This is a genomic window from Amycolatopsis sp. NPDC049253, from assembly GCF_040678995.1.
In the GTDB taxonomy this organism is placed as follows: domain Bacteria; phylum Actinomycetota; class Actinomycetes; order Mycobacteriales; family Pseudonocardiaceae; genus Amycolatopsis.
Genome location: NZ_JBFAQX010000003.1, coordinates 1 through 57,212, shown reverse-complemented (window position 1 = coordinate 57,212; position 57,212 = coordinate 1). Strand labels below are relative to the sequence as shown.

The window sequence follows — 57,212 nt, the reverse complement described above, 5'->3', positions numbered from 1 at the left end:
CGGCGCCGTTGCCCTTGAGGTTGGCGGCCGCGGTGTCGAGAACGTCGGACAGGGCGCCGTTCTTGTTGGCACCGTCGGGGCCGAGGGCGGTGGAGAGCTTGTCGAGGCTCGCGTAGAGGTCGTCGAGCTCCACGGGCGTGGCCGTCTTGTCGCGGGCGAGCACGGTGCCGCTCGCGAGTGTCGGACCGCTGTCGTAGGCCGGGGTGAGCTGCACGTAGCGGTCGCTGACGAGGCTCGGGGCGACCACGACGGCACCGACGTTCACGGGGATCGGCACGTCGTCGTTCACCCGCATGTCCACGCGCACGGCCTGCCCGTCCGGCGTCACGGCGGTGACCTCGCCGACGGGAACGCCCAGCACCCGCACCGAAGACCCGGCGTAGAGGCCGACGGTCTTGCCGAAGTAGGCCGACAGCGTGGTGCCGCTGCTCGTGCGGAACACCAGCCAGAGCCCGGCCGTGAGCAGCAGCGCGGCCACGCACGCGAAACCCAGCCAGGTCACCAAGTTCCGCTGCGTCTTCGTTTCGATCGTCACCGTCCGCCCACCCCCTGGTTCGGCGCCGCGATGGGCGGGGTGCAGCCCTCGGGGTTGATCGACAGCCCGCCCGCGGTGATCGTCGGCGGCAGCAGTCCGCACAGGTAGCCCTCGAACCACCGGCCGTTGCCCGTCGCGTTGGCGCCGACGCGCGCGAACGGCGCCATCAGCGCCAGGCCGCGGTCGAGGTTGCCCTGGTTGCGCTGCAGCACGTCGGTCACCTTCCCCAGCGCGTCGAGCGTCGGCTTCAGCTGCGCCCGGTTGTCGGCGACGAGCCCGGAGAGCTGCTGCGAGATCTGCTGCGTGCCCTTGAGCAGCGCGCTGATCTGGTCACGGCGGTTCTGCAGCTCGGTCAGCAGCAGGTTGCCGTCGCTGATCACCTGCTGCAGCTGGGTGTTGCGGTCCGAGAGCGTCTTGGAGATGGTGCTCGTGTTGGCCAGCAGCGTGTGCAGGTCGTCGTCGCGCGAGGACACCGTCTTCGACAGCGCGGACAGGCCCGAGAGCGTGTCCTTCAGGTACTGCGGGCTGTCCTTGAGCGAATCCGAGAGCGCGGTGAAGCTGTCCGCGAGCTGCTTGGTGTCGATGTCGCCGACGGTCGTGGAGAGCTGGTCGAACGCGTCCTGCAGCTGGAACGGCGTGCGCGTGCGCTGCAGCGGGATCGTGTCGCCGGGGCTCTGCGTGCCGGCGCCCTTCGGGTCGAGCGCGAGGTACTTCTCCCCCAGCAGTGTCTTGATCTCGATCGACGCGGTGGAGGCGTCACCGACGCGCACGCCCTTCACCCGGAACTTCACCAGCACCTGCTTGTGGGCCAGCTCCACCGACGTCACCTGGCCCACCTTCACCCCGGCGACCTCCACCTCGTTGTCCGGCGCGAGCCCCGCGGCTTCGCCGAAGTACGCCGAGTACGTGGTGCCGTTGCCGAACATCGGGATGCTGTCGGAGAAGTAGGCCACGGCGGTCACGAGCAGGATGAGCACGAGTGTCACCCCGCCGACGGCCGCCTGGTTGCGTTCCTTCAGCCGCGTCACGGGCCACACCTCGGCGCGCGCTGCGTGGCGGGCAGCGGCACGATCGGCAACGTCACGTCCAGCGACGAAATCCCGATCGTGCCTTCGATCCCGCACAGGTAGTAGTTGAACCAGCTGCCGTAGCTCAGGGTCCGCGTGAACTTCTCCAGGTTGCCCGGCAGCACCTGCAGCAGGTGGTCGAGCAGCTGGTCGGAATCCGCGAGGTTGCCCGACAGCGTGCCGAGCTGCTTCACGTCTTCCTGCACGGCCGGGCGCGCGTCGGAGAGCAGACCCGCCGTGGTGTCGGTGAGCTCGCCCAGCGCGCCCACGGCGTCGCCGATCGGCTTGCGCTGCTCGGCCAGGCCGCTCACGAGCCGCTGCGTCTGGTCGATCAGGTCACCCAGCTGCGGGCCGCGCGAGTTCACCGTGGTCAGGACCTGGTTGAGGTTGTCGATGACCTGCCCGATCACCTGGTCCTTGCCGGCGATCGACGTCGTGATCGAGGCGGTGTGCGCGAGCAGGCTCGTGATCGTGCCGCCCTCGCCCTGGAAGACCTGGATGATCTCGGCCGAGAGCTGGTTGACCTCCTTCGGGTCCAGCGCCTGGAACAGCGGCTTGAACCCGTTGAACAACACGGTGAGGTTCAGCGCGGGTTTAGTGCGCTCGGGTGGGATCGTCGCGCCGTCGGCCAGCGTGCCGCCGCCCGTGACGTCGGTGCCGAGCGCGAGGTAGCGCTGGCCGACGAGGTTGCGGTACTTGATCGTCGCGGTCGTGAGCGCGGGCAGCTTGTACTGGGCGTCGACGGCGAAGCGCACGTCCGCGAGGTTCTGCTCGCCCTGCTGCACGTCGATCGAGTCGACCTGCCCCACCTTCACGCCGGAGATGCGCACGTCGTCGCCCGGCTGCAGGCCCGACGCGTCGGTGAACTTCGCGGCGAACCCGGCCGTGGTGCCGAAGTTCGTGTTCGCGATGGTGGCCGCGAGGATGCCGGTAAGCAGCACCGTGACGGCGGCGAAGATCAGGATCTTCACCAGCGCGGGAACGAAGGACCTCACTTGAGCTCCACCTCCGCCCCGCGGTAGAGCGGCCCGACGAGCAGGCCGGCCCAGCCCGGCACCTGGTCCGGCGTGGTGCCCATCGCGGGCGAGGCCAGCAGGGCGATCAGCTGCTCCTCGTCGGTCGAGCCGATCACCGAAGGCGCGCCGCCCGACTCCCCGCCACCGCCCGACGGACCACGGCCGGCGACGGTGTTCGACGTGATCGCCCCCGAGGTGATCTCGCCGGGCAGCGACTCGGCCGGGCTGTGCGGCGGCGGGGGTTTCGTGGAGCCGTCCTTGACCGCGCCGTCCGGCGGGTACTGCGGCCAGTACCCGGGTTTCGGCACCTGCGGGTAACAGCGGGGGCCGCGCTTGTCGTCGTACTTCGGCTCGTCGACGCCCGGCAGGTACTTGCCGCGGCTGGCGCTGAACTCGATCGTCACGCGGCTCACCTCGGGGTGGGCGGTGCCCTTGCCGAACGCCAGCTCGGCCTCCGGCACCGAAGCGGCGAGCTGCTTGAGCAGGCAGGGGTACTCGGGCGCGTACTTCGCGAGCACGTCGAGCGTCGGCTGCACGGCCGTGGTGAGCCGGATCAGGTTGTCCTTGTTGACGTCGAGGAAGCTCGTGAGGTCGGCCGACGCGGCCGAGACCGAGGCGTACACATCGGACAGTCCCTGGCGTTTCTCCACAATGGTCTGAGTCGTCGTGGTGAGGTCGGCCAACGCGTCGAGCAGGTCCGGCGCGGCCTTGTCGTAGGTGTCGGAGACGTTGGCCAGACCGGTGATGTCGGCCTTGAGGTCGGGCAGCGACGGGTTCAGCTGCCCGAGGTAGTCCGAGAGGTTCACGAGCGTCCGGCCGAGCTGCTTGCCGCGCCCGTCGAGCGCGGTCGACACGGCACTGAGGGTGCTCGAAAGCTTTTCCGGCTGCACGGCCTGCAGCAGCGGCATCACGTCGTCGAGCACCTGTTCCAGCTCGATCGCCGTGCTGCTGCGATCCTGCGGGATCACGTCGCCGGCTTCGATGTGCGCGGCGGGCTTTTCGGGCAGCTGCAACGCGACGTAGCGCTCGCCGAAGAGCGTCTTGGGCAGCAGCCGCGCCGAGACGTTGCTCGGGATCTCGTCGATCTTGTCGGGCTGCAGCGCGAGTTCCAGCTCAGCGTGGTCACCCTGTGCCGTGACCGAGCGGATCTCGCCCACGAGCAGGCCGCGCACCTTCACGTCGCCGCCGGTGCGCAGCTGGCTGCCGACGTGGTCGGTCTCCAGCTTCACGAGCGTGACCGGCGTGAAGACCTTCTTGTAGATCGCGATCGTGGTCGTGAAGAACAGGGCCGCGACGACGAGGAAGACCAGCCCCAGCACCTGGTACCGGAGCCGCTTCAGCGTTTCGCGCCGCGTGCTCATCCGGAGATCCGCACGGTCGTGTTGGCGCCCCAGATCGCGAGGCTGAGGAAGAAGTCGAGCACCGAGATCAGCACGATCGACGTGCGCACCGCGCGGCCCACCGCCACGCCGACGCCGGCCGGCCCGCCGTCGGCTGTGTAGCCGTAGTAGCAATGGGACAGGATCACGATCACGCTGAACACGATCACCTTGGCGAACGACCACAACACGTCTTCGGGGGGCAAGAACAGGGTGAAGTAGTGGTCGTAGGTGCCGGCCGACTGGCCGTAGAGCCAGATGGTGATCTGCCGCGACGCGAGGTAGGACGAGAGCAGGCCGATCGCGTACAGCGGGATCACCGCGGTGACGCCGGCGAGCACCCGCGTCGTCACGAGGTAGGGCATGCTCGGCACGGCCATCACCTCGAGCGCGTCGATCTCCTCGGAGATCCGCATCGCACCCAGCTGCGCGGTGAAGCCGCAGCCGACGGTGGCCGACAGCGCGAGCCCGGCCGAGAGCGGCGCGACCTCACGGGTGTTGAAGTAGGCCGAAATGAAGCCGGTGAGCGCGGCGGTGCCGAGCTGGTTGAGCGCGGAGTAGCCCTGCAACCCCACGATGAGCCCGGTGAACAGCGTCATGCCGATCATCACGCCGAGCGTCCCGCCGATCACCGCGAGTCCGCCCGTGCCGAAGCAGACTTCGGTGAGCAGCCGTCGGGTCTCGTGGCCGTAGCGGCGGATCGTGCGCGGCGACCACGCGAGCGCGCGGCCGTAGAACGACAGCTGGCGCCCGAGTCCTTCCAGGCTCGCGCCCGGACGCGCGATGATCTCGAGCGTCCGGTCGGACAGCGCGGGGGCCTCGATCGGTTCGGCGGTCACGTCACAGCGCCTTCGGCGGCACGATCTTGAGGTAGATCGCGGTGAGCACGACGTTGATGAGGAACAGCAACAGGAACGTGATCACCACGGCCTGGTTCACCGCGTCGCCCACGCCCTTCGGGCCGCCCGCGGGGTTCAGGCCGCGGAAGGCCGCGACCACGCCGGCGACGAAGCCGTAGAGGAACGCCTTGATCTCGCTGATCCACAGGTCCGGCACCTGGGCCAGCGCGTTGAAGCTGGCCAGGTACGCGCCGGGCGTGCCGCCCTGCAACACCACGTTGAAGAAGTAGCCGCCGAGCACCCCGACCACGCTGACGAGGCCGTTGAGCAGCACCGACACCACGATCGCGGCCAGCACGCGCGGCACGACGATGCGCTGGATCGGGTTGACGCCGAGCACTTCCATGGCGTCGATCTCTTCACGGATCTTGCGTGCGCCGATGTCCGCGCAGACCGCGCTGCCGCCCGCGCCGGCCACGAGCAGCGCCGTGATCAGCGGGGCGGCCTGCTGCACGATCGCGAGCGCGCTCGCGGCACCCGTGAACGACTGCGCGCCGATCTGCGTGGTCAGCGACCCCAGCTGGAGCGCGATCACGGCCCCGAACGGGATGGCGACCAGCGCCGTCGGCAGGATCGTGACACTCGCGAAGAACCAGCACTGCTGGATCCACTCGCGGAACTGGAACGGACGCCGGAAGATCGCCCGCAGCACCTCCCAGGACAGCGTGGCGAGCCGGCCGACCTGGGTCAGCGCCGCGGTGCCCGGGAGGGTGATCGAGCCGGTCTCGCCCACCACACCTCCCAGTAGTCACCCCCGAGTCTTGTCCATACCTCCCGCCCGATTTCCGTTAGCGGTGTTCACTGCGTCCTCTCAGTCGTGTGGATCACAGCTTCAACGCGTGAGTCGCCGTAGCTCCCCCGTCCGCTACGAACTCGCTCCCGGTGCAGTACGAGCTCTCCTCGCTCGCCAGGAACACGAGCAGCGGCGCGATCTCGTCGGCCCGCCCCACGCGGCCGAGCGCCACCTTCTTGCCGACCCACGACACGTCGACATCCGCGCCGGCGGCCTCGGAAACCATCTTCGTGTCGATCATGCCCGGGTGGACGGAGTTCACCCGGATGCCGCGCGCGCCCAGCTCCAGCGCGGCGACCTTGGTCATCCCGCGGATCGCGAACTTGCTCGCGGTGTAGGCGACGAGGAACGGCATGCCGGCAAGTCCCTCCACAGAGGACACGTTGACGATGGAGCCGCCACCGGCCCCGGTCATCGGTTCAACGACCGACCGCATCCCGAGAAACGCCCCGATCTGGTTCACGCGCACCACGCGTTCGTAGTCGGCCAGCGTGGTGCTCTTCAGCTCCGCGAAATGCAGGACGCCGGCGTTGTTCACGAGCACCGTCGGCGGTCCGAACTCGGCGACGGTCCGCTCGATCGCGGCCGTCCAGGCGTCCTCGTCGCCCACGTCGAGGTGCTGGAACACGGCCGCGCCGCCGAGGTCGGCGGCGAGCTGCTTGCCTTCGGCGTCGAGCACGTCGGCGATCACCACACGGGCGCCCTCGGCGACGAACGCGCGCGCGGCCGCCGCGCCCTGGCCGCGGGCCGCGCCGGTGACGAGAGCGACCCGGCCGTCGAGCCGGCCCACTACATCAGCTCCTCGCCGAGCGGCATGAGCACGGTCTTGAGCTCGGTGTAGGCCTCGAACGCCGACAGCCCGCCCTCGCGGCCGAGACCCGACTGCTTGAACCCGCCGAAGGGCAGGTGCGGTTCGACCTGGAAGCCGTTGACGCCGATGGTGCCGGCGCGCAGCCGCCGGGCCACGCGGAACGCGCGGGCGGAGTCGGCGGTGAAGAGGCCGGCGCCGAGGCCGTACTCGGTGTCGTTGGCGAGCGCGATCGCCTCCTCTTCCGAGTCGAAGGGCACGACGGCGAGCACGGGCCCGAAGATCTCTTCCTGTGCGATGGTCGCCGAGTTGTCCACGTCGGCGAAGATCGTCGGGGCCACGAAGTTGCCGCTCGCGTAGTCGCCGCCGAGCCGTTCGCCACCCGTCACGAGCCGGCCCTCGGCCTTGCCCTTCTCGAGGTAGCCGAGCACGCGTTCGAGCTGCCGGCCGTTCACGAGCGGGCACGAGATCACCGTCGGGTCGAACGGGTCGCCGTAGGTCACGGCCGCGGCCATGCCCTGCGCGGCGGCGAGGAACTCGTCGTAGACGTCGCGGTGCACCAGCGCGCGGGTGTTGGCCACGCACGCCTGGCCGGACAGGCCCATCGTGACCGCGCCCATCGTCGTCATGGCGGCGAGGCCGACGTTGGGCGCGTCGGGGAACACGATCGCCGGGCTCTTGCCGCCGAGCTCCAGCGACACGCGCTTGAGCGTGCCCGCCGACGCCTCGACGATGCGCTTGCCGACCGCGCGACTGCCGGTGAAACTCACTTTGTCGACATCCGGGTGCGTGATGAGGCGCTCGCCCGTCGGGTCGCCGGGGCCGGTCACGAGGTTGAGCACGCCCGCGGGCAGGCCCGCCTCGGCGAGCAGCTCGACCATGCGGATCACGGCGAACGACGCGTACTCCGAAGCCTTGAGCACCACCGTGCAGCCCGCGCCGAGCGCCGGTGCCACCTTCTGCGCGAAGAGCAGGAAAGGCGCGTTCCACGGCAGGATCGCCCCGACGACGCCGATCGGCTCGAGGAAGGTCATCGCCAGGTGGTCGCCGCCCTGGTACGGCGGCAGCGTCTGGCCGCCCGCCTTGTCGACCCAGCCGGCGTGGTGGGTGAACACGTCGGCCGCGGCGGCCACCGACGTCGCGTAGATGGCGCCGAACGACAGCGGCACGCTGTTGTCCAGGGCCTGCAGCGCGCGCAGCTCGTCGGCGTGTGCGCGCAGCAGCTCGGCGTACTTCAGCAGCACGGCGATGCGCGTGCTCGCGCGCGAGGTGCCCCAGGCCGCGAACGCCGCGCGCGCGGCGGCCACGGCGTCGTCGACGTCGGCAGGACCCGCGACGGCGAACTCGCCGATCTCCTCACCCGTGGCGGGGTGCAGGTGGGTCCACGTCGCGCCGTCGCGCGCGGGCGTCCACTCGCCGCCGATGAACAGCTGCCCGGCCTTGAGCCCGGCTTCGTCGCGGTGCGGTAGCACGGTGAGCGTCATGAGATCTCCCGGGAGGTCAGGGCAGGGTGAGAAGCTCGGTGGCGGCGAACATCCGCTCCGGGTCGCGGCCGGCGAAGTGCGCGCCGACCGTCTCCGCCAGCTCGGCGGGGGTCCACGTGCCGTACGCGGCGTCGAAGCGCTGCTCGACCGAAGGCGGGCGCAGCAGCGCGACCATGCCGCCGTGGACGACGAAAACCTGGCCGTTGATGCCGTCGGCGGCGGGCGAGGCGAGGAAGGCGACGAACGGGGCGACGTGCTCGACCGACAGCGGATCGAGGCCGCTTTCGGGTGCTTCGCCGAAGACGTCCGCCGTCATCGCCGTGCGGGCGCGGGGGCAGATCGTGTTGGCGCGCACGCCGTACTTCGCCAGCCCGCGCGCGGCGGACACGGTGAGCGCGGCGATGCCGGCCTTCGCGGCGGAGTAGTTCGGCTGGCCGGGTGAGCCGACGAGGAAGGCTTCGGACGCGGTGTTCACCAGCCGTCCGTACACCGGCTTTCCATCCACTTTGGAGCGTTCGCGCCAGTGTCGCGCGGCGGCGCGGGAGAGCAGGAAGTGCCCGCGCAGGTGGACGGCGATGACCTGGTCCCATTCGGCGTCGGTCATCGAGAACAGCATGCGGTCGCGCAGCACGCCGGCGTTGTTGACCACGATGTCGAGGCCGCCGAAGTGGTCCACGGCGGCGGTGAGGAGTTCCCGCGCGGTGGCGGTTTCGGCGACGTCACCCGCCACGGCGAGCGCTTTGCCGCCGCCCGTCTCGATTTCCTCGACCGTCGCGCGGGCTTCGGTGACGTCGTTGACCACCACCGCCGCGCCTTCGCGGGCCAGCGCGAGCGCCTCCGCGCGGCCGAGCCCGGCGGCGGCTCCGGTGACGATGGCGACCTTGCCGTCGAGGCTCACGCCAGCGTCACCACCTGGCGGATGACGTCGGTGCTGCCTTCGCGTAGCAGGCTGAGACCGTCGTTGAGGTCCGCGAAGGTGAGGCGGCGCGAGATCATGCCGTCGAGGTCGAGCAGGCCGGCGCGCCAGAACCGCAGCATGGTGGCGGTGTCGCGATGGACGTGCGACGAACCGTAGAACGAGCCGAGGATCTTCTTGTCGTGCAGGAAAAGCTCCTGTGCGCTGAACGACACCATCGCGTCGCCCCGCCCGGCGCCGACGACCACGACCGCGCCACCCCGGCGCGCGGCGTCCCAGCCGGCGCGGATGGTGGCGGGCGCGCCGACGACGTCGAACGCGTAGTCGAAGCCCTCGCCGCCGGTCAGCTCGGCCTTGAGCTCGTCGAGGTTCTCGGGCGTCACGGCGTGGGTGGCGCCGAAGCGTTGTGCGGCGGAATGCTTGCCCGCCACCGGATCCACGGCGACGATCGTGGCCGCGCCGGCGATGCGCGCGCCCTGGATCACGGAGATGCCGACGCCACCGCAGCCGAAGACCACGACCGTGGAGCCCGGCTCCACCTGCGCGGTGTTGAGCACGGACCCGACACCGGTGAGCACACCGCACGCGATCAGCGCGGCCGTCTCGAACGGCACGTCGGCATCGACCTTGATCGCACCGGACGAGGGCACCACCACCTCGTCGGCGAACGTGCCGAGCCCGGCGTAGCCGAACAGCGGCGTGTCACCGAGGCGGAACCGCGGGGTGGTGAACGCGGCGATCGCGTGCACGGCGCAGAGGTTCGGCTGGCCGCGCAGGCAGTTGGCGCACGAGCCGCACGGCGGGACGAAGGAGACGGTGACGTGGTCGCCCGGCACGAGGTGGGTGACGGCGGAGCCGACCTCGAGGACTTCGCCCGAACCCTCGTGGCCGACGACGCCGGGCGCGAGCGCCGGCAGCGTGCCGTCCATCGCGGAGAGGTCGCTGTGGCAGATGCCCGAGGCCCGCACCCGGATCCGGACCTCGTCCGGGCCCGGATCGACGGTGGTGACGTCGTCCCGCAGCTCCAGCTTGTCGTCGCCGATCGCGTTCAGTACGGCTGCTCTCACCGCGAGCCTCCTCGTCGAAGCATGCCAGGATGAGGCCAGACTAGAATCTGTTCTCGTTTCAGGCAAGGCTCACGACGCCTTCCTTATCGCCGGGCCACCTGCTACAACTAGAACAAGTTCTATACAACCGGCGGCGAGGTGAGCGGTGCGGATCGACCACACGGACGCCCAGCGTGAGCTGGCGGCCGAGCTACGGGAGTACTTCGCCGAGCTGATGACACCGGCCCGCCGAGAGAGCCTCGCCGCGGGCGGCGGCGAGTACGGCGACGGCTTGGCGTACAAGGAGATCGTGCGCCGGCTGGGCAAGGACGGGTGGCTCGCGCTGGGCTGGCCGCGGGAGTACGGCGGGCAGGCGCGCTCGATGCTCGAGGGGCTCGTGTTCACCGACGAGGCGGCGGCCGCGGGCGTGCCCGTGCCGTTCCTGACGGTGAACACGATCGGGCCCACCATCATGCGCTACGGCACCGAGGACCAGAAGGCGTTCTACCTGCCGCGCATCGCCGCCGGCGAGCTGCACTTCTCCATCGGCTACTCCGAACCGGGCGCGGGCACGGACCTCGCGTCGCTGCGCACGCGCGCGGTGCGCGACGGCGACGAGTACGTGATCACCGGCCAGAAGATGTGGACCAGTCTCATCGAGTACGCCGACTACGTGTGGCTCGCCGTGCGCACGGACCCGGACGCGCCGAAGCACAAGGGCCTGTCGATGCTCGTCGTGCCGACGTCGGCGCCCGGCTTCTCCTGGACGAAGGTCCGCACCGTCGCGGGTCCCGGCACCAGCGCCACCTACTACGACGACGTGCGCGTGCCCGTGACCGCACGCGTCGCCGACGAGAACGCGGGCTGGCCGCTGATCACCAACCAGCTCAACCACGAGCGCGTCGCGCTGACCTCGGCCGCGCCCCTGCGCACGGCCCTGCGCGACGTGATCGAGTGGGCGCGCACCGCCGTCACCCCCGAGGGCACGCCGCTGCTCGACGCCGAATGGGTGCGGCTGAACCTCGCCCGGGTGCACACCCGCGCGGAGTACCTGAAGCTGCGCAACTGGCAGATCGCGTGGGCGGCCGCGCAACGCGAGCTCGGACCGGCCGAGGCGTCGGCGACGAAGGTGTTCGGCACGGAGTCCGCGATCGAGGCCTACCGGCTGCTGATGGAGGTGCTCGGCGCGGCCGCCGTCGTCCGCGGGGGTTCGCCGGGCGCGGTACTGGCCGGGCGACTCGAACGTCTGCACCGCTCCGCCCTCATCCTCACCTTCGGCGGCGGCACGAACGAGGTGCAGCGCGACATCGTCGCCGCGGCCGCGCTCGGCCAGCCCGTGACGCGTTAGGAGCACCGCCGTGGACTTCTCCCCCACCGAGGCGCAGCAGGACCTCGCCGCGCTGACCCGCCGGATCCTCGCCGGCCACGTGACGCCGGAAACACTGGGGCCGCACGGTTCCGGTGGCTTCGACGCTCCGCTGTGGACGAAGCTGGCGCAGTCGGGTGTGCTCGACGCGGCGCTGCCCGCGGCCGTCGGCGGCGGCGGGTTCGGGTTGCTGGAACAGTGCTCGGTGCTGATCGAGATCGGCCGGGCCGTCGCGCCGCTGCCCTATCTCGCTTCCGTCGTGCAGGCGGCCGCGGTGCTCGCGGAGCTGGGCCGGCCGGAGCTGGTGGAGCGCTGGCTCGTACCGGTGTCGCGCGGCGCCGCGGTGCTGGCGGTCGCGTCCGGCTTCAGGGAGACCGGCGGACGGGTCAGCGGGGTGCAGACCGCGGTGCCGTTCGCGGCGTTCGCCGACGCGTTGCTGGTCGAGACTCCCGGCGGGGTCTTCCTGGTCGAACGCGACGCCCGCGGAGTCTCCATCGCCGCGCAGCAGACGATCGACCACGCCGACGCGGGCCTGGTCCGGCTCGACGACGCCCCCGGCACGGCCCTGGGCGACGTCGGTCAGGCGTTGCGACAGCGCGGCGCGGTCGGGTTGTGCGCGCAGCAGCTGGGTGTCGTCGAGCGCGCCCTGGAGCTGACGGCCGCCCACACGCGTACGCGCGAGCAGTTCGGCCACGTGCTCGGCGGGTTCCAGGCCGTGCGCCAGCGTCTCGCCGACGCGTACCTCGACGTCGAAGCCGTGCGGCTCACGCTGTGGCAGGCCGCGTGGCGCCTGTCGGAAGGACTGCCGGCGGACACCGAGATGGCCACGGCGAAGTACTGGGCCGCCGAAGCCGGCCACCGCGTCGCCCACACCGCGGTGCACCTGCACGGCGGCGTCGGCATCGACGTCGAACATCCCCTGCACCGCTACTTCGCGGCGGCCAAACGCCTCGAGTTCACCGGCGGCGGCGCCACCGCGCAGCTGCTCACTCTGGGCGGTCTGCTCGCCCGGTGAGCTTCGCCGGATCGGTCACGACGGTGAGCTCCGTGATCCGCCCCTCGACGACCGTGAACACGAGCAGTGCCACCACCGTGCCGTCCTCGTCGAGGGACACGACACCGGGGCGCCCGGCCACGAGCACGTCCCGGCCCGCGGCGGCCAGGCCACCGGACAACCGCGCCCCACCGGCGACCTTGGTGGCGCCCAGCACCACGACCACGCCGTCCGGGGTCTCGGCGGTCAGCCGCACCTCGGGGTCGAGCACCCGCAGCAGCCCGGCGAAGTCGCCGTCGCGAGCCGCCGCCAGGAAGGCCCGGACCACGTCACGCTGCTCGCGCCCGGCGGCGGCCGGCTGCTCGGACGCCCGCACCTTCCGGCGAGCGCGGCTGGCGAGCATCTTCGCCGCGGCCGTGGACTTGCCGAGGATCTTGCCGATCTCCTCGAACGGCACCCCGAACAGGTCGTGCAGCACGAACGCCAGCCGCTCACCGGGACCGAGCGCATCGAGCACCACCAGCAGCGCGAGCCCGACCGAGTCGGCGAGCGCGACGTCGTCCTCGGGACCGTCGAGCGGCACCACCCGCTCCGGCAGCCGGTCGTCACCCGGTGCCTCCGGCCGGGCCTGCCGCGCGCGCAGGACGTCGAGGCTGAGCCGGCCGACCACGGTGGTGAGCCAGCCGCCGAGGTTGTCGACGGCCCCCGGATCCTGCCGGGACAGGCGCAGCCACGCCTCCTGGACCACGTCCTCGGCGTCGGCGTGTGAACCGAGGACGCGGTAGGCGACCGCGCGCAACCGTTCGCGCTGGGACTCGAACGCCTCCGCGATCGGGCTGGTGTCGGCCATGTCGTTACCTTCCTCGCTCCCGCTCCGTCAGGGGGGATGACGGGCCCGAGGGGGCACAGGTAACCGATGGAGGAGCACCAGCGATGACAGCACCGACGAAACGCGCGGCGAACCCCGACGTGATCACCGCGATCCAGCACCTGACCCGGGCGATCCACGCCGGCGGCGTCGACCCGCGCCTACTGGGGCTGGTGCACCTGCGCGCCAGCCAGATCAACGGCTGCAGCCCGTGCGTGTATGCCGGTGTGGCAGCGGCCAAGAAGCACGGGGAGACCGACGAACGGCTGCACAACGTCGTCGCGTGGCGCAAGACGCCGTTCTTCACCGACGCGGAACGCGCGGCGCTCGCGCTGACCGAGGCGGCCACCCGCCTGCAGGACGGCGCGGCGGGCGTGACCCCCGAGATCCGGGACGCCGCGGCCGCGCACTTCACCGAGGAGCAGCTGTCGGCGCTCACACTGGAGATCGCGTTGACCAACTTCTTCAACCGCATCAACCGGACGAACGGGGAGCAGGCCGGCAAGACCTGGTGAGCCGTCAGTCCGACGGCGTGATGTGGCGCAACCGCCGCGGCCCGGTGTCCGGCCGGGTCGGCGGCGGGCCCAGCACCATGCGCGCGTTGGCCACGAAGGCGCCGTCGGGCGAAGCGAGGATCGGATCGAGCGCCAAGGACCGGACCTCCGGGTTGTCCTCCGCGAGCGCCGCCACGCGCAGCACCATGTCCTGCAGCGCCGCCAGGTCGGCGGGTTCGTCGCCGCGGTAACCGGTGAGCAGGGGCGACGTGCGGGGCTCGCGGATGAGCGTGGCGGCGTCGACGTCGGTGACCGGCACCGCACGGTAGGCGCGATCGCCGAGCAGCGTGCTGACCAGGCCCGAGAGCCCGAACGACACGAGCGTGCCGAACGACGGGTCGTCCTGCAGCCCGATCACGCACGAGATCCCCTTGGCGGCCATGCGTTGCACGTAGAGCTCGTTGTCGCCGGAGACCTCGCACAGGTCGCGGTAGGCCACGCGCACGGAGTCCTCCGACGTGAGGTCCAGCCGCACGCCCGCGAGGTCGGGCCGGCCGCGCAGCCGCTCGTCCACGGCCTTGAGCGTGACGGGGTAGCCCAGCTCCGCGGCGGCCGCGACGGCAGCGTCCACATCGGACACCACGCGGAACGGGACCACGTCGACGCCGTAGCAGCCGAGCAGCCGCACCACGTCGTCGTCGGACAGCATCGTGGAATGGCCGTCGGCTTCGGCGAGCAGCTCACGCACGATCGACTGCGCCTGCTCGACGTGCAGCCCGCCCGGGCGCACCAGTGTCCCCTGTGGACGCTGCCGCCACGCCGAATACCGCACCACGCGGGACAACGCGGTCACCGCGCGTTCCGGGCTCGGGTACGACGGGATCGAACCCCGCGTGGGCACGCCGTCTTCACTGAGGACGGCCAGCTCGTCGGGCACACCCTCGGCGGCGAGGAAGGTGGACACGACGGGTTTCGTGCGCTCGTGCTCCAGCACGGCTTCCTTCAGCGCCCGCGCGTACGCGGTGCCGGGAATGGTGATCGGCGGGGCGAACACGGCGATGAGCGCGTCGGTCTCGGGCGAGTCGAGGGCTTCGCGCACGGCCGCGGCGAACTCGTCCGGCCCGGCCTGCGGGCCGATGTCCACGGGGTCGGCCGCGAGGTGCAGCCCCTGCGCCCGCGCGGTGTCCGCGGCGAGCAGCCCGATCGCGCTCGAGTTGCCGACGATCGCGATCCGCGGCCCGGCCGGCAGCGGCTGGTGCGCGAACACGAGCGCGGTGTCGAAGAGCTGCGCGAGCGACTCCACGCGCACGACGCCGGCCTGTTCGAACAGCGCCTGCACGCTCGCCTCGTCGACCTCCGCCGACGTGGCGGCCAGCTGCGGGCGCACGGCGTGGCGACCCGACTTCACCGCGACGATCGGCTTGTTCCGCGCGAGCCGCCTTGCCAGCCGCGCGAACTTGCGCGGGTTGCCGAAGGACTCGAGGTAGAGCAGCACGAGGTCGGTCTCGGGGTCGGTTTCCCAGTACTGCAACAGATCGTTGCCCGAGACGTCGGCGCGGTTGCCGGCGGAGACGAACGTGGACAGGCCGAGGCCACGCGAACCGGCGTCGGCCAGGATCGCCGTGCCGAGCGCTCCGGACTGGCAGAAGAAGCCGGTGTGCCCGCGCCGCGGCAGCTGCGGCGCGAGGGTGGCGTTGAGCCGCACGCCGGGGGCGGTGTTGAGCACGCCGAGCGCGTTCGGCCCGACCACGCGCATGCCGTGGGCGCGGGCCTCGCCGACGAGCCGCAGCTCGGCGTGCAGGCCGAGCGGGCCGGACTCGGCGAAGCCGCCGGAAACGATCACCAGCGTCTTCACGCCCTTGGCGAGGCAGGCGTCGAGCACGGACTCGACGAGCTCGGCCGGCACGGCCACGAGCGCGAGGTCGACCGGGTCCGGGATGTCGAGCACCGACGCGTAGGCGCGCACCCCGCGCACCGAGCGGTGCTCGGGGTTGACCGGGAAGACGGTGCCGGTGAAGTCGGCGGCGAGCAGGTTGCGGAAGGCGACGTGGCCGACCTTCGAGTGGTCGGCAGACGCGCCGATCACCGCGACCGACCGCGGGTGCAGCAGGTTGTGCACGCTGCGCGCCTCGGCCGCCTGCTCGCGTGAGCGCGCGACGGCCAGCGACTCCTCCGTCGGGTCGATGCTGAACTCCAGGTGCAGCACGCCTTCCTCGATGGCGCGGCTGACCTGGTAGCCCGCATCGCGGAACACGCGGACCATCGGCGCGTTCTCGGCGAGGACCTCGGCGACGAACCGGCGCAGCCCGCTCTCCGACGCGGCGGCGGCCAGGTGCTCCAGCAGGATCGAGCCCAGCCCGCGGCCCTGGTGCTTGTCGTCGACCACGAACGCGACCTCGGCCGAGGGGCCGCCGTCGAGCCGCTCGTAGCGCCCGACGGCCACGATGTCGTCGCCGAGCAGCGCGACGAACGCGACCCGGTCGTGGTGGTCCACAGTGGAGAACCGCTGCAGGTCGCGCGGCGGGATCCGCGGGTAGGCGCCGAAGTAACGCAGGTAGCGCGTGCGCTCGGAAAGCCTGCTGTGGAAGGCGACGAGGCCGTCGGCGTCCGTGGGCACCACGGGCCGCAGGTGCACGGTGCCGCCGTCGGACAGGACGACGTCGGCCTCCCAGTCGCGGGGGTAGTCGTACGGGTCGCGCAGGCCGTTTCCGTGCGCCGGCTCTTCGGACATGGTCAGTCCCTGGGATCGTCCGGGTCGAGACCGTGCAGCGGGAACACCGCGCGGCGGGTGTCTCGGATCGCGATGTCGACCGCGTCGTCGGCCGCGTCGCCCCACGGCTTGAACGCGGTGTCCTTGTCGTCGGTCATCGCGTGCGGGATCTCGGCGGTGGGCGCGGCCTTGGTGATCGAGGAGACCCAGCCGGGCGGCAGCGCCGTGTCGGGTGCGACGTCGCGGTCGAGCACCGTGGCGATCAGGTGCGTCCACGAACGCGGGACCACGCGGATCAGCTGGTAACCGCCTCCGCCGACGGCGAGCCAGCGGCCGCCGCTGTAGGTCTCGGCGAGGTCGCGCATCGTCGAGTAGATGGTGCGGTGCCCGTCGACCGACAGCGAAAGGTCGGCCAGCGGGTCTTCCTCGTGCGAGTCGACCCCGCACTGCGTCACGAGGATCTGCGGCTCGAACTCCGCCAGCAGCGAGGGCACGACCGCGTTGAACGCCCGCAGCCAGCCGGGGTCCTTCGTCTGCGGCGGCAGTGGGATGTTCACCGAGGTGCCGGCGGCCTTGCCGGTACCGATCTCGGCGGCGTAGCCGGTGCCGGGCCAGAGCGTGAACGGGTGCTGGTGCAGCGAAACGGTGAGCACGCGCGGGTCGTCGTAGAAGGCGGTCTGGACGCCGTCGCCGTGGTGCACGTCGGTGTCGAGGTAGGCGATGCGGTCGAAACCGTGGTCGAGCAGCCAGGAGATGGCGATGGCGCAGTCGTTGTAGACGCAGAAGCCCGACGCGTAGTCGCGCATCGCGTGATGCAGCCCGCCCGCGACGTTGACCGCGCGCTTCACCTCGCCCTCGGCGATCTTGCGCGCCGCGAGCAGCGTCGAGCCGACCACGAGCGCCGACGCGTCGTGCATCCCGCTGAACACCGGGTTGTCCGCCGTGCCCAGCCCGTGACCGACGTCCCAGCCGACCAGCGGCGCCTCCCGCACGGCCGCCAGGTACTCGGGCGCGTGGATCCGCAGCAGCTCCTCGTCACCCGCGGTGGTGGGCAAGAGCAGCTCGACGTCGTTCAGCACGCCCAGCTCCGTGGCCAGCCGGATCGTGAGCTCCAGGCGGACGGGGTTGAACGGGTGCTCTCCGCCCAGGTCGTATCCCAGCAGCGCGGCATCCCAGACGACAGCAGGCGAGGACATGTACCGCACTGTACTGGCCTCGGCGCGCCCGAGCCGGGTTCGGCTTCGGTGCCGTGCGGTGGTTCGAGCGGGTCGTGGATCAGCCGCGCTCGGGACCGGTGGCGGCGGGGCGTTCGGGGTCGCGCGACCAGTGCGACCAGGAGCCGGTGTACAGCGCCGCCGGCTCGGGGTGGCCCGCGACCTCGAGCGCGAGCACGACCGACGACGCCGTGACGCCGGAGCCGCAATACGCGCCGACGGGGGTGCCCGCGGTCAGGCCCAGGCCGGCGAAGCGCGCGGCGAGGTCGGCGGGCGCGCGCCAGCGGCCGTCGTCCCCGACGTGCTCGGACGACGGCGCGCTGACCGCCCCGGGGATGTGGCCGGCGCGCGGGTCGACCGGCTCGGTCTCGCCCGTGTAGCGCGCGTGGGCGCGGGCGTCGAACAGCACGCCTTCCCGGGCGCGGGCGGCGGCTTCGTCGGCGGTGAGCACCGGCATGCCGCCCGGGCGCACCTCGAAGTCGCCGGGTTCGGGGGCAGGCGCGTCGGTGGTCGTCTCACGGCCTTCGGTGAGCCACGCTGCGTAACCGCCGTCGAGCACGGCCACGTCGGTGTGGCCGGCCCAGCGCAGCAGCCACCAGGCGCGGGCGGCGACGGAGCCGTCGGCGTCGTCGTACACGACCACCGGGCGCCCGGCGCTCACGCCGGCTTCGCGCAGTTCACGCTGCAGGTCCGCGGGGTCGGGCAGGGGGTGGCGGCCGCCGTCGCCGGGCGGCGCGGCCAGCGCCGTGTCGAGGTCGACGAACACCGCGCCGGGCACGTGCCCCTCGCGGTAGGACTCGGCGGCGGGCGGCCCGGCCAGGCGCCAGCGGACGTCCAGCACCACGGGGCGCCGCGCCTCGGGCACGGCGGCGAGCTCGGCGGGGGTGATCAACGGTCCCATGTGCCCCATCCTGCAGGTCCGGGCGCCTCGCGCGCACCCGGGCCGGACTTTTCAGCCCGCCCGGCTTGTTATGTCGGCGCGTGCCGTCGCTGTCGGGGCCAACGACTACGATGAGCTACGCGGACGAAGGGGACAGCGTGAACGATCTCATCGACACCACCGAGATGTACTTGCGTACCATCTACGAGCTTGAAGAAGAGGGTGTCGTCCCGCTGCGGGCCCGGATCGCGGAACGCCTGCAGCAGAGCGGGCCGACCGTGAGCCAGACCGTGGCCAGAATGGAACGCGACGGGCTGGTGGTCGTCGCCGACGACCGGCACCTGCAGCTGACCGACCACGGTCGTGAGCTGGCCATCGCCGTCATGCGCAAGCACCGTCTCGCCGAGCGCCTCCTCGTCGACGTCATCGGGCTCGAGTGGGAGCACGTGCACACCGAGGCGTGCCGCTGGGAACACGTGATGAGCGAGGCCGTCGAGCGCAAGCTGGTCAAGCTGCTCGACCACCCGACCACCTCGCCCTACGGCAACCCGATCCCGGGCCTCGACAAGCTGGGCGACGGCGACCCGGCCCCGCCCGCCGAGTCCGACCTCGTGCGCCTCGACGAGTTCGCCCGCACCGGCGGCGGCGACGTCGTGGTGCGGCGCATCGCCGAGCACGTGCAGCTCGACGAGTCGCTGCTCACCGAGCTCAAGTCCGTCGGCATCGTGCCCGGCGGCCGCGTCACGGTCGGCAAGGCCAACGGCGGCACCGTGACCATCGAGGTCACCGGAAGCGACTCCTCGGCGCAGGTCTCCACCTCGGCGCTGCACGCCGTGCTGGCGCAGGCCAGGTGAGCCCCGCCGAAGACGCCGCCGCCGCGTTCCACCGGATCCACGGCCGTGCCCCGGCCGGGGTCTGGTCCGCTCCCGGCCGGGTGAACCTGATCGGCGAGCACACCGACTACAACGACGGCTTCGTGCTGCCCTTCGCCCTCCCCCACCGTCTCGCCGTGGCGGCGACGCCGCGCGACGACGGCAAGCTCAACGTCGCCACCCTCGGCGACGACGGCCAGTTCCAGTACTCGGACCTCCTCGACATCGCTTCCCTCGAACCGGGTTCGGTCGAGGGCTGGGCCGCCTACCCCGCCGGCGTCGCCTGGGTGCTGCGCGACCACGGCCACGCCGCGGGCGCCGACCTCGTCATCGCCGGCGACGTCCCCTCCGGCGCCGGCCTGTCCTCGTCCCACGCCCTCGAGTGCGCCGTCACGCTCGCGCTGCTCGGCCTCGCCGGCGTGGAGCTCGACGCCGAACTGCCCGGCACCCCGACCCGCCCGGAGATCGCCCGCTGGGTGCAGCGCTCCGAGAACGACTTCGTCGGCGCCCCCACGGGCCTGCTGGACCAGACGGCGTCGTTGTGCTGCCAGGACTCCTGCGTGCTGTTCCTCGACGTCCGCTCGGGCGAGATGGAGCAGGTGCCCTTCCCGCTCGCCGAGGCCGGCGTCCGCGTGCTGATCATGGACACGCGCACCAAGCACTCCCACGCCGAAGGCGGCTACGGCGAACGCCGCCGCGGCACCGAGCGCGCCGCCGAGCTGCTGGGCGTGAAGGCCCTGCGCGACGTCACCCTTTCCGGGCTCGACGCCGCCCTGGCCCAGCTGCCCGACGACCTCGCGCCGCTCGTGCGCCACGTGGTCACCGAGAACCAGCGCGTGCTCGACGTCGTGGCCCTGCTCCGCCAGGGCCGCCTCACCGACATCGGCCCGCACCTGGACGCCTCCCACGCCAGCATGCGCGACGACTACCGCATCTCCACCTCCGAACTCGACCTCGCCGTGGACTCCGCCCGCTCCGCCGGCGCCCTCGGCGCCCGCATGACCGGCGGCGGCTTCGGCGGCTCGGCCATCGCCCTGGTCCGCGAGGCCGACCTGGAGCACGTCCGCACCGCCGTCGAGGAGGCCTTCGAGGCCGCCGGCCTCCGCCGCCCCCGCACCTTCACCGCCCTCCCTTCCCGCGGCGCGGGCCGCGACACCGTCTGACGCTGCACCGGCTTCGGCTGCGTTGGCCGCAGCGCTGCCCTCGGGACTCCGGTCTCGGGGGCAGTGTCGTGTCCGGGGTTGGGCCGGGGCTCCGGGGCGGGGCGCTCACCGTCTGACGCTGCACCGGCTTCGGCTGCGTTGGCCGCTGCCCTGCCCTCCGGACTCCGGTCTCGGGGGCAGCGTCGCATCCGGCGTTGAACCCCGGGCCGCGCAGCGCGGGGCGCTCACCATCTGACGCTGCACCGGCTTCGGCTGCGTTGGCCGCTGCCCTGCCCTCCGGACTCCGGTCTCGGAGGCAGCGTCACATCCGGCGTTGAACCCCGGGCCCCGAAGCGCGGAGCGCTCACAGTCCGGCTCTCTGGCAAGGGCGTCAGGCGCGGCAGCCGGGCTGGCTCGCGCGATGGGGCGCTGGTGCTCCCGCCGCGTGTCCTGTACGGCGGGCCGGCCGAGGGAGACGTCTGTCGCGGCCCGAGGAAGCGCCGCGGCTCCGGCAGAGCGCCACCCGGGTCTGGCAACCCTGTTCCGCGCGGGCCTCGGCCGAGGCCCGCCGTGCGCCGCGCACCGGGTCGCGTGGGTCCGGTGGCCGCGCGGCTGCAGAGCCGAGGCGGGCCATCGGCCGCCGGTCGGAGCGGGCGGGGCGGGTCGGCCGCGGCAACCCCCGGGCGGCCGGGCGCGGCGCGGTGAGGGGAGACTGTGGCGCACAGTCACCGCCCACAGCAGAAAGGCCACACCGTGACGGACCCGCAGAGCCCCCTGAAACTGATCGTCACGGGTGGCGCCGGCTACGTGGGCAGCGTGTGCGCCGCGCGGCTCATCGAGGCCGGTCACCAGGTCACGGTCGTGGACGACCTGTCCACCGGGCACGCCGACGCCGTGCACCCCGACGCGCGCTTCATCGAGGGCGACGCCGCCGCCGTGGCGGCCGACGTGCTCGGCGAGGGCTTCGACGGCGTGCTGCACTTCGCCGCGAAGTCGCTCGTCGGCGAGTCGATGACGGACCCGGCGAAGTACTGGGAAGGCAACGTCGTCACCTCCCTGCGCCTGCTGGAGGCCATGAAGGCCCACGGCACGCCGCGCCTGGTGTTCTCCTCCACCGCGGCCACGTACGGCGAGCCCGAGTCGTCGCCGATCCCGGAGACCGCGCCGACGCAGCCGACCAACACCTACGGCGCGTCCAAGCTCGCGATCGACCACGCCATCACGAGCTTCGCCCGCGCCCACGGGCTCGCCGCGGTGAGCCTGCGCTACTTCAACGTCGCCGGCGCCTACCACACCTTCGGCGAGCGCCACACCACCGAAACCCACCTCATCCCCCTCGTGCTCCAGGTCGCCACCGGCGACCGCGCCCACATCTCCATCTACGGCGACGACTACCCGACGCCCGACCACACGGCCGTGCGCGACTACATCCACGTCGTCGACCTCGCCGACGCCCACCAGCTCGCCCTGCGCCACGCGACGCCCGGCGAGCACCGCATCTACAACCTCGGCAGCGGCACCGGCTTCTCCGTGCTGGAGGTCGTCGAGTCCTGCCGCCGCGTGACCGGCCACCCGATCCCCGCCGAGGTCGCCCCGCGCCGCGCGGGCGACCCGTCGGTTCTCGTGGCCTCCAGCGAAAAGGCCGGCCGCGAACTCGGCTGGAAACCCGAGCGCACCGACCTCGACGGCATCGTCTCCGACGCCTGGGCGTTCACCCAGTCGCGCCGCTCCTGACCGATCTCCCGTCCGGCGGGTCCGGGCTCCTGGTGAGCCCGGACCCGCCGGACGCGTTTTCCCTGCTGCATCACCACGTTCCGGCATTCCACGCCGAGTTGTGGGCCGTCGCACCGCGGATCCGCCGGCCGAGAGCGACACCCGCCGGCCCACCGATCGCCTGGGCCGCGACGACATCCGGGCCAGCGCGCGGCACCGGATCCGCGGGAGCCGTCACGGCCCGAGGTCAGGTGGATCGTCCACGCTCAGCTCCGGCAACGACAGACCCAGGTCCACGGCATCCGGCAGCGAAGCCAGCCCGGCGAGTCTCGCCGGGTCGGTGCCGAGGTTCCAGACCGCGTGGAGGAGCTGCGCCAGGACGTGCCCGGGGCAGGCGTCCAGGGCGTTGGTCAGGGCCATGCCCGCGAGCGCGCCCTCGCTGCGCATGAGCGCGGCGTAGGCGACGAGGGCGGCGGCGTCCGCGCGATGGGGCGCGGGCAGTTCGCGCACGAGCTCCAGCCACAGGCTCATCGCGGCCACGGCGACGGGCGACTCCGGCGGAACCGCGGTCGCCAGGCAGGCGTCGCGGACCTTCGGGACGCGCAGGGCTCGGGCGAGGCGCACCGCCTGGTCGTCCGACGGCGGACCTTCGGCCCGGCGGTGGCGGAAGAACGCCGCGCGTACCTCGGCGGCCGCCGCGAGCACGTCGTCGGGATCCCCCGGTGGGGCCGCGCGGGAGAGCAGGGCGCGGCGCCGCACCAAAGCCGCGGGAGAACGGGGCTCCATCAAGGCCAAGACGTCCTCGCGGCGGGGGAAGGAGACGAAGCCGGCGTTGGTGGTCGTCGCGGCCACCACGGTGGCGCGCGGATCCGGCAGCAGGCCGCCGCAGGTGGGTTCGCGGTAGCACGCCCACGGCGCCCCGGCCGCGATCTCCGGTGTCCACAGTGGATGCATCACGGGCAGTTCGTACTCCTTGAGCGCCCGGCCGAGCTCCGCGGCGAACTCGGCGTGCGGCAGCTCGCCGCCGGGGCCGGCCCGCCCGCCGACGATCACCACCGTGACGCCCGTGTGGTCGTCCACGCGGAACCGCGGCGCGAGCGCATCCGCCTGCTCCGCGAGGAGATCACGCGGCGGCAGGTCCGCGCGCAGGATCAGGCCGATCCGCGTGCCGGGCGGGCGATGTCCGAGCAGCACCACGGAATCGGCGGGCGTGAAGCCGAGCAGGTACGGGAGCGCCGCGATGAGCTGCGCCGGGTCGGCGAGCAGGACCCGGGCCGTGCCGGGTGGGGTCGAGGTGGTCACGCACTCCACTGTGCGGCGGGAAACGGGCGAGGGAAGGCGCTCGGGGAAATCTGTGGACAGCCGTGGTAGTTGTGGAAAACCCGGCCCAGCCACGCAGGCTGGACCGGGTTCGTGTCGGTGCCGTGTGCTAGGCGCTCAGCCGCAGTGTTCGAACGGACTCGTGTAGGCGTCCGAGCCCACCGAACCGCCCCACTTCACGCAGGTGGCGCCCGCGGTCTTCTTCACCGGCCCCGCGTAGTAGGTGAAATTGCCCGAGTCGGTCGTGCGCGCCTGGCCCTCCACTTCCAGGAACGCCGACGTCGGGCTCGCGGTCCCCAGCGAAACGGACTTCAGCGTCGTCACGCAGTTGGCCTTCGTCGAGGCGTTGTACAGCAGGTACGCGGTGCCGGACGAGCCCAGCCCCTGCTGGTCGATCACCGAGAACCCGGAGCCGCACACCTCGGTGGCCGAATAAGGGTTGCCACCGCAGTTGTTCTTGCTCGTGAAGTCCTTCTTGCCGTAGTAGACGGCCGCGACGCCGTTCAGCACGGCCTTCTGCGTCACGCCGTTGAGGTTCTCCTCGAAGTGCAGGTGCGGTCCCGTCACGCCGCCCGTCGCGCCCGCCTTGCCGATTTCGGCGCCCCCGCTCACCTTCTGGCCTACGGACACCTCCTGCGCGGACAGGTGCGCGTAGCGGGTCCGCCAGCCGCCGCCGTGGTCGAGCTCGATCCAGCGGCCGTAGCTGGTGCTGCCCTCGTTCTCGACGCGCGTGACGGTGCCGGCCACCGACGCGACCACGGGCATGCCCGTGATGCCGGACTTCTGGAAGTCGACGGAGTTGGCGGGGTTGTGCCCGCTGAACGTCGCGGCCGTCACGGTGACCCCGCACTTGAACGGCACCTGGAAGTTCGGCGCGGCGGACGCGGGCGCCTGGGCGGCGAACGTGAGACCGAGCGCGGGCAACACCGCGGCAGCGGCGAACACAGCGAGCCGTCGCAACCTGGACATGGTGCGTACCTCCTGTTTGACGTGGATGACGCGAACCAGGAAAGCGACGCGAAGTACATTTTGCGTACATGCCGGGCAAACCACCTGGTAGCAACGGGTGTCCCGGCGGCGAACGGCCTCGACGGACACTGTTTCCGACGCCGGCCTCGAGAGCGCGAAACCATTCCGCGAAACGCCTTCGCAGCCCACCGTGCGAGAGGCCCTCCCGTACATTCTCCCTACAAGCAACGGGGAGGGACATGACCACCACGACCACCGGGAACCGCTGGCGGCTCGGCGCGCCCGACTGGGTGCGGTGGGGGTTCGTGGTGTTCCCGTTGATCATCTCGATCCCGTACCTCACCGGGTGGTGGGCGTGGGCGCTGTTCGGCGTGACGCTGGTGGCGTCGGCGCCACTGCTGCCCGCGACGCCGGCGTCGCGCCCGGCGTGGGTGTTGCCCGCGGCGATGCCGGTGGTGGTCGCGGCGGCGGGGGCGCTGTGGGTGCTCGATCCGAACAGCTGGATGTCGGTGGCGATGTTCAGCACGACGTTCTACACGCTGCGGACGTTCGGCCGGGGGCTGACCGCCGTGGTGCTGATGTCGAGCGCCGGCGCCATCGTCGCGTGGGCCGTGGTGCACCGGCTCGACTGGCTGAACGCGCTCGCGCTGTTCGCCATCCTCATCGTGATGGTCCTGCTCGCCGCGAGCCGGCGCGACCGCGCGGCGCGGCTGGAGCAGACGGAGCTCGCGCTGGCCCGCGCGCAGACCGCCACCGAGGAGCACGCGCGCGCGGCGGCGCTGGCCGAACGGGCGCGCATCGCCCGTGAGGTGCACGACGTTCTCGCCCATTCTCTGGCCGGCCTCGCGCTCAACCTGCAGGGCGCCCGGCTGATGCTCGTGCGCGACGGCGCCAGCCCCGAAGCCGTCGCCCAGATCGAACGCGCCCAGAAGCTGGCCTCGGACGGGCTGTCCGAGGCGCGCAAGGCCGTCGCCGCGCTGCGGGAGGACGCCGTGCCCGCGCAGCGCGCCGTGGCCGACCTGCTCGCGGGCTACCGCCTGGACACGGGCGCACGAGCCGACCTGGTCGTGGAGGGCGAGCCGCGGGAGCTCGACGCCGGTGTGACCACCGCGCTCGTCCGGGCCGTGCAGGAGGCGCTGTCGAACACGCGCAAGCACGCGCCGGGAGCCGAGGTGGACGTCACGCTCGCCTTCGCGGAGTCACACGTCGAGCTGACGGTGCTCGACCGCCAGGGCCGCCGTCCGCCGGATGCGCCCGCGGCGGGATACGGTTTGCGCGGCATGGCCGAGCGGGTCGCGCTGCTCGAAGGAAAACTGGACAGCGGGCCGGGAGAGGACGGATGGCGGATTCACCTGACGGTGCCGGCGTGAACCTGCGCGTGGTACTGGCCGACGACCAGGCCGTGGTGCGAGAGGGCCTCGTGACGTTGCTGGGGTTGCTGCCCGGCGTCGAGGTGGTCGGCGCGGCCGCCGACGGCGACGCCGCGCTGGAGCTCGTCGCCGAGCACCACCCGGACGTCCTGCTCGTCGACCTGCGCATGCCCCGCCGCGACGGCGTCTCCACGACCGAGGCCGTCCGCGAGCGCTACCCGTCGACGGAGGTCGTGGTCCTCACCACCTACACCGACGACGAGTCCCTGCTCGGCGCCCTGCGCGCCGGCGCCCGCGGCTTCCTCACGAAAGACGCCGACGCCGAGGCCATCGCGCGCGCGTTGCGGTCCGCCGCGGCCGGTCAGTCCACAGTGGACGGCGAGCTGCAGCGCCGCCTCGTCGACGCCGCCACGCGCCGGGCCCCCGTGCGCGCGGCGGAGGTCGAGGGCCTGACGGCGCGCGAGATCGAGGTGCTGCGCCTCATCGCGTCGGGCCTGTCGAACACGGAGATCGCGCGGGAGCTGGTGGTCAGCGAGGCCACGGTGAAGACGCACGTGAACCACCTGTTCTCCAAGGCCGGCCTGCGGGACCGCGCGCAGGCCGTCGCGTTCGCCTACCGGGCGGGGATCGCGGACTAGCGCAGCCCGTCGCTCAGAAGCCCAGCTTCCCCCCGGTGACCGGCAGCGTCAGCGACGTGCGGGTGAGGTCCAGCGACAGCCCGGCGCCCGGACGCGGCCGGAGGGTGTAGTCGTGGTCGCTGGAGGCCACGAGGAGCTCCAGACGGTGCCCGGTCGCCAGCACGTAGTCCTTCGGCATCAGGGAAACCCCGATGCGGTACGAAGTCCCGGGCACGATCGGCGAGGTCACCGCGGGCGAAACGCGGTTCTGCGGGTCGGTCCAGCCGCGCGTGATCACGAAGGACTTGCCGTCCGGGGCGCGGTCCAGCAGGGCCACCGTGACGTTGGCGGCGGGCCGGTCGAACGACAGCTGCAGGTCGGCGCGCGCGGTGCCCGAGAGGCGCAGCGGCGACTTCACCGCGGGAGTCCCGTAGAGCAGGCGGTTGCCCGACGAAGGGGCGTCGGCGAGTTGCTGCACGGTCTTCGACGCGTCGTCGGCCAGGACCTCCACTGTGGGGCGGCCAGGCACGGCGACGGCGGAGAGGGTGCCCTTCGCGCGGCCGCCCGGCCACGGGTGTACCTGCACGTCACGAGTGCCCGGCGCGGGCCAGTCGGCCTCGTCGACCCAGGACTTGTCCTCGCGCTGGATCGTCGCCTTCGGTTCGCGCTCGATGCCGTTGTCGACGCCGTAGAGGTAGTGCGACAGCCACTTGTTCAACGTCGTCAGCCACACGTCACGGCGCAGTGAGATCGGGTCCGCGTGGCCCGACTGGTGCAGCCAGATCTTGTGCTCCACCCCGTGCGCCTTCAGGGCTTCGTACCACGAAGCGACCTGGTCGGTCTTCACGTTCCAGTCGTTCAGCCCGTGCACGGCGAGCACGGACGCGTGCACCTTTCCCACGTCGTTGCGGTAGTTGCGCACGTCCCAGAACGGGCCGTAGTCGCCGGTCACCCGGTCCTGATCGGCGGTGAGCCCGTCGATCACCGGACGGCAGATCTGCCGGTCGGCCCGCGTGTAGACGTACTCGGCCAGCACGTCGGTGTCCTCGCCCTGGAAACCGCCGGCGGCGACGACCGCGCCGTCGTTGCGGTAGTACTCGTACCAGTTCGAGATCGCGGCGATCGGCACGATCGTCTCGAGGCCCGCGACGCCGGTGCTCGCGACGGCGTTGGGCAGGGTTCCGTTGTAGGACACGCCCATCATGCCCGTGTGCCCGGTGCTCCAGCCCGCCGTCACGGGCGCGCCGGCCTCGTCGCGGGCCGGGGCGCGGCCGTTGAGCCAGTCGACGACCGACCGCGCGCCCACGGTCTCGTTCACGTCGCCGGTGGTCGGGCAACCGGTGGACAGGCCCGTACCCAGGGATTCCCCGTACACGACGGCGAACCCGCGGGCGGTGAAGTAATCCTGGTAGCTCCAGCGGATCGGCGGCGCCGCGTGCGGGCCGACGCCGACGGCGGCGACACGCGAGGAATCCGGCACCGACAGCTCCACGTCCACGTTGTGGTTCGCGACGTCGTTGCCGCCCGCGAAGTACGGGCTCGCCTGGTAGACCACCGGCACCTTCATGCCGGCGTCGGTCGCGCGGGGTCGGACCACCTGCGCGTGGACGAGGTCGTCCTGCCCGTCGTGGTCGCTGTCCACCGGTGCGGTGACCCAGACGTCCTCGCGCACCACGTCGGCCGGGTCGAACACCGGCTGCGCCTGCCCGTCGGAGAACACCGGTGCGGGTGGCGGATCCGCCTGCGCCACCCCCGTTCCGAGCGGCAGCACGAGCACAGCAGCGAGCACGGACGCGATCCGAGCAGCTCCCACCAGAACCCCCCAAGCCGGACGAAGCGGGCGATCACCCCGACACTTCCGGCAACCGCGTCCGCCGTCAACCGACTAACGTCGGAGTCATGGATGCTCCGATCGTCGCCGTGACCGTTTATCCGCAGCACGCGCGGGTCACCCGCCGCGGCCGGGCGAACCTGGCCGAGGGCGCCCGCGTGCGGATCACCGGCCTGCCGCTGGCGCTCGACGCGGAATCGGTGCGCGTCGCGGGAACCGGCGCCGCGCTGATCACCGGCGTCGACGTCGGTTACGAGCAGCACGCCGGGCCTGCCGACCCCGCGCTCAACGCGCTCGTCGAGCAACGGCGCACGGACCAGGCCGCGATCGACGCCGTCGCCGACGACGAAGCGGCCGAAGCCGCGAAAGTCGAGCTGCTCACGGGCGTGGCGAAACGCAGCGGGGCGAGCTTCGCGAAGGCGCTGGCGTCGGGCGTCGCGGGGCCGACGCGCGTCGAGGAGGTCACCGAAGCGCTCGGCGGCCAGCTCGCCGCCGCGCTGCGCACCCGCCGGGCGCTCACCGAACGCCTCGAGCGGATGCGCGAGGACCTCGCGGCGTTGGAGCGCCGGATCGCGAACCACAGCGCGCAGTCCGAACAGGACAGTGCCAGTGTCACCGTCGATCTCGAACCGCAGGAAGACGCGGGAGAGATCGAAGTCGAACTGTCCTATGTGGTCCCCGGCGCCAGCTGGGAGCCGGGTTACGACGTGCGCGTGCACGACACGGACGTCACCGTGACCTCCTTCGGCCTGGTCAGCCAGCACACCGGCGAAGACTGGCCGGAGTGCGAGCTCGCCCTGTCGACCGCTCGCCCCGCGAGCACCGTCGTGGTGCCCGAGCTCGACCCGTGGTTCCTCGACCGCGTGCAGCCCGCCCCGCCGGCCCGGCCGATGGCCGCCTTCGCCGCGGCCGCGCCCGGCAGCGCCGCCGTGCGGGACAAGGCAGTTTCGTTGCGGCGCATGGCCCCGGTGTTCGCCGAGGCCGAGCAGGGCACCACCGCGGTCACCTACCGGCCGTCGCGCCCGGTCGCGATCCCGTCGGGCTCGCAGGGCCACCGGACCACGTTGGCGCAGCTCGATCTGACGGCCGAGCTCGGCTACGTGACCGCACCTGTGCAAGCAACGGAGGCATACCTGCGCGCAACCGTGGTGAACACCGGTGAGCACACGCTGCGTGCCGGGCGCGCGTCCGTCTTCCACGACACCGAGTTCGTCGGCACCACCCGGCTCGACCTGTGGGCTCCGGGCGAAGAGATCGAGCTCGCCCTCGGTGTGGACGACCGCATCCGCGTCGAACGCGACCTCGTGCGGCGCACGGCGAGCAAGGCCACGCTGTCGGGCCAGCGCCGCCGGGAAGCGGAGTACCGCATCACGGTGACCAACCACAGCCCGCGCGAAGCCGCGGTCACGGTGCTCGACCAGGCACCCGTCTCCCGCGACGAAGCCATCACGGTGCGCGACGTGCGCGCAACGCCCGACCCGGTGGAGACCACCGACCTCGGCGAGTTCACGTGGCGGCTCACGCTCGCGCCCGGTGCGACCGGGACGGTCACGCTCGCCTACCGCGTGGACGTCGCCAAGGGGGTGGAGCTCAGCGGCTGGCGGGAATGACCCTCAACCCTGCGCGATGTAGGCCTCGAGCTGCTCCTGGCTCTTCTCGAGCTGCTCGATCCGGGACTTCACCACGTCGCCGATGCTGATGATGCCGGCGAGGCGGCCGTCTTCGAGCACGGGCACGTGCCGGATGCGGCGTTCGGTCATCAGCACGCTCAGCTCGTCGACCGAGTCGTCGGGCCCGGCGCTGGCCACCATCTTCGTCATGATGTCCGCGACGGGACCGTCGAGGACCGTCGGGCCGTGGTCGTTGAGCCGGCGCACGACGTCGCGTTCGGACACGATCCCCGCGATGGCGCCTTCGGGTGTCACCACCACCATGGCACCGACGTTGTGGCGGGCGAGCCCGGCGAGCAGTTCGGTCACCGTGGTCCCCGGAGCCACCGTGGCGACAGCGGTGCCTTTGGTCCGGAGCAGATCCGCGATCCGCATGGTGTTCCCCTCTCCTCGTCGAGTTGGGTCACACCAGGTTAGGGCCCGGGTGCCGAGTGCGAAAGTCCGGCGAGCCGCGTTCACCCGTGGTATGGAGTGCTCACACCAGCCGTTCTGCCAAGCCTTCCAGCGCGGCGCGGATGCCGGCGGCGTAGTCGTCCTCGCCCAGCGCGTCGAGCTTTTCCCGGGCCGACGCGAGATGCCGGCGCGCGGCGTCGAGGTCACCCAGTTTGCGGTAGTCCTCGCCGAGATTGAGGTGCAGCGACGGGTAGAAGCCGCGTACGGCGAGCGTCGAGTGGTACTGCTGCGCGCGTTCGTCGGTGAGGGAATCGGCGGCGGCGAGGGCACGCAGGTCCCACTCGAGCTCTTCGGCGGGCTCGTCGCAGACGTCGGCGAGGTGGTGGGCCAGCGCGCAGCGGTGCAGCGGGTCACCGTCCTCGCCGATCTCCTGCCACAGCGCGAGGAACGTCTCGCGGGCGCCCACGCGGTCGCCCGCGATGTGCTTGCGCAGGCCCGCGTCGATCGCCACCATCACGTCGTCGGTCATCGCACTCCCTCGTCGAACACCCGGCGCAGCCGGGCCAGTCCCGGCTCGATGGCCTCGGCCGCGATCGCACCGTAGCCGAACAGCAATCCGTGGCAGGTTCGGGTCATCGCGAAGTCGCCGAGGGACAACAGGCGCACGCCGGCGTCGCGCGCGTTGCGGGCGACCAGGCGCAGATCACGGTCGGCCGAAGCACCCAAGTGCAGCCCGGCCGCCGCGGGTACGGGGTCGAGCACGTCACCGAACTCGCTGCGCAGGCCGTCGACGAGGAGGTCGTGGCGTTCGCGGTAGATCTTGCGCATCCGCCGGATGTGGCGCGCGAAGCCACCTTCGTCGATGAAGTCGGCCAGCACGGCCTGTTCGAGCGCGGGCGTGTGCCAGTCGGCGAGGTACTTCGCCTTCGCGAGCGCGCCCACGAGCGACGGCGGCGCGACAAGGAACCCCACTCGCAACGCCGGCGAGAGCACCTTCGACATCGACCCCACGTACACCACACGGCCGCGGGAATCCAGGCTGTGCAACGGTTCCAGCGGCCGTCCGGTGTAGCGGAACTCGCTGTCGTAGTCGTCCTCGATGATCACCGCGCCCGTGCGCTCGGCCCAGTCGAGCAGCTCCTGCCGCCGCGCCAACGACATCGCGACGCCGAGCGGGCACTGGTGCGAAGGCGTCACGTACACAACCCGCGTGCCGGCCGGGATCGCCTCGACGACGATCCCCTCGTCGTCCACTGGCACGCCCGCCACGCGCATGCCCAGGGTGCCGAGCAGTAGCCGCGGCGGCGGGTACCCGGGATCCTCCACGGCCACCAGGTCCCCGGCCTGCAACAGGACTCGCGCGACGAGGTCCACGGTCTGCTGGACTCCCGTCGTGACAACGATGTCCTCCGGCCGCACGCGGACGTTGCGCGACACCCCGAGGTGGCGCGCGAGGCCCTCGCGCAGCCGCGGATCGCCCTGCGGCGCGCCGTACAGGAGCAGATCGGCCTGCGACGCGCGCAGCCGCTGCGTCATCAGGCGGCGCCAGGTGTCGAACGGGAACAGTCGCACGTCCGGCACGCCGGAGCGGAAGTCGTACTCCGCCACCGGCCCGAACGAGCGTGGCGGGGGCGGCACCGTGGTCCACTCCGGACGCGGGCGCACGGCCTCCTCGGACTGCTCGGCCGCCGGCTCGGCGGGCCACGGCGCCGCACCCGACCGGACGAACGTGCCCGCGCCGGGCCGGGCGTTGAGGAAACCCTCGGCGGCGAGGCGCTCGTAGGCGGCGCTGACGGTCGTGCGCGAGACGGAGAGCCGCTGGGCCAGGTCGCGCGTGGGCGGCAGGGCGTCGCCGTCGCGGATCCGGCCGTCGAGCACGGCCTCGCGGATCTGGCGGTATATCTCGTCGCGGTGGCCTCGGCGGCCGTTCAGGTCGATGTGCAGGTCCACGTCGCCAGCCTAGATTGGTCCACCGGAGTTCGGCCGGTTTTGGACCTTCAACTGGTCCGCTGAGGCGGTTAGCGTCCGGGTATGACCACGTTCGAACTCGACCGCCAGTCTCTGCTCGTCCTCGACAAAATCGTGGCCGGAGCCACTGACCAGGACCTTTCCCGACCCACCCCCTGTGCCGGCTGGACGCTGGCCGACCTGCTGCGCCACCAGGTCAGTGAAAACCACGCCTTCGCCGAAGCCCTGCGCCGCGGCGAAGCGGCCGACTGGGACGCCGGGCGCCTCGGCGAAGACGCGTACGGCTCCTACGCCGCTTCGGTCGACGACTTCCTCGCCGCGTACGGCGAAGAGGGTGCGCTGCGCCGCCAGGTGAAGATCCACGAGATCGGCCCGTTCGCCGCCGAGATCGCCGCGGCCATGCACCTCGTCGACACGGTCGTGCACGGCTGGGACCTCGCGAAGACCTTCGGCGTGGCGTACGAGCCCGTGCAGGAGGGGGTGACGGCCGCCCTCGGCTTCGCCGCCATGGTGCCCACCGACCCGGCCGAACGCGCGGTGAGCGGCGCGTTCGGCGCGCTGGTCGAGGTGCCCGAGGGCGCCGGCGAACTCGACCGGCTGATCGGGTTGCTCGGACGCGACCCGGGCTGGAAGGTCAGCTGACCTCGTCGGCCGGCGCCGACCACGTGTTGCACGCAGCCGTGTTCTGGCCCGTGAAGCCGGCCTTCGCCCAGGACAGCTGGTGGGCGCGGCTGCCGTGGTCGTCGCTGTCGTCGGCGCGGCCGTAGTCGGCGACGGCCGCGTTGGCCGTGGCGCGGCTGATCGAGCCGCGCCCCTCGGCGGCGGCGATGAACAGCGCGCCGAAACAGTTGGCCTGCAGCTCGATGCGCCGCACCAGCGCCAGGTCGGCGGGGCTGTCCTGGTCCGGTGAGCTCATGCGGTCGGCCGCCGCGGTCAGGATGCCGCTCTCGCTCTGCACGTGGTGGCCGTATTCGTGGGCGATGGTCGCGAGGTGGCGGGAGCGGTTCAGCCCGGCGTCCGAGAGCATCCAGTCCGTGGGGGCGTAGATCGTGGTGTCGCCGCCGCAGTAGTAGGCCACGGCCTGGTCCTTCGACGGCGCCGCCCCGCACGCGCTCACCTTCGGCAGCGTCACGGACACCGAGACCTTGACGCTCGGCTCGTCCGCGCGGTCGAGCGCCGGGTGCCACGCCTGTTCCAGGCAGCCGGTGAGGGCCTCGTAGAACGCCGACAGCTCGGGCCCGGTGTCCCCCAGCTGCGGCAGCTCGCACGACACCGCGCCGAGCTTGACGCCGTCGGCCAGGATAGGGTTGTTCTCGAGCTCGGGCACCGCGTGGGGATCGGCCCGGGCTCCCTCGCCCGGCGACGCGTCGGAGCGGTGCACGGAGGTCGGCACGGCGATCGCGTGGCCGGACAGCTCGTGCGGGACCGCGGTCATGACGCCGGCCGTGGCGACCAGGATCACGAGCGCGACGACTCCGCCGACGACCCCGCCGTGACGGCGGCGCGGCGGACCGTGCGAAATCGGTGCCCACGGGTTCACGGCGGGTGGCCGGGCCGCCATCGGCGGCGGTGGCGGCGGCCCGGCCGGCTCCCTCGACGGCACCCCGCCCGCGTTTTCGCTCAAGTGCGCTCCCCCTGTCACCAGCGCGCTCCAGCATACGGAGCACCCGGCCGGGCGGGATCACGAAACGGGAACGCCGGACGGGTGGCCGGAACCCCCGCCCGGCGGCGAGACTGGGGCCATGAGTGTCGAAGATCCGTACCTGTGGCTGGAAGACGTGACCGGCGACGAGGCACTGGACTGGGTCCGCACGCGCAACGCCGAGACGCTGGACGTGCTCACGTCCGGCGAACGCTTCGCCGCGCTGCGGGACGAGATCCGCGAAGTGCTCGACGCCGGCGGGCGCATCCCCTATGTGACCCGCCGAGGGCCGAAGCTCTACAACTTCTGGCAGGACGCCGAGCACCCGCGCGGGCTGTGGCGGCGCACCACCCTCGAGGAGTACCGCAAGGCCGAGCCCGACTGGGAGGTGCTGCTCGACGTCGACGCGCTGGCCGAGGCCGAGAACGAGAACTGGGTGTGGAAGGGCGCCGCGGTGCTGCGGCCCGGCCACCGGCTGGGGCTCGTGCAGCTCTCGCGCGGCGGCGCCGACGCGACGGTGGTGCGCGAGTTCGACCTGGACGCGCACGAGTTCGTCGAAGGCGGCTACTTCCTGGCCGAAGCGAAGAACCGCGTCGGCTGGATCGACGAGGACCGCGTGTACGTGGGCACCGACTTCGGCCCGGGCACGCTGACCACCTCCGGCTACCCGCGCCTGACGAAGGAATGGCGCCGCGGCACGCCGCTCGACTCGGCGGAGCCGGTGTTCGAGGGCAAGCCCGACGACGTCGCGGTGGTCGCGTTCCACGACCCGACCGAAGGGTTCGAGCGAGACTTCGTGCACCGCTCGATCGATTTCTACCGCACCGAGGTGTTCCTGCGGACGCCGTCCGGGATGGAGAAGCTCGACCTGCCCGACGACGTGGAGCTGTCGGTGGAGCGCGAGTGGCTGTTCGTGCAGCCGCGCACGCCGTGGACCGTCGGCGCCACGGTGCACCCGGCCGGCGCGCTGCTCGTGATCGGGTTCGACGCGTTCCTGGCGGGCGAGCGGGACTTCACCGCGCTGTTCACGCCGGACGCGCACACTTCGCTCGAGTACTACACGTTCACCCGCAACCACGTGCTGCTCGCGAAGCTGCGTGACGTGAAGACGGAGCTGGTCGCCCTCACGCCCGGCCCCGACGGCTGGACGGAGGCGCCGCTGGGCGGGGCGCCGGAGTTCGGCAGCGCGGACATCGTGGGCACCGACCCGGACGAGAGCGACGAGTACCTCGTGGACTCGTCGAGCTACCTGCAGCCGTCGACCCTGAGCCGGGGTGAGGTGGGCGGCGAGGTCGAGGTGCTCAAGCAGGCGCCGGGGTTCTTCGACACGGCCGGGATCGAGGTCGCGCAGTACTTCGCGACGTCGGAGGACGCCACGTTGATCCCGTACTTCGTGGTGCGCCCGCCCGGCGCGCAGGACGGCCCGACTCTGCTCAACGGCTACGGCGGCTTCGAGGTTTCGCTGACGCCCTCGTACAGCGGCGTCATCGGCCGCGGCTGGGTCGCGCGCGGCGGCACGTACGTGGTCGCGAACATCCGCGGCGGCGGCGAGTACGGGCCGGAGTGGCACGCGCAGGCCGTGAAGGAAAACCGCCACAAGGTCTACGAGGACTTCTCCGCTGTCGCTCGCGACCTCGTCACGCGGGGCATCACGACGGCCGCACGGCTCGGCATCCTCGGCGGCAGCAACGGCGGGCTGCTGATGGGCGTGATGCTCACGCGGTACCCGGAGCTGTTCGGTGCCGTGGTGAGCCAGGTGCCGCTGCTCGACATGAAGCGCTACCACCTGCTGCTGGCGGGTGCGTCGTGGATGGCCGAGTGGGGCGACCCGGACGTGCCCGAGGAGTGGGAGTACATCGCGAAGTACTCGCCGTACCACAACGTCCACAAGGGACGGATGTACCCACCGACCCTGTTCGCGACGTCCACGAGGGACGACCGCGTGCACCCGGGCCACGCCCGCAAGATGATGGCGCGGATGCTCGAACAGGGCCACGACGTGCGCTACTACGAGAACATCGAGGGCGGCCACGGCGGCGCGGCGGACAACGCACAGCTGGCGTTCAAGTGGGCGCTGGTGTTCGAGTTCCTGTGGTCGCGGCTGTCCTGACGTGGTGGGGGCGCCTTGACCGGCGCCCCCTTCACCTCCCCGCCTTGCGCCGGATCACGACGGCGCCGATCACCAGCACCACCACCGCGCCGAGGCCGATCAGGCCCTTGACCAGCAGGTCCATCAGCAGGTGGTGCAGCAGCTCGTCGCCGTTCACCGGTCGTCGAACCGGTTGAGCGCTTCCCTGGCCACGCGGCTCCCGAGTCCACGCCGGGCCCCTCGCTCGTCCAGTACGCGCGCGGCGAACCGCGCCGCGGTCGTCACGTGGTGGCCCTTTCCCCGGCGTCGCAGCGTGACCACCACCGCGAACACCACCAGGCCGAGCACCACCAGCCCGGCGGCGATCAGGCCGAACCGGATCAGCAGCAGGTTGAGCACCGTCTCCATCGTCTCCCACCTCGTTTTCTATCACACCTGTGACATAAACAGTGGTATCACAGGTGTGATAGAAAGGTCCAGTGCCCAAGCAGGTGGACGGTGAGCAGCGGCGCGCGGACATCGCGGACGCCGTGCTGCGCCTCGCCGCGCGCGACGGCCTGCCGGCCGTGTCGCTGCGTTCGGTGGCTGCGGAGTCCGGCCTGAACATCGGTTCCGTCCGCCACTACTTCGACGGCCAGCGCGACCTGATGCGCTTCGCCATGCGCTCGACGATCGACCGGGTCACCGCCCGCTTGGAGCACCGCCGCAGCGCGCTGCGGCCCCTCTCGGAGCTGACGCCCGACGAGGCGGCTTCCCAGCTGACCGACTTCCTGGCCGAACTGCTGCCGCTCGACGCCCCCCGCCGCGCCGAAGCCACGGTGCTGGTCGAGTTCCTCGTGGCGGCCCGCGTGGACACCGACCTGACCGCTCTGGCCCACGAAGCCATGCGCGGCACGCTGGCCCTGTCCCGCCGCATCGTGGAGGCCCTGCGGTTGCCGCCCGCCGTGGCCGACCTGGAAGCCCAACGTCTGGCCGCGCTGCTGGACGGCCTCACGTTCCGCTCGGCCCTCCAACCGGACGCCACCACACCCGACGTGTGCCGGGACGTGCTGCGCGCGCACCTCGCTTCACTGGGGGTCAGAGCAGACCCCGCGGCCGCGCCCGGCGCGTGAACGGCCTCGTGCACACCACGTGCGTCCGTCCACCGTGGACTTCCACGACCACCTGCTCGAACCGCCCCAGCACCCCCGCCGCGAACGCGAGCCGCGTGACCCCGAGCGTCCTCAACGCCCGCCCGTGATCCACGAGGACGACGGACAACGCCCCCAGCAACAGGATCCGCCACCCGCCGGCGACGAGTTTTCCTTTCGCCCCGGGGAAAGCCCCTCGGAGCTGATCACAGTGGAACGGCACATGCCGCTCCTCGTCCGCCAGAATCCTCGCCGCGACCTCCCGCGTGAGGGGGTCACCGGTCCCGTCCCGCAGTGCTTTGTAGTAGCTCAGCGCCACGACCTCGGCGATCAGCAGCACCATCAGCTCCAGCCTCAGCCCGAGCGCCCGCCTCAGCCAGACGAACGCGGCGTCCGACCAGTGCCGGTGGATCGTCGTACTCCCCGCGGCCCGCAGCAGCTCGGCCAGCAGCCGCGCGTGATTCTGTTCCTCGACCACGAACAACTCGACGGCAGGCCGGTACCGCGGATCCGCCTTGGCGATCAGGTTGGCCCCGTCCCCCGACTCCCCCACCTGAAACCGCTGCACACTCCGCACCACCGCGGGGTCCAGCCGCGCCCCGCGCCCCCACTCCGGCTCCGGCCGTACCCGCCGCCGCTGTGCTTCTTCCCTGAACTCCCTGAGCCACTCCACGCGCCCGATGCTGTCGCACCGATGTGCGCACGGAACGGAGGAGGTGTGGAGATCTTGTGGCGAAATCCGGCACCGGCAAAGCAAAGCGGGGAGCCGGAAACCCGGCTCCCCGCTTCACCACTTCAGAACGATCAGCTACAACCCGATGTAGCCCCACACCCTTCACAGGCGTAGCACGACCCCGCGGGCCGCATCTTCGTGCCGCACGTCATGCACAAGGGCGCGTCGGCGGCTTTGCCGAGGTGGAGTTCCATCAGTTCGGCCGTGGAGTGCGCGTCCGAGGTGGCCGGTTCCGGAGCGGGGGCCGAAGGAGCCGAGGCCGGGGTGGAGTCGACGCTGGTGCGCAGGGCCTCGAGGTCCATGTTCTGGCCGCCGCCGTAGCTGGATTCCACTTCGGCGGAGCGTTCGTCGGCGGTGAAGATGCCGAGCTGCGAACGCTTCTCGTACGGCAGGTAGTCGAGCGCCAGCCGGCGGAACAGGTAGTCCATCACGCTGGTGGCGATGCGGATGTCCGGGTCGTCCGTCATGCCGGCCGGTTCGAAGCGCAGGTTGGAGAACTTCGAGACGTAGAACTCCAGCGGGATGCCGTGCTGCAGACCGACGGAGATGGACATCGAGAAGGCGTCCATCACGCCCGCGAGCGTGGAGCCCTGCTTGCCGAGCTTCACGAAGATCTCGCCGAGGCCGTCGTCCGGGTAGGAGCCCGCGTGGAGGTAGCCCTCGGCGCCGCCGACGGTGAAGGACACCGTCTGGCTCGGGCGCTTCTTCGGCAGGCGGCGGCGCACCGGGCGGTACTCCACGACCTTCTCCGGCTCCGGCTCGGCTTCCTTCTTCTTCGCCGTGGACAGCGGCTGGCCGACCTTGCAGTTGTCGCGGTAGATCGCCAGCGCCTTGAGGCCCAGCTTCCAGCCCTGGAAGTAGATCTCCTCGACCTCTTCGACGGTCGCCGTCTCCGGCATGTTCACCGTCTTCGAGATCGCGCCCGACAGGAACGGCTGCACCGCGGCCATCATCCGCACGTGGCCCATCGGCGCGATGGAGCGCTCGCCCACCGCGCAGTCGAACACCTCGTAGTGCTCCGGACGCAGGCCCGGCGCGTCGACGACGTGGCCGTGCTGCGCCACGTACTCGACGATCGCCTCCACCTGCTCGTCCTGGTAACCCAGCACCTTCAGCGCCCGCGGCACGGTCTGGTTCACGATCTGCATCGACCCGCCGCCGACGAGCTTCTTGAACTTCACCAGCGAGAAGTCCGGCTCGATGCCCGTGGTGTCGCAGTCCATCATGAAGCCGATGGTGCCGGTGGGCGCGAGCACCGAGGCCTGCGCGTTGCGCCAGCCGTGGCGCGTGCCGAGCTCGATGCCGCGCTGCCACTCCTCGGTGGCCAGCGCGCGGACGGCCGCGTCGTTGGAGTGGTACGTGCGGACCAGCTCGTTGGCCGCAGCGTGCTTGCGCATCACGCGCTGGTGCGCCTCGGCGTTGCGCGCGTAGCCCTCGTACGCGCCGACGACCTTGGCCATCTCCGCCGAGCGCCGGTACGACACACCGGTCATCAGCGACGTGATCGCGCCGGCGAGCGCGCGGCCGCCTTCGGAGTCGTACGCGTGGCCCAGCGCCATCAGCAGCGCGCCGAGATTGGCGTACCCGATGCCCAGCTGGCGGAACTTGCGCGTGGTGTCGGCGATCGGCTCGGTCGGGAAGTCGGCGAAGCAGATGGAGATGTCCATCGCCGTGATCACGAACTCCACGGCCTTCGCGAACAGCGGCGCGTCGAACGTGCCGTCGTCGGCCACGAACTTCAGCAGGTTCAGCGACGCGAGGTTGCAGCTGGAGTTGTCGAGGTGCATGTACTCGCTGCACGGGTTCGACGCGCTGATGCGGCCGGACTCCGGGCAGGTGTGCCAGTCGTTGATCGTGCCGTCGTACTGCACGCCCGGGTCGGCGCACTCCCACGCGGCCTGCGCCATGGTGCGGAACAGCTTCTTCGCGTCGGTGCGCTCGATGACCTCGCCGGTGAGGCGGGCGCGCAGCCCGAACTCCGTGCCGTTCTCCACGGCCTGCATGAACTCGTCGGACACACGCACGGAGTTGTTGGCGTTCTGGTACTGCACCGACGCGATGTCCGCGCCGGAGAGGTCCATGTCGAACCCGGCGTCGCGGAGGACCTTGATCTTCTCCTCTTCGCGTGCCTTGGTCTGGATGAACTCCTCGATGTCGGGGTGGTCGACGTCGAGCACGACCATCTTCGCCGCGCGCCGCGTGGCGCCGCCGGACTTGATGGTGCCCGCGGACGCGTCGGCGCCGCGCATGAACGAGACCGGGCCGGACGCGGTGCCGCCGGAGGTGAGCAGCTCCTTCGAGGAGCGGATGCGGGAGAGGTTGAGGCCCGCGCCGGAGCCGCCCTTGAAGATCAGGCCCTCCTCGCGGTACCAGTTCAGGATCGACTCCATCGTGTCGTCGACCGACAGGATGAAGCACGCCGAGACCTGCTGCTTCGAGGACGTGCCGACGTTGAACCAGACGGGCGAGTTGAAGCTGAAGACCTGGTGCAGCAGCATCCAGGTGAGCTCGTGCTCGAAGATCTCCAGGTCGCCCGCGCCGGCGAAGTAACCGTGGTCCGCGGCGGCCTTCACGTACGTCTTCACCACGCGGTCGATGAGCTGCTTGAGGCTGCTCTCGCGCTGCGGGGAGCCGACGGCGCCGCGGAAGTACTTGCTGGTGACGATGTTGGTGGCGTTCACCGACCAGAACCCGGGGAACTCGACGCCCCGCTGCTCGAAGTTGACGCTGCCGTCGCGCCAGTTGGTCATCACGACATCGCGCTGCTCCCACGCGACTTCGTCGTACGGGTGCACGCCTTCGGTCGTGAAGACCCGCTTGACGGCCAGACCGCCGCTGGCCTTCTTCTTGCTCCGGCCGGCGGCCGCCGCGCCGGTTCCCACGGTTTCGGTCATCGGGTCTCGTCCCTCGCTCCCGCGCGGCGCAGGCGACACTCAGTCGTCTCCGGCGCGCTCGCTTCCTTCTTCCGCGGCAGTACCCGCCATGGCTTCCCGCAGGTCGGCGATCTCCTTCTCGAAGTCCTCGACCGAGGAGAACGAGCGGTAGACGCTGGCGAACCGGAGGTAAGCGACCCCGTCGAGCTCCCGCAGGGGACCGAGGATGGCCAGACCGACCTCGTGGCTCGGGATCTCCGCCAGACCGGCGGAGCGGATCGACTCCTCCACGCGCTGCGCGAGCTTCTGCAGCGCGTCGTCGTCGACCGGCCGGCCCTGACAGGCCCGCCGCACGCCGTTGACGACCTTGTCCCGGCTGAACTGCTCGGTGACGCCGGACCGCTTGACGACGGCGAGCACCATCGTCTCCGACGTGGTGAAGCGCCGGCCGCACTGGGCGCACGAGCGCCGCCGCCGGATCGCCTGTCCTTCATCCACCTCTCGGGAGTCGACGACCCGAGAGTCCGCATGCCGGCAGAACGGGCACCTCATCCGCCGATCACCTTCCCCTCAACGCCGGCCGAGTCCATCCACGCCGGCCCCTGCCGCCACGCTACGGCCTGGACCACGACCACCCCGCACGGACCCGTGCCTGGTGATCGACTTGTGGACAACCGGTGGGTGAACACCGCCCAGCTGTGGACAACTGGTCTCCAGTCTACCCCTACCTGTGGACCAACTACAGCGGTGTAACTACCAGATGTAGGGGTTGACCATAGATTGCCCGGACGGCCCACGCAAGCGACACAAGCGGGTGAAGAAGGCACCGATTCGAGGTGCGATCGAGCGCATCCCGACGGTCACGAACCGAACCCGGCCACCTCCGACGAGACCGGCACGGTGAGCGGCAACCCGGGCACGAGGACGGCGCCGTCGAGGTGGTTGAGCTGTTTGATGCGGTCGACCACGGCGGCCTGGTCCGCGTCGGGCGCGAACCGGGCGGCGATCGCGGTCAGCGTGTCGCCCTGCTGCACGGACACCGACGCCGTGCGCTCGGGAACCGCGCCACCCGGCGTGCCGGACCCGAAAACACCCAGAACGGTGACCACCAGACAGGCGGCGACGGCGATCGCGGCGAGCCACGGCCACCGCACGGCGGGCCGGCGCGGCTCGGCGCACGTGGCCGGCGCGATCCGCCGCCCCGCGACCACCCGGGCGCGCGTCGGCGGCCGCAGCGGCTCGCCACGGCGCTCGCGCGTGCCGCGAACGGGTGCCGTGGGACCGATCGGGGGACCCGAGGGAACCCGAGCCGGAGCGGCGGCCTGCCGGACGGGCCGGAGCGGGCGGACGATCCCGCGGTCTGCCAGAATCGACATGGCGAACCTCCTTCTGACCTGCTGATCGGTTCGATCCGAGCCCGGCCCGGTGCTCTCACCGGCGACAATGCGGTTCAGGTCGAACAGGCGTTCTATCGAACGTCCGTGCGAAGGTCTACCACCCCGCACCGACAAAATCGAGAGGACACGGCGTGTCGATCGAACAGATGTTTGAAATCGTCACGCTCGGTGGGCTAACGTCGGTGACCAGGACATCTGCCGGGCAGATGTCGCCGGCGAGGGCACCCGCGTCCGCGGGAGCCGGCCGGCGCACGCGGAACACGCGGGACGCCGGCGAGGCGACCGTGAAACATCTGGGAGGCGACGCCCAGTGGGGAGAGGACACACAGTGGCGAAGGAGAGCAAGGCGGGCACCACGCCCGGTGGCTCGGGCAAGGTGACGGCCCTGCCCGAGGTCTACGACGTGGACGAGACGCTGACCGTGCGGCAGCAGCAGGTGCTGGACGTGATCCGCACCTGGGTGGCCCGGTTCGGCTATCCGCCGAGCGTCCGCGAGATCGGCGAGGCCGTCGGGCTCACGTCGACCTCGTCGGTGTCCCACCAGCTGCGGGCCCTGCAGCGCAAGGGATACCTGCGCCGCGACGCGAACCGGCCGCGGGCCGTGGGCGTGCTCTCGACGACGGACGACAACCCCATGGGCATCGACATCGACCAGCAGCCGTCCATGCCGAAGGCGGCGTACGTGCCGCTGGTCGGCCGGATCGCGGCCGGTGGCCCGGTGCTGGCCGAGCAGGCGATCGAGGACGTGTTCCCGCTGCCGCGCGAGATCGTCGGCGAGGGTGAGCTCTTCCTGCTCAGCGTCACCGGCGACTCCATGGTCGACGCCGCGATCACCGACGGCGACTGGGTCGTGGTCCGCCAGCAGCCCGCCGCGGAGAACGGCGACATCGTGGCCGCCATGATCGACGGCGAGGCGACGGTGAAGACGTTCAAGCGCAAGGACGGCCACGTCTGGCTGATGCCGCACAACGAGGCGTACGAGCCGATCCCCGGCGACGACGCCACCATCCTCGGCAAGGTCGTCGCGGTCCTCCGGCGCCTCTAGACCGGGGAGCCCCACCCACGCGGCCGCGGGCCGGCGACGAGGATGCCCGGCCTCGATCGTCCCCGCGCCGCGGGCGGGACCTTCCCGGTGTCCGGTGTGGACGGTGCCGTGCGGCCTGGTGTGCTGCTGGGCCGTGCCGTGCGTAGTCCCTGCGTTGCGTGGTCTTCCCGCTGTGCGCGCCACGCCCCGGTTGCCTCCCCGGGGCGGACCTCAGCGATCAGGACCCGGCAGTCAGGACCCCGCGGGCAGGACCGCGCGGCCAGGACTCAGCGGCGCGGGCGCCGACGCAGCCGGCTGAGCAGAAACCAGCCGATCAGCACCACGACCACCGCGATGCCCACCACCGGCAGCAGCGACGGACCCGACGAGTCGTCCGAGCCGCCGGTCGCACCCGAAGCGGCGGGCTTGGCCGCCTCACGCTGCGGCGCGGCGGCGCCCGCCACCAGAGCCGTCGCGTTTTTCACCGCCCGGATGGGCTGGCCGACCCCTTCACCGCCCGACAGCAGCGTGCCGTCGGGTTCGAAGGCGAGCGCTTCGCCCTGCTTCTCGTTCGGCAGCGGGATCCGCACAGGGTTGCGTTTGAGCGCCTCGAGCACGTCGCCGTCCGGGGCCGGATACAGGTACGCGTCGGTGTAGGTGCGCAGGGCCACGACGCTGCCGTCGGCGCTGGTGGCGCCGCCCGTGACCAGCACGGATCCGAACGCGCCCACCGGCCCGCCCACCGTGTCGGTGTCGTGGATGGTCAGGGAGCCGACCTTCTCCAACGCGGTCGGCCCCGGCCTGGCCAAGGGGCCGGTCGGCCGGTACACGGCGGCGTCGCCCAGCACTTCCTTGGTGATCAGGTACGGCGTGCCCGAGCGGTCGAGCAGCAGGGCCTCGGTGTCGTGCGGCCCGTCGGGGTAGGTCAGGCGGTGCAACGTCACGCTGCCGCCCGAAGGTTTCATCTCCATCAGCGCGACGGTCGCGCGCTTGTGGCTGTTGTCGCCGGTGTCGGAGAGCCACAGGGTGCCGTCGGCCGCGCGCGCGAGGTCCTCGACGTCGTACGGGTCTGTGCTCGCGGAGAGCACCTTCTGCACCTTGCACGAGTGGTCGAGGACGAAGACCTGCACCTTCGTGCCGCCGTCGTTGATCGCGTACCAGTGCTCGCCGTCGGAAACCAGGCCGGAGAGCTCCCCAAGCCGCGAGTCGGTGACCTTGCACCGCGTTTCGGGCGCGGGTGGTGGTGCCGCGGCAGCAGCGGGCACAGCGCCCAGCACCAGCAAAACCGCCGTCACCGCGAGGACGACCCGCACCAGCTCACCTCCGTAGTGTGCGGCCCGGTCCGGCCGCACACTACGGAAGACGTTCAGAGCGCCGAGGAGTTGGTTTCGTACCGGCGCAAAGCCGCCGCGAGGTCCGGGTGGACCCTGACGACCAGCCTCGTGCCGTCGGCGACGTGCTCCTCCTCGAGCACCTCACCGTCCGCGTGGGCGCGGGCCACGAGCTCGCCGCGCGAGTACGGGACCAGCGCCTCCACCACGACCTGCGGCCGCGGCAGCCGGTCGGCGAGCACCTCGGCCAGCTCCGGGATGCCGGCGCCGGTCCGGGCGGACACCAGCACGGAACCCGCCAGCTGGTGGCGCAGCCGCGCCAGCGTGACCTGGTCGGCCGCGTCGGCCTTGTTGATCACGAGCAGCTCGGGCGGCAGCGGCTCCTTGCGGGTGCGGGTGATCTCGCCGAGCACCTCGCGCACGGCGTTCACCTGCTCCTCGGGCGCCGGGTCAGCCCCGTCGACGACGTGCAGCAGCAGGTCGGCGTCGGCCGCCTCCTCCAGCGTCGAGCGGAACGCGTCCACCAGCTGGTGCGGCAGGTGCCGCACGAACCCGACGGTGTCGGTGAGGGTGAACGTGCGCCCGTCGGCCGTCTGGGCCCGGCGCGTGGTCGGGTCCAGGGTGGCGAACAGCGCGTCCTCCACCAGCACGCCCGCGCCGGTCAGCGCGTTGAGCAGGCTCGACTTGCCGGCGTTGGTGTAGCCGACGATGGCCACGCTGGGCACCTCGTTGGCCAAGCGCCGGCCGCGCTTGGTCTCGCGGATCGTGTCCATCGACGCGATCTCGCGGCGCAGCTTCGCCACGCGCTTGTTGATCCGCCGCCGGTCGGTTTCGAGCTTCGTCTCACCGGGACCGCGCAGGCCCACACCGCCGTTGGCGCCACCGGCGCGGCCACCGGCCTGCCGGGACAGCGACGCACCCCAACCGCGAAGCCGCGGGATGAGGTACTGCAGCTGGGCCAGCTCGACCTGGGCCTTGCCCTCCTTGGAACGGGCGTGCTGCGCGAAGATGTCGAGGATCAGGGCGGTCCGGTCGATCACCTTGACCTTGACCTTCTCCTCGAGCTGGCGCAGCTGGCCGGGCGAGAGCTCGCCGTCGCAGATCACCGTGTCGGCGCCGGTCGCCACGACCACGTCGCGCAGCTCCCGCACCTTGCCGGAGCCGACGTAGGTGGCCGGGTCGGGCTTGGCACGCCGCTGGACGAGGCCCTCGAGCACCTCGGAACCGGCGGTCTCGGCCAGCCTCGCCAGCTCGGCGAGGGAGGCTTCCGACTGCTCGGCGGTGCCTTCGGTCCACACGCCGACCAGCACGACGCGCTCCAGCCGCAGCTGGCGGTATTCGACCTCGGTGACGTCCGTGAGTTCGGTCGACAGGCCTGCGACGCGGCGGAGCGAGGCGCGGTCCTCGAGCTCCATCTCACCGGTCGACGGGTCGTCGTCGTACAGGTCTTCGTGTGTCAGTTCTGTCATCGTGCCTCCATGCTCCCACGATTCGGCGCGGGAGCCGAGTGATTACCTGCTGGGATAGATCGATACGTAGACGGCGGTGCGCTCGGCGCCGGGCTCCGGGGGCCGTTCCCGGAACTCCTCGAGCAACTGTGTGAGCCGGTCCTTGAACTCGGCGACCTCGGCCGGCGCGACCTGGAAGACGAGCCGGCTGGAGTCGACCTCGGCGGCGTCGGCCTCCCCCATCTCGGCGAGGTAGGCCTCGAGCATGGCTTGGCCGACGGGCGCGACCGCCGCGCCGTTGTCGAGCTGCCAGGACAGGCCGGTGGACCGGTACGGGATCTCCTTGGCTCCGCGAGCGCCGCGGCGCTCTTCCAGCGGAGTGAGAAAACCCGTCTCGACCAGGCGGCGCACGTGGTGCAGCGTGGTCGCCGGGTCGCGGCCGAGCCGCTCGGCCAGCTCCTTGTTGGTCATCGCCTCGAAGGAGGTCAACCGGATGATGCGCAGGCGTATTCCGGACGCGAGCGCGGCGGCCTCGGCCTCCGTCGAAGGGCGTCGTGGGGTCGGCACCCGCACAGCCTAGGCACGACAAAGTGATTGACACTTTCCAATCACTCGCCGAAACTCGATCGGGTGAACCGGGACTCCCTCCTCTTCCACGCCGACTTCCGCCGGCTGTTCGCCGGTGACACGGCGAGCCAGCTGGGCACGTTCGTCGGCGTCACGGCGATCCCGCTGCTGGCGGCGGTGACGCTCGCGGCGACGCCGTTCGAGATGGGTCTGCTGACCACGGCCGAGACGCTGGGCTTCCTGCTCATCGGCCTGCCGGCGGGTGTGTGGGTGGACCGGCTGCGCAAGCGGCCGGTGATGCTCACCGCCGACCTGGCCCGCGCCGCGCTGATCCTGAGCATCCCGTTGACGTGGTGGGCGGGCGGGCTGACGATGGCCCAGCTCATCGTGGTCGTGCTGTTCGTGGGCATCGGCACGGTGTTCTTCGACGTCTCCTACCAGGCCTACCTGCCCGCCCTCGTCGGCCGGGACCGGCTGCTGGAGGGCAACGCGAAGCTGCAGGGCGTGCAGTCCTCGGCCCAGATCGCGGGGCCGAGCGCGGCGGGCGTGCTGGTGCAGTTCGTCGGCGCGGCGAGCACGGTGCTGGTCACCGGGCTCGGCTACCTCGCCTCCGCGTTGTGCCTCTGGCGGATCCGCACCGTGGAGCAGCTGCCGGAGAAGACCGGGCACGAACGCCTGGTGCCGCAGATGATCGAGGGCCTCAAGTTCGTGTTCACCGACAAGCCGCTGCGCGCCATCGTCGCGTGCACCGCCACCGCGAACCTGTTCGGCGCCGCCGCGCAGGCCGTGCAGGTGCTGTTCCTGACGCGCACGGCCGGCCTCCCGCCCGCGGCGGTCGGCGGGCTGCTCGCCGTCGGCGGCATCGGCGGGATCCTCGGCGCGCTGTTCGCCGGCGCGATCATCCGGCGCGTCGGGCAGGCGCGCTCGATCTGGCTGCTGCCGATGCTCGTGTGGCCGGGCAACCTGCTCGTGCCGCTCGCGGGGCCGGGCTGGCGCGTGCCGCTCGCCGGCTTCGGCCTGGCGCTGGCCGGGTTCGGCGTGATCCTCTACAACGTCGCGCAGGTCTCCTACCGCCAGGCGATCACACCCGATCGGCTGCTGGGCCGGATGAACGCGAGCGTGCGGTTCATCGTCTGGGGCACGATGCCGCTCGGCGGGCTGCTGGGCGGTGCGCTCGGCGAGGGCCTCGGGCTGACCGGTGCCCTGTGGACGGCGGTGATCGGCCAGCTCGCCGCGGCGCTGTGGGTGGTCTGCTCGCCGCTGCGGCACATGCGTGACCTGCCGGTGGGCGAGAAAGCGGTGGCGGCGCCCGCCTAGAGTTGGTTCATGAACGCAACCCCGCAGCCCAGCCCTCGTGTCCCGGACAAGGTCGGTGTCGACGGTCTGGAGGCCAAGTGGGTAGGGGTATGGGAGCGCGACGGCGTCCACCGCTTCGACCGCACGAAGCCCCGCGAAGACGTCTACTCCATCGACACGCCGCCGCTCACGGCGAGCGGTTCCCTGCACATCGGTCACGTGTTCTCCTACACGCACACCGACGTCCTCGCGCGCTACCAGCGCATGCGCGGGCGTGAGGTGTTCTACCCGGTCGGCTGGGACGACAACGGCCTGCCCACCGAGCGCCGCGTGCAGAACCACTACGGCGTGCGCTGCGAGCCGGCCCTGCCCTACGACCCGTCGTTCACGCCGCCGGCCAAGCCCGGCAAGGACGTGATCCCGGTGTCGCGGCGCAACTTCGTGGAGCTGTGCCGCACGCTGTCCGAACAGGACGAGAAGGTCTTCGAGGACGTCTGGCGGCGCGTGGGCCTGTCGGTGGACTGGACGCTGGCGTACCAGACCATCGACCCGGCCACCACGGAGATCTCGCAGCGCGCCTTCCTGCGCAACCTCGCGCGCGGCGAGGCCTACCAGGCCGAGGCGCCGACGTTGTGGGACACCACGTTCCGCACTGCCGTCGCGCAGGCCGAGCTGGAGGACCGGGAGCGGCCCGGCGCGTACCACGACCTGGTGTTCCACGCGGGCGAGAACGAGGTGCTGATCTCGACCACGCGGCCGGAGCTGCTGCCCGCGTGCGTCGCGCTCGTGGCGCACCCCGATGACGAGCGGTACCGCGACCTGGTCGGGAAAACCGTGCGCACGCCCGTGTTCGGCGTCGAGGTGCCGGTGCACGCGCACCACCTCGCCGACCCCGAAAAGGGCACCGGCATCGCGATGGTCTGCACCTTCGGCGACACCACCGACGTCACGTGGTGGCGCGCGCTGCGGCTCGACACCCGGCCCGTGCTCGGCCGCGACGGGCGGTTCCTGCCCGAGGCGCCGCGCGGGGTGCCTGCCGAGGCGTACGCGCCGCTGGCCGGCAAGACCGTCCACACGGGACGCCAGCTGCTCGTCGAAGCGCTGCGGGCCGAGGGGTCGCTGCGCGGCGAGCCGCGGACGATCACGCACGCGGTGAAGTTCTACGAGAAGGGTGATCGGCCGCTCGAGATCGTCACGAGCCGCCAGTGGTACCTCACCAACGGCGGCCGCGACGAGGCGCTGCGCGCGAAGCTGATCGAGCGCGGCGGCGAGCTCAACTGGGTGCCGCCGCACATGGAGGTGCGCTACCGCGCCTGGGCCGAGGGCCTCACGAGCGACTGGCTGGTGAGCCGCCAGCGGTTCTTCGGCGTGCCGATCCCCGTCTGGTACCCCCTCGACGAGCACGGCGAGCCCGACCACGACGCGGTGCTGGTGCCGCCGGATTCGGCCCTGCCCGTGGACCCGACCACCGACGTGCCGCCCGGCTACACCGAGGACCAGCGCGGGAAACCGGGCGGGTTCACGGGTGAGGTGGACGTGATGGACACGTGGGCCACGTCGTCGCTCACACCGCAGATCGCCGGGCGCTGGAGCCTCGACGACGACCTGTTCCGCCGCGTCTACCCGTACTCGCTGCGGCCGCAGGCGCACGAGATCATCCGCACCTGGCTGTTCTCCACGGCCGTGCGCTCGGAGCTGGAAGAGCACGTGCTGCCCTGGCGCGACGCGGTGATCTCCGGCTGGGTGCTCGACCCGGACCGCAAAAAGATGTCGAAGTCGGAGGACAACGTCGTCACGCCGGCCGCGCTGCTGGACCAGTTCGGGCCCGATGCCCTGCGGTACTGGGCGGCCAGCGCGCGCCCCGGCGTCGACACGGCCGAGGACCAGGGCCAGATGAAGGTCGGCCGGCGGCTGGCCACGAAGCTGCTCAACGTGAGCCGGTTCGTGCTCGGTCTCGGCCTGCCCACGCCGGGCGCCGCCGTGACGGAACCTCTGGACCGGTCGGTGCTCGCCGCGCTCGCGCGCGTGGTCGCCGACGCGACGGCGGCGTTCGAAGGCCTGGACCAGGCGCGGGCGCTGCAGGTGACGGAGACGTTCTTCTGGACGTTCTGCGACGACTACGTCGAGCTGGTCAAGGCCCGTGCGTACGGCGATCGCGGCGAGGCGGCCGCGGACTCGGCCCGCGCCGCGCTGACGACCGCGCTTTCGGTGCTGGTGCGGCTGTTCGCGCCGGTGCTGCCTTACACGGCCGAGGAGGTCTGGTCGTGGTGGCAGGAGGGTTCGGTGCACCGTGCGCCGTGGCCGGAGGCGCTGGAGGTCGACGGCGACGCCGCCCTGCTGCCGCTGGCGGGCTCGGTGATCGCGGCCGTGCGGCGGGCCAAGACCGACGCGAAGGTGTCGATGCGCTCGGCCGTCGAAACCCTCACGGTGAGCGCGTCCGACGACGTGCTCAGCGGGTTCGCCGCGGTGTCGGACGATGTGCGCGCGGCCGGGGTGATCTCCGCCGTGACCACTCGTCCGGGTGACGGTGAGCTGGCCGTCGAGGTGACGGTCGGCTGATGCGCTGCTGCCGCCGGGGTGTGGCTCACGCCCCGGCGGCGGCCCACCAGGCTTCGTCGAGCTCGCCGCGCGCGACGATCTCCGCCGGGCCGGTGAGCGTGGCGGCGCCGCGTTCGACGGTCACGACCACACGCCCACCGGGGATGTCCACTGTGGACTCCCCCGTGTCGGTGCCGGCCAGGTGCAGCGCGGCGGCGACGGCGGCCACCGTGCCGGTGCCGCACGAGCGGGTCTCCCCCACGCCGCGCTCGTGGACGCGCATGCGCAGCGCGCCCTCGCCGAGCAGGTTCACGAACTCGAGGTTCACGCCGGTCGGGAACACGTCGTGGTCGAAGTCGGGCTGGTCGCGCAGGTCGAGGTCGGCGACGTCCTCGTCGAGCACCGACACCAGGTGCGGGTTGCCGACGTCCACGGCCACGCCGGAGAACGGGCTCCCGGCCACCACCGTCACGGAGGTGCCGGTGATCGTGGCCGGGCCCATGTCCACCGTCACGGAGCGGTCGGGGTGGACCACCACGGGCCGGTCGCCCGCGCGGGTGCCGACGGTGAAGCGGCCGTCGCCCGCCAGGCCGGCGTCGACGAGGTAGCGGGCGAACACGCGCACGCCGTTGCCGCACATCTCGGCGATCGAGCCGTCGGCGTTGCGGTAGTCCATGAACCACTCGCCGTCGGAGGCCTCACCCATCGCGTTGGCGCGCACCACGCGCAGCACGCCGTCGGCGCCCAGGCCACGCCTGCGGTCGCACAGGGCCGCCACGCGCTCCGCAGTGAGGTCGAGACGGCCGGACGCGTCGGGCAGCAGCACGAAGTCGTTCTGCGTGCCGTGGCCCTTGAGGAACTCGATGCCGCCCATGGGGACAAGATTACTGGGCCAGGGCGTCGAGCACGCGCGCGGCCAGGTCGGGGGAAGCGCCGTCGAACCACTGGATCCGCTTGTCGCGGCGGAACCAGGAGCGTTGCCGCCGGACGAAGCGACGGGTGGCCTGAGCGGTCGCCGCGGCGGCGGCCGCGAAGTCGCCTTCGCCGTCGAGCTCGGCGAGCACCTGCTGGTAGCCCAGCGCCCGGGACGCCGTCTTGCCGTCGCGCAGGCCGCGGGCTTCGAGCTCCCGCACCTCGTCGACAAGCCCGGCCGCGAACATGCGCTCCACGCGCAGGTCGACGCGCTCGTCGAGCTCGGCGGCTTCGCGGTCGACGCCGATCAGCGCCGTGCCGTAGCGGGCCGGACCGGGCTTGGGCAGGTTCGCGGAGAACGGCTCTCCGGTCAGCTCGATGACCTCCAGCGCGCGCACGATCCGGCGGGTGTTCGTGGGCAGGATGGCGGCGGCCGCGGCCGGGTCCTGTTCGGCCAGGCGTGCGTAGAGGATCGCGGTGCCGCGTTCGCCGGCCTCCGCGTCGAGCCGGGCCCGGACCGCCGCGTCGGTGCCGGGAAACTTCAGGTCGTCGAGCACGGCCTGCACGTAGAGGCCCGAGCCGCCCGTCAGCACGGGTACGCGGCCGGCGGCGAGGAGGTCTTCGATCACGCGGCGGGCGTCGCGCTGGTAGGCGGCGACGGACGCGGTCTCGGTGACGTCGAGGACGTCGAGCAGGTGATGGGGCACGCCGCGCCGCTCGGCTTCGGTGGCCTTGGCCGTGCCGACGTCCATGCCGCGGTAGAGCTGGAGCGCGTCGGCGTTCACGACCTCACCGCCGAGGGCGAGGGCGAGCTCCACGGCCAGCGCCGTCTTCCCGGTGGCCGTGGGACCGACGACGGCCACCGGACGAGGCGGCTGAGCAGGGCTGATCACGCTGGCCGAGGGTACCTGGACGGGGAGGACCGCCGACACGGAGCGTCAAGGAGAAGTAGGATCACTGGCTTCAGGTGGCTCATCCAGTACCACAGCCAGCGCTGAGCTGCTTGAATGCCGCTGGGGCCCCATGCCCCCGGAAGCACCACCGCGTAACCCGGCCCCGCAGCACGCGGGGCGCCCGCACCAGCGGGCGTACAGGCGATAAGGAGCCTGCGATGGCCCAGGAGAACACGTCCAGCGGCACCCCGGCACCGCACCCGGTGCCCCACGCGCCCGGCAGCGCCCAGACCGCACCCCCGGTGCCGGCCGCCGAGCCCAGCCCGTCCACCTGGGGCCGGGTCGACGCCGAGGGCACAGTTTTCGTCTTCACCGCCGACGGCGAACGCGCGGTCGGAGTCTGGCAGGCGGGCACGCCCGAGGAAGGGCTGGTGCACTACGCCCGCCGCTTCGACGACGTACGCACCGAGGTCGAGCTGCTGGAAACCCGGCTGAGCTCGGGCGTCGGCGACCCGAAGCACGCGCTGTCGAACGCCACGCAGATCCGCGACGGGCTGGCCGAGTCGGCGGTGGTCGGTGACCTCGCCGCGCTGGCCGCGCGCGTCGAGTACGTGATCGCCGCCGCCGAGAAGGCGCTGGGCAAGGTCAAGCAGGAGCGTGAGGAGGCCCGCGCGGCCGCCGTTTCGCGCAAGCAGGAGCTGGCCGAGGAGGCGGAGAAGATCGCCGCCGACTCGACCCAGTGGAAGGTCGCGGGCGACCGGCTGCGCACGATCCTGGACGAGTGGAAGACGGTCAAGGGCGTCGACCGCAAGACCGACGACGAGCTGTGGAAGCGGTTCTCCAAGGCCCGCGAGGCGTTCAACCGCCGCCGCGGCTCGCACTTCGCGGAGCTGGACAAGCAGCGCGCGAGCGCCAAGCACCGCAAGGAAGAGCTCATCGCCGAGGCCGAGTCCCTCGCCGAGTCCGACGACTGGGGCGCGACCGCCGGCCGCTACAAGGAGCTTATGGCCGAGTGGCGCGCCGCGGGCCGCGCGCCCAAGGACAGCGACGAGGCCCTGTGGCAGCGCTTCCGCGCGGCCCAGGACGCCTTCTTCGCCCGCCGCTCGGCGGTGTTCACCGAGCGCGACGCCGAGTTCGCCGGCAACGCCTCCCGCAAGGAAGAGCTGCTGGTCGAGGCGGAGAAGATCGACGTCGCCGCGAACCTCGACGCCGCCAAGTCCGCGCTGCGCCGCATCCAGGAACAGTGGGACGAGATCGGCAAGGTCCCGCGCGAGCGCATCCGCGAGCTCGACGGCCGGCTCAAGGCCGTCCAGGACGCCGTCAAGTCCGCCGAGGACAGCCGCTGGCGCCGCACCGACCCGGAGGCCCAGGCCCGCGCCGCCCAGTTCCGCGAGCGCGTCGAACAGTTCGAGTCGCAGGCCGCCAAGGCCCGCGCCGCGGGCGACGAGCGCCGCGCCAAGAAGGCCGACGAGCAGGCCGCTCAGTGGCGCGAGTGGATGGAAGCGGCTGAGGCCGCTGTGGCGGACCGCTGATCGTCGGGTTCACGTGAAAAGGGCCGCTCCCGGATTTCCACCGGGGGCGGCCCTTTTCGATCGTTCGGGTAGGTCGTGGTCGCGATGGGTGATCAGCCGGCCGGCTCGCGGCGCGCGGGGAGGCCTCACGCGCGGGCCGAAGGCATGAAGGAGCCCGTCGAACCCCGCAGCGCCCGGCACCCTCAAGCCCGTGAGAAAGCCGTCCTCATCCACATCGTCGCCAGGACGATCGTGGCGACCCACGCGACGATCATCCCGATCCCCGGTCCGCCGCCGACGGCGCCGTTCGCGTGGGCCGACTGCTGGGACCACACCGACAGCAGCCCGTCCACCGAGGCGAACCAGCCGCCCGCGGCGCAGCACCAGGCGACCCACCAGCGGCGCGTCGCCACGCCCACCGCGCCGACGAGGACGCCGATGCCCGTGGACGTCGCGGCGAACAGCTGCGGGATGCGGCCGCCGGCGCCTTGCAGGACCTGGTAGCCCGCGTGGTCGCCGACCCAGGGCAGGAACTGCGCCACGAGCAGCACGACGATGAACACGGCGATGTAGAAACCGCGGCGGCCGAGCTCCACCGTGCGGGACGCGCGCGCTCCCGCCTGGTCGATCTGGCCGGTCAGCTCCTCGTCGACCTCGGCCGGCGTTCCTGGCTCGCTCACAGCGCACACCCACTCACCGGGGCCGGCTCGACGGCCGGGGCTCCGAAGCCCGGCAGTCCCAGCGTGACCCCGCTCGTCTTGGGCCGAAGACCCGCTTCGGCGTTGTCGCCCGCCCGCGTGCGGCGGTGCGTCAGAAGATCGCCGTCGGCGACCAGGTGGTGCGGGGCGCCGTAGGTGATCACCGTCTCGACGACGTCGCCCGGGCGCACCGCACGGTCCACAACGGACCCGGCGGGCGTGAAGTGCACGAGCCGCCCGTCGCGCGCGCGACCGCTCATGCGGTGCGTCTCGGCGTCCTTGCGGCCCTCGCCCGCGGCCACGAGCAGCTCGACCTTGGTCCCGACCAGTTTCTTGTTCTCCGCCCAGGAGATCTCGTTCTGCAGCTCCACGAGCCGGTCGTAGCGCTCCTGCACGACCTCCTTCGGCAGCTGGCCGTCCATCGTCGCGGCCGGCGTGCCGGGGCGCTTCGAGTACTGGAACGTGAACGCGCTGGAGAACCGCGCCTCGCGCACCACGTCGAGCGTCGCCTGGAAGTCTTCCTCGGTCTCGCCGGGGAAGCCGACGATGATGTCGGTGGTGATCGCCGCGTCGGGCATCGCCGCGCGGACCTCGTCGAGGATCTTCAGGTACCGCCCGGAGCGGTACGAGCGGCGCATCTCGCGCAGCACCCGGTCCGAACCCGACTGCAGCGGCATGTGCAGCTGGTGGCAGACGTTGGCGGTCTCGGCCATCGCGTCGATCACGTCCGAGGTGAACGCGGCGGGGTGCGGCGAGGTGAACCGCACGCGCTCCAGGCCGCTGATTCCGCCGGTCGCGCGCAGCAGCTTGCCGAACGCCAGCCGGTCGCCGAACTCGACGCCGTAGGAGTTCACGTTCTGCCCCAGCAGCGTCACCTCGAGCACGCCCTCGGCCACGAGCGCCTCGACCTCGGCGAGGATCTCGCCCGGGCGGCGGTCGCGTTCCTTGCCCCGCAACGACGGCACGATGCAGAACGTGCAGGTGTTGTTGCACCCCACCGAAACCGACACCCAGCTCGCGTACGACGACTCGCGGCGCGCGGGCAGCGTGGAGGGGAACGTCTCGAGCGACTCGAGGATCTCCACCTCGGCCTCGGCGTTGTGCCGCGCGCGCTCCAGCAGCGTCGGCAGCGAGCCGATGTTGTGCGTCCCGAACACGACGTCGACCCACGGGGCGCGCTTGACGATCTCCCCGCGGTCCTTCTGCGCGAGGCAGCCGCCGACGGCGATCTGCATGTCCGGGTTGGCGACCTTGTCCGGGCGCAGGTGCCCCAGGGTGCCGTACAGCTTGTTGTCCGCGTTCTCCCGCACGGCGCAGGTGTTGAACACGACCAGGTCCGGCTTCGCCTCCGCGCTCGCGGGGACGTACCCGGCCTCCTCGAGCTGACCGGCGAGCCGTTCCGAGTCGTGCACGTTCATCTGGCAGCCGAAGGTGCGGATCTGGAAGGTCTTGCGATTCTCGGTCATCAGGTAGCCAGGGTAACCCCCGCCGACCTCGGGGAAGCCGCCGCCCACCTGGTTGAACGCGGTCCCGGCCGGATCTCGCTCCTCTCGTCCCGCGCGCGGTTTTTGTCGGTGTGCGCTGCGATGATCCCGCCGTGACCGCATGGAGAGAGGACTCACGGCGCTCGCCCGTGAGCAGCTGCCCGCCGTGGGGCGAGCGGGGACCGCTCGCGCCCATCGCGCCGGTGGACTGCGCCCGGTTCACGGTGCGGTGCACCTGAGCCGCGAACGCCCGGTGCGTCCGTCTGGCACGATCGCCCCATGCGTGCGAGGCGGAGGCTCACGGCGGTGCTCGTCGCGGTGCTCGTGGCGGGGCTCGTGGCGGGGCTCACGGCCGCGTGCGGGCCGAGCTTCGAGGGCCTGCACCTGCGGATCGCCACCGGCGCGGTCGGCGGCGTGTACAACGACCTCGCCCGGCCGCTCGCCGACGCGTGGGCCAAGGACCTGGGCATCGCCCGGCCGGAGGTCCTGGCGACGCAGGGCTCGCGCGACAACCTCAACCGCGTGCGCTCCGGGGGCGCCGACGTGGCCTTCGTCGCGGCCGACCTCGCCGCCGAGGCCGCCGCGCAGTACCCGGGCCGGCTGACCGCGCTGGCGCGCATCCACGACGACTACCTGCACATCGTCGTGCGCGCCGACTCGCCTTACACGTCGGTGTCGATGCTCAAGGGCCGCCACATCGCGGTCGGCTCGCCCGAGTCCGGCGTCGAGTACATCGCCAACCGCGTGCTGGCCGTCGCCGGGCTGACCGACTCCGTGAGCGTTCAGCAACTGGGCCTCGAAGACTCCCTCAAGGCCCTCGAAAACCACCGGCTCGACGCCCTGTTCTGGTCCGGCGGCCTGCCGACGCCGCTGATCACGCAGTACACGCAGAAGGTCGGCCTGCGGCTGCTCGACATGGCCAGCCTGCAGGAGGGCATGCAGGCCTACAGCCCCGTCTACAGCACCGCCACCATCCCCGGCAGCACCTACAACCAGGCCGGCCCGGTGACCACGCTCGTGGTCCCCAATTTCCTGGTCGTCCCCGCGAAGATGGCCGACGACGTCGCCGAAGCCCTCACCCGCGGCCTCTACGACGCCCGCCCCGCCCTCGCGGAGGCCAACCGCGCGGCCCTGTCGATCGACGTCCACCCGGGCATCGAGACGGAGCCGCTCCCCCTGCACCCGGGCGCGCTCGCCTATTACCGCAGCCTCAAGGTCTAGTACTGCAACGGCAGTTAGGTGAGTGGGTAGCCGCGTCGTTTGTAGTGGCTGAGTCGGGCTTGGTGTTGTCGTCGGCGGCGCCAGTGTGACC

General features: G+C 71.8%; 51 protein-coding genes (1 of these 51 running past the window's edge). 17 read left to right on the top strand and 34 right to left on the bottom strand.

Features of this window, described 5'->3' with window-relative positions; translation table 11 throughout:
* From AB0K15_RS07780 to AB0K15_RS07735, 10 genes are all read right to left on the bottom strand, one after another.
* Positions 1-535 carry the start of an MCE family protein gene (locus tag AB0K15_RS07780; RefSeq protein WP_364046853.1) on the bottom strand. It extends 662 nt beyond the left edge of the window, so the window shows 535 of its 1,197 coding nt (coding positions 1-535); the start codon lies at positions 533-535; its stop codon lies beyond the left edge, outside the window.
* On the bottom strand, positions 532-1,563 hold the full coding sequence (locus AB0K15_RS07775) for an MCE family protein (protein ID WP_364046850.1): 1,032 nt from the start codon (positions 1,561-1,563) through the stop codon (positions 532-534). The genes AB0K15_RS07780 and AB0K15_RS07775 overlap by 4 nt, the downstream gene beginning before the upstream one ends.
* Positions 1,560-2,597 (bottom strand): MlaD family protein, encoded by a 1,038-nt coding sequence (locus tag AB0K15_RS07770; RefSeq protein ID WP_364046847.1) that lies wholly within the window; start codon positions 2,595-2,597, stop codon positions 1,560-1,562. The genes AB0K15_RS07775 and AB0K15_RS07770 overlap by 4 nt, the downstream gene beginning before the upstream one ends.
* Positions 2,594-3,979: an MCE family protein gene (locus AB0K15_RS07765; RefSeq protein WP_364046844.1), complete on the bottom strand. Its 1,386-nt coding sequence runs from the start codon at positions 3,977-3,979 to the stop codon at positions 2,594-2,596. The genes AB0K15_RS07770 and AB0K15_RS07765 overlap by 4 nt, the downstream gene beginning before the upstream one ends.
* Complete coding sequence (locus AB0K15_RS07760; RefSeq protein WP_220238142.1) at positions 3,976-4,836, bottom strand: ABC transporter permease; 861 nt, start codon at positions 4,834-4,836, stop codon at positions 3,976-3,978. Before AB0K15_RS07760 ends, AB0K15_RS07765 begins: the two co-directional genes overlap by 4 nt.
* Position 4,837: 1 nt before the next feature.
* Positions 4,838-5,632 (bottom strand): ABC transporter permease, encoded by a 795-nt coding sequence (locus tag AB0K15_RS07755; protein ID WP_364046841.1) that lies wholly within the window; start codon positions 5,630-5,632, stop codon positions 4,838-4,840.
* Between the two features lie 88 nt (positions 5,633-5,720).
* On the bottom strand, positions 5,721-6,479 hold the full coding sequence (locus AB0K15_RS07750) for a glucose 1-dehydrogenase (RefSeq protein ID WP_364046838.1): 759 nt from the start codon (positions 6,477-6,479) through the stop codon (positions 5,721-5,723).
* Positions 6,479-7,981 (bottom strand): aldehyde dehydrogenase family protein, encoded by a 1,503-nt coding sequence (locus AB0K15_RS07745; RefSeq protein WP_364046835.1) that lies wholly within the window; start codon positions 7,979-7,981, stop codon positions 6,479-6,481. Before AB0K15_RS07745 ends, AB0K15_RS07750 begins: the two co-directional genes overlap by 1 nt.
* A gap of 16 nt (positions 7,982-7,997) precedes the next feature.
* A complete protein-coding gene (locus AB0K15_RS07740; protein ID WP_364046832.1) occupies positions 7,998-8,879 on the bottom strand; it encodes a 3-oxoacyl-ACP reductase in 882 nt (293 codons plus the stop codon).
* Positions 8,876-9,964 carry a zinc-binding dehydrogenase gene (locus AB0K15_RS07735; RefSeq protein WP_364046829.1) on the bottom strand — a complete coding sequence of 363 codons (1,089 nt, stop codon included), beginning with the start codon at positions 9,962-9,964 and terminating at the stop codon, positions 8,876-8,878. The genes AB0K15_RS07740 and AB0K15_RS07735 overlap by 4 nt, the downstream gene beginning before the upstream one ends.
* Before the next feature lie 145 nt (positions 9,965-10,109).
* On the opposite strand from AB0K15_RS07735, the gene AB0K15_RS07730 reads away from it, so the two are divergent.
* Positions 10,110-11,291: an acyl-CoA dehydrogenase family protein gene (locus AB0K15_RS07730; protein ID WP_364046826.1), complete on the top strand. Its 1,182-nt coding sequence runs from the start codon at positions 10,110-10,112 to the stop codon at positions 11,289-11,291.
* A 10-nt stretch (positions 11,292-11,301) separates the two neighbouring features.
* On the top strand, positions 11,302-12,324 hold the full coding sequence (locus tag AB0K15_RS07725) for an acyl-CoA dehydrogenase family protein (RefSeq protein WP_364046823.1): 1,023 nt from the start codon (positions 11,302-11,304) through the stop codon (positions 12,322-12,324).
* On the opposite strand, the gene AB0K15_RS07720 is transcribed toward AB0K15_RS07725, so the two are convergent.
* Positions 12,296-13,153 (bottom strand): sigma-70 family RNA polymerase sigma factor, encoded by an 858-nt coding sequence (locus tag AB0K15_RS07720; RefSeq protein WP_364046820.1) that lies wholly within the window; start codon positions 13,151-13,153, stop codon positions 12,296-12,298. The genes AB0K15_RS07725 and AB0K15_RS07720 overlap by 29 nt on opposite strands.
* 83 nt (positions 13,154-13,236) lie before the next feature.
* Between AB0K15_RS07720 and AB0K15_RS07715 the strand changes: the two genes are divergently transcribed.
* Positions 13,237-13,686, top strand: a complete 450-nt coding sequence (locus AB0K15_RS07715; RefSeq protein ID WP_364046817.1) for a carboxymuconolactone decarboxylase family protein — start codon at positions 13,237-13,239, stop codon at positions 13,684-13,686.
* A gap of 4 nt (positions 13,687-13,690) precedes the next feature.
* Here the strand turns inward: AB0K15_RS07715 and AB0K15_RS07710 are convergent, their stop codons facing one another.
* The 3 genes from AB0K15_RS07710 to AB0K15_RS07700 form a co-directional block, all read right to left on the bottom strand.
* Positions 13,691-16,396, bottom strand: a complete 2,706-nt coding sequence (locus AB0K15_RS07710) for a GNAT family N-acetyltransferase (protein WP_364046814.1) — start codon at positions 16,394-16,396, stop codon at positions 13,691-13,693.
* Between the two features lie 2 nt (positions 16,397-16,398).
* Positions 16,399-17,571, bottom strand: coding sequence for an acetoin utilization protein AcuC (locus AB0K15_RS07705; RefSeq protein WP_364046811.1), 1,173 nt, complete (start codon positions 17,569-17,571; stop codon positions 16,399-16,401).
* Positions 17,572-17,650: 79 nt separating this feature from the next.
* Positions 17,651-18,490 (bottom strand): sulfurtransferase, encoded by an 840-nt coding sequence (locus AB0K15_RS07700; protein WP_364046808.1) that lies wholly within the window; start codon positions 18,488-18,490, stop codon positions 17,651-17,653.
* Between the two features lie 110 nt (positions 18,491-18,600).
* On the opposite strand from AB0K15_RS07700, the gene AB0K15_RS07695 reads away from it, so the two are divergent.
* The 3 genes from AB0K15_RS07695 to galE all read left to right on the top strand — a co-directional run bounded on the left by AB0K15_RS07695 (position 18,601) and on the right by galE (position 22,217).
* Positions 18,601-19,323 carry a metal-dependent transcriptional regulator gene (locus AB0K15_RS07695; RefSeq protein WP_304504291.1) on the top strand — a complete coding sequence of 241 codons (723 nt, stop codon included), beginning with the start codon at positions 18,601-18,603 and terminating at the stop codon, positions 19,321-19,323.
* A complete protein-coding gene (gene galK / locus AB0K15_RS07690) occupies positions 19,320-20,504 on the top strand; it encodes a galactokinase (protein ID WP_364046805.1) in 1,185 nt (394 codons plus the stop codon). Before AB0K15_RS07695 ends, galK begins: the two co-directional genes overlap by 4 nt.
* Before the next feature lie 732 nt (positions 20,505-21,236).
* On the top strand, positions 21,237-22,217 hold the full coding sequence (galE, locus tag AB0K15_RS07685; RefSeq protein WP_364046802.1) for a UDP-glucose 4-epimerase GalE: 981 nt from the start codon (positions 21,237-21,239) through the stop codon (positions 22,215-22,217).
* Positions 22,218-22,430: 213 nt separating this feature from the next.
* Here galE and AB0K15_RS07680 read toward each other — a convergent pair whose 3' ends face one another.
* On the bottom strand, positions 22,431-23,498 hold the full coding sequence (locus AB0K15_RS07680; RefSeq protein WP_364046799.1) for a DUF4192 domain-containing protein: 1,068 nt from the start codon (positions 23,496-23,498) through the stop codon (positions 22,431-22,433).
* Positions 23,499-23,633: 135 nt separating this feature from the next.
* Positions 23,634-24,485, bottom strand: coding sequence for a M23 family metallopeptidase (locus tag AB0K15_RS07675; RefSeq protein ID WP_364046796.1), 852 nt, complete (start codon positions 24,483-24,485; stop codon positions 23,634-23,636).
* Between the two features lie 239 nt (positions 24,486-24,724).
* Here AB0K15_RS07675 and AB0K15_RS07670 point away from each other — a divergent pair, with 239 nt between their 5' ends.
* Positions 24,725-25,855, top strand: a complete 1,131-nt coding sequence (locus AB0K15_RS07670; RefSeq protein WP_364046793.1) for a histidine kinase — start codon at positions 24,725-24,727, stop codon at positions 25,853-25,855.
* A complete protein-coding gene (locus tag AB0K15_RS07665) occupies positions 25,852-26,493 on the top strand; it encodes a response regulator transcription factor (protein WP_364047945.1) in 642 nt (213 codons plus the stop codon). Before AB0K15_RS07670 ends, AB0K15_RS07665 begins: the two co-directional genes overlap by 4 nt.
* 13 nt (positions 26,494-26,506) lie before the next feature.
* Here the strand turns inward: AB0K15_RS07665 and AB0K15_RS07660 are convergent, their stop codons facing one another.
* Positions 26,507-28,285 carry a Xaa-Pro dipeptidyl-peptidase gene (locus AB0K15_RS07660; RefSeq protein ID WP_364046790.1) on the bottom strand — a complete coding sequence of 593 codons (1,779 nt, stop codon included), beginning with the start codon at positions 28,283-28,285 and terminating at the stop codon, positions 26,507-26,509.
* Between the two features lie 86 nt (positions 28,286-28,371).
* Between AB0K15_RS07660 and AB0K15_RS07655 the strand changes: the two genes are divergently transcribed.
* Positions 28,372-29,913, top strand: coding sequence for a DUF4139 domain-containing protein (locus AB0K15_RS07655; RefSeq protein ID WP_364046787.1), 1,542 nt, complete (start codon positions 28,372-28,374; stop codon positions 29,911-29,913).
* A 3-nt stretch (positions 29,914-29,916) separates the two neighbouring features.
* Here the strand turns inward: AB0K15_RS07655 and AB0K15_RS07650 are convergent, their stop codons facing one another.
* From AB0K15_RS07650 to AB0K15_RS07640, 3 genes are all read right to left on the bottom strand, one after another.
* The gene (locus tag AB0K15_RS07650; protein ID WP_364046784.1) at positions 29,917-30,348 is read right to left on the bottom strand and encodes a CBS domain-containing protein; all 432 of its coding nucleotides are present in this window, start codon (positions 30,346-30,348) and stop codon (positions 29,917-29,919) included.
* 100 nt (positions 30,349-30,448) lie between these two features.
* Positions 30,449-30,895 carry a hypothetical protein gene (locus tag AB0K15_RS07645; RefSeq protein ID WP_364046781.1) on the bottom strand — a complete coding sequence of 149 codons (447 nt, stop codon included), beginning with the start codon at positions 30,893-30,895 and terminating at the stop codon, positions 30,449-30,451.
* A complete protein-coding gene (locus AB0K15_RS07640; protein WP_364046778.1) occupies positions 30,892-32,316 on the bottom strand; it encodes a PLP-dependent aminotransferase family protein in 1,425 nt (474 codons plus the stop codon). The genes AB0K15_RS07645 and AB0K15_RS07640 overlap by 4 nt, the downstream gene beginning before the upstream one ends.
* An 81-nt stretch (positions 32,317-32,397) precedes the next feature.
* Here AB0K15_RS07640 and AB0K15_RS07635 point away from each other — a divergent pair, with 81 nt between their 5' ends.
* A complete protein-coding gene (locus tag AB0K15_RS07635; protein WP_364046775.1) occupies positions 32,398-32,976 on the top strand; it encodes a TIGR03086 family metal-binding protein in 579 nt (192 codons plus the stop codon).
* Here the strand turns inward: AB0K15_RS07635 and AB0K15_RS07630 are convergent.
* Positions 32,969-33,895 (bottom strand): neutral zinc metallopeptidase, encoded by a 927-nt coding sequence (locus AB0K15_RS07630; RefSeq protein WP_364047943.1) that lies wholly within the window; start codon positions 33,893-33,895, stop codon positions 32,969-32,971. The two genes, AB0K15_RS07635 and AB0K15_RS07630, sit on opposite strands and share 8 nt — an antisense overlap.
* Before the next feature lie 181 nt (positions 33,896-34,076).
* Between AB0K15_RS07630 and AB0K15_RS07625 the strand changes: the two genes are divergently transcribed.
* Positions 34,077-36,086 (top strand): prolyl oligopeptidase family serine peptidase, encoded by a 2,010-nt coding sequence (locus AB0K15_RS07625; protein ID WP_364046772.1) that lies wholly within the window; start codon positions 34,077-34,079, stop codon positions 36,084-36,086.
* A gap of 31 nt (positions 36,087-36,117) precedes the next feature.
* Here the strand turns inward: AB0K15_RS07625 and AB0K15_RS07620 are convergent, their stop codons facing one another.
* Both AB0K15_RS07620 and AB0K15_RS07615 read right to left on the bottom strand, forming a co-directional pair.
* A complete protein-coding gene (locus AB0K15_RS07620; protein ID WP_364046769.1) occupies positions 36,118-36,243 on the bottom strand; it encodes a hypothetical protein in 126 nt (41 codons plus the stop codon).
* On the bottom strand, positions 36,240-36,473 hold the full coding sequence (locus AB0K15_RS07615) for a hypothetical protein (protein WP_364046766.1): 234 nt from the start codon (positions 36,471-36,473) through the stop codon (positions 36,240-36,242). Before AB0K15_RS07615 ends, AB0K15_RS07620 begins: the two co-directional genes overlap by 4 nt.
* Positions 36,474-36,544: 71 nt before the next feature.
* Here AB0K15_RS07615 and AB0K15_RS07610 point away from each other — a divergent pair, with 71 nt between their 5' ends.
* On the top strand, positions 36,545-37,177 hold the full coding sequence (locus AB0K15_RS07610; RefSeq protein WP_364046763.1) for a TetR family transcriptional regulator C-terminal domain-containing protein: 633 nt from the start codon (positions 36,545-36,547) through the stop codon (positions 37,175-37,177).
* Here AB0K15_RS07610 and AB0K15_RS07605 read toward each other — a convergent pair.
* From AB0K15_RS07605 to AB0K15_RS07590, 4 genes are all read right to left on the bottom strand, one after another.
* Positions 37,143-37,877, bottom strand: a complete 735-nt coding sequence (locus AB0K15_RS07605) for a ferritin-like domain-containing protein (RefSeq protein ID WP_364047941.1) — start codon at positions 37,875-37,877, stop codon at positions 37,143-37,145. The two genes, AB0K15_RS07610 and AB0K15_RS07605, sit on opposite strands and share 35 nt — an antisense overlap.
* 122 nt (positions 37,878-37,999) lie before the next feature.
* Positions 38,000-40,822 carry a vitamin B12-dependent ribonucleotide reductase gene (locus AB0K15_RS07600; RefSeq protein ID WP_364046760.1) on the bottom strand — a complete coding sequence of 941 codons (2,823 nt, stop codon included), beginning with the start codon at positions 40,820-40,822 and terminating at the stop codon, positions 38,000-38,002.
* Positions 40,823-40,861: 39 nt separating this feature from the next.
* The gene (nrdR, locus tag AB0K15_RS07595; RefSeq protein WP_220238112.1) at positions 40,862-41,353 is read right to left on the bottom strand and encodes a transcriptional regulator NrdR; all 492 of its coding nucleotides are present in this window, start codon (positions 41,351-41,353) and stop codon (positions 40,862-40,864) included.
* A 308-nt stretch (positions 41,354-41,661) separates the two neighbouring features.
* Positions 41,662-42,177, bottom strand: a complete 516-nt coding sequence (locus tag AB0K15_RS07590; RefSeq protein ID WP_364046757.1) for a LysM peptidoglycan-binding domain-containing protein — start codon at positions 42,175-42,177, stop codon at positions 41,662-41,664.
* Between the two features lie 349 nt (positions 42,178-42,526).
* Here AB0K15_RS07590 and lexA point away from each other — a divergent pair, with 349 nt between their 5' ends.
* The gene (lexA, locus tag AB0K15_RS07585) at positions 42,527-43,243 is read left to right on the top strand and encodes a transcriptional repressor LexA (RefSeq protein ID WP_364046754.1); all 717 of its coding nucleotides are present in this window, start codon (positions 42,527-42,529) and stop codon (positions 43,241-43,243) included.
* 266 nt (positions 43,244-43,509) lie between these two features.
* On the opposite strand, the gene AB0K15_RS07580 is transcribed toward lexA, so the two are convergent.
* From AB0K15_RS07580 to AB0K15_RS07570, 3 genes are read right to left on the bottom strand one after another with little or no spacing between them, the layout of a single operon-like run.
* Complete coding sequence (locus tag AB0K15_RS07580) at positions 43,510-44,535, bottom strand: hypothetical protein (protein ID WP_364046751.1); 1,026 nt, start codon at positions 44,533-44,535, stop codon at positions 43,510-43,512.
* A gap of 53 nt (positions 44,536-44,588) precedes the next feature.
* Complete coding sequence (hflX, locus tag AB0K15_RS07575; RefSeq protein ID WP_364046748.1) at positions 44,589-46,022, bottom strand: GTPase HflX; 1,434 nt, start codon at positions 46,020-46,022, stop codon at positions 44,589-44,591.
* A gap of 42 nt (positions 46,023-46,064) precedes the next feature.
* Positions 46,065-46,568 carry a helix-turn-helix domain-containing protein gene (locus AB0K15_RS07570; protein WP_364046745.1) on the bottom strand — a complete coding sequence of 168 codons (504 nt, stop codon included), beginning with the start codon at positions 46,566-46,568 and terminating at the stop codon, positions 46,065-46,067.
* A 63-nt stretch (positions 46,569-46,631) separates the two neighbouring features.
* Between AB0K15_RS07570 and AB0K15_RS07565 the strand changes: the two genes are divergently transcribed.
* Positions 46,632-47,885 carry an MFS transporter gene (locus tag AB0K15_RS07565; RefSeq protein ID WP_364046742.1) on the top strand — a complete coding sequence of 418 codons (1,254 nt, stop codon included), beginning with the start codon at positions 46,632-46,634 and terminating at the stop codon, positions 47,883-47,885.
* A gap of 9 nt (positions 47,886-47,894) precedes the next feature.
* Positions 47,895-50,423, top strand: coding sequence for a valine--tRNA ligase (valS, locus tag AB0K15_RS07560; protein WP_364046739.1), 2,529 nt, complete (start codon positions 47,895-47,897; stop codon positions 50,421-50,423).
* Positions 50,424-50,448: 25 nt separating this feature from the next.
* On the opposite strand, the gene dapF is transcribed toward valS, so the two are convergent.
* Positions 50,449-51,276: a diaminopimelate epimerase gene (dapF, locus tag AB0K15_RS07555; RefSeq protein ID WP_364046736.1), complete on the bottom strand. Its 828-nt coding sequence runs from the start codon at positions 51,274-51,276 to the stop codon at positions 50,449-50,451.
* 10 nt (positions 51,277-51,286) lie between these two features.
* Positions 51,287-52,207 carry a tRNA (adenosine(37)-N6)-dimethylallyltransferase MiaA gene (gene miaA / locus AB0K15_RS07550; RefSeq protein WP_364046733.1) on the bottom strand — a complete coding sequence of 307 codons (921 nt, stop codon included), beginning with the start codon at positions 52,205-52,207 and terminating at the stop codon, positions 51,287-51,289.
* Positions 52,208-52,425: 218 nt separating this feature from the next.
* Here miaA and AB0K15_RS07545 point away from each other — a divergent pair, with 218 nt between their 5' ends.
* The gene (locus tag AB0K15_RS07545) at positions 52,426-53,739 is read left to right on the top strand and encodes a DUF349 domain-containing protein (RefSeq protein WP_364046730.1); all 1,314 of its coding nucleotides are present in this window, start codon (positions 52,426-52,428) and stop codon (positions 53,737-53,739) included.
* Positions 53,740-53,921: 182 nt separating this feature from the next.
* On the opposite strand, the gene AB0K15_RS07540 is transcribed toward AB0K15_RS07545, so the two are convergent.
* Together AB0K15_RS07540 and miaB are read right to left on the bottom strand one after the other, a co-directional pair.
* On the bottom strand, positions 53,922-54,398 hold the full coding sequence (locus AB0K15_RS07540) for a hypothetical protein (protein WP_364046727.1): 477 nt from the start codon (positions 54,396-54,398) through the stop codon (positions 53,922-53,924).
* A complete protein-coding gene (miaB, locus tag AB0K15_RS07535) occupies positions 54,395-55,882 on the bottom strand; it encodes a tRNA (N6-isopentenyl adenosine(37)-C2)-methylthiotransferase MiaB (protein WP_364046724.1) in 1,488 nt (495 codons plus the stop codon). The genes AB0K15_RS07540 and miaB overlap by 4 nt, the downstream gene beginning before the upstream one ends.
* A 297-nt stretch (positions 55,883-56,179) precedes the next feature.
* On the opposite strand from miaB, the gene AB0K15_RS07530 reads away from it, so the two are divergent.
* Complete coding sequence (locus tag AB0K15_RS07530) at positions 56,180-57,121, top strand: TAXI family TRAP transporter solute-binding subunit (RefSeq protein WP_364046722.1); 942 nt, start codon at positions 56,180-56,182, stop codon at positions 57,119-57,121.
* Positions 57,122-57,212 lie beyond the last annotated feature (91 nt).

Bases quoted from the DNA above. Each gene is read 5' to 3' on its own strand.
- AB0K15_RS07765 (WP_364046844.1), bottom strand. From the start codon at position 3,979: ATGAGCACGCGGCGCGAAACGCTGAAGCGGCTCCGGTACCAGGTGCTG.
- AB0K15_RS07745 (WP_364046835.1), bottom strand. From the start codon at position 7,981: ATGACGCTCACCGTGCTACCGCACCGCGACGAAGCCGGGCTCAAGGCC.
- AB0K15_RS07720 (WP_364046820.1), bottom strand. From the start codon at position 13,153: ATGGCCGACACCAGCCCGATCGCGGAGGCGTTCGAGTCCCAGCGCGAA.
- AB0K15_RS07715 (WP_364046817.1), top strand. From the start codon at position 13,237: ATGACAGCACCGACGAAACGCGCGGCGAACCCCGACGTGATCACCGCG.
- AB0K15_RS07710 (WP_364046814.1), bottom strand. From the start codon at position 16,396: ATGTCCGAAGAGCCGGCGCACGGAAACGGCCTGCGCGACCCGTACGAC.
- AB0K15_RS07705 (WP_364046811.1), bottom strand. From the start codon at position 17,571: ATGTCCTCGCCTGCTGTCGTCTGGGATGCCGCGCTGCTGGGATACGAC.
- AB0K15_RS07700 (WP_364046808.1), bottom strand. From the start codon at position 18,490: ATGGGACCGTTGATCACCCCCGCCGAGCTCGCCGCCGTGCCCGAGGCG.
- AB0K15_RS07695 (WP_304504291.1), top strand. From the start codon at position 18,601: ATGAGCTACGCGGACGAAGGGGACAGCGTGAACGATCTCATCGACACC.
- AB0K15_RS07675 (WP_364046796.1), bottom strand. From the start codon at position 24,485: ATGTCCAGGTTGCGACGGCTCGCTGTGTTCGCCGCTGCCGCGGTGTTG.
- AB0K15_RS07670 (WP_364046793.1), top strand. From the start codon at position 24,725: ATGACCACCACGACCACCGGGAACCGCTGGCGGCTCGGCGCGCCCGAC.
- AB0K15_RS07655 (WP_364046787.1), top strand. From the start codon at position 28,372: ATGGATGCTCCGATCGTCGCCGTGACCGTTTATCCGCAGCACGCGCGG.
- AB0K15_RS07650 (WP_364046784.1), bottom strand. From the start codon at position 30,348: ATGCGGATCGCGGATCTGCTCCGGACCAAAGGCACCGCTGTCGCCACG.
- AB0K15_RS07645 (WP_364046781.1), bottom strand. From the start codon at position 30,895: ATGACCGACGACGTGATGGTGGCGATCGACGCGGGCCTGCGCAAGCAC.
- AB0K15_RS07635 (WP_364046775.1), top strand. From the start codon at position 32,398: ATGACCACGTTCGAACTCGACCGCCAGTCTCTGCTCGTCCTCGACAAA.
- AB0K15_RS07630 (WP_364047943.1), bottom strand. From the start codon at position 33,895: ATGGCGGCCCGGCCACCCGCCGTGAACCCGTGGGCACCGATTTCGCAC.
- AB0K15_RS07625 (WP_364046772.1), top strand. From the start codon at position 34,077: ATGAGTGTCGAAGATCCGTACCTGTGGCTGGAAGACGTGACCGGCGAC.
- AB0K15_RS07615 (WP_364046766.1), bottom strand. From the start codon at position 36,473: ATGGAGACGGTGCTCAACCTGCTGCTGATCCGGTTCGGCCTGATCGCC.
- AB0K15_RS07600 (WP_364046760.1), bottom strand. From the start codon at position 40,822: ATGACCGAAACCGTGGGAACCGGCGCGGCGGCCGCCGGCCGGAGCAAG.
- nrdR (WP_220238112.1), bottom strand. From the start codon at position 41,353: ATGAGGTGCCCGTTCTGCCGGCATGCGGACTCTCGGGTCGTCGACTCC.
- AB0K15_RS07590 (WP_364046757.1), bottom strand. From the start codon at position 42,177: ATGTCGATTCTGGCAGACCGCGGGATCGTCCGCCCGCTCCGGCCCGTC.
- hflX (WP_364046748.1), bottom strand. From the start codon at position 46,022: ATGACAGAACTGACACACGAAGACCTGTACGACGACGACCCGTCGACC.
- valS (WP_364046739.1), top strand. From the start codon at position 47,895: ATGAACGCAACCCCGCAGCCCAGCCCTCGTGTCCCGGACAAGGTCGGT.
- dapF (WP_364046736.1), bottom strand. From the start codon at position 51,276: ATGGGCGGCATCGAGTTCCTCAAGGGCCACGGCACGCAGAACGACTTC.
- AB0K15_RS07545 (WP_364046730.1), top strand. From the start codon at position 52,426: ATGGCCCAGGAGAACACGTCCAGCGGCACCCCGGCACCGCACCCGGTG.
- miaB (WP_364046724.1), bottom strand. From the start codon at position 55,882: ATGACCGAGAATCGCAAGACCTTCCAGATCCGCACCTTCGGCTGCCAG.
- AB0K15_RS07530 (WP_364046722.1), top strand. From the start codon at position 56,180: ATGCGTGCGAGGCGGAGGCTCACGGCGGTGCTCGTCGCGGTGCTCGTG.